The organism is Gottschalkia acidurici 9a (assembly GCF_000299355.1).
GTDB lineage: Bacteria > Bacillota > Clostridia > Tissierellales > Gottschalkiaceae > Gottschalkia > Gottschalkia acidurici.
This window is the reverse complement of the sequence record NC_018664.1, coordinates 1,441,787-1,499,457: the sequence shown is the minus strand read 5'-3', so window position 1 is coordinate 1,499,457 and position 57,671 is coordinate 1,441,787. Positions and strand designations below refer to the sequence as shown.

General features: G+C 28.6%; 71 protein-coding genes and 1 pseudogene (2 of these 72 running past the window's edge). 10 read left to right on the top strand and 62 right to left on the bottom strand.

Annotated features, from left to right (window positions below):
• The 45 genes from CURI_RS07085 to aroE all read right to left on the bottom strand — a co-directional run.
• Window positions 1–101, bottom strand: the beginning of a protein-coding gene (locus CURI_RS07085; protein ID WP_014967555.1) for an alpha/beta fold hydrolase. The gene continues 712 nt to the left of window position 1, outside the view; only the first 101 of its 813 coding nucleotides appear in the window; it begins with the start codon at window positions 99–101; its stop codon lies off the left edge, out of view.
• Between the two features lie 438 nt (window positions 102–539).
• Window positions 540–719 carry a hypothetical protein gene (locus CURI_RS16535; RefSeq protein WP_420805155.1) on the bottom strand — a complete coding sequence of 60 codons (180 nt, stop codon included), beginning with the start codon at window positions 717–719 and terminating at the stop codon, window positions 540–542.
• Window positions 716–1,759 (bottom strand): D-alanyl-D-alanine carboxypeptidase family protein, encoded by a 1,044-nt coding sequence (locus tag CURI_RS07080; RefSeq protein ID WP_228370465.1) that lies wholly within the window; start codon window positions 1,757–1,759, stop codon window positions 716–718. The genes CURI_RS16535 and CURI_RS07080 overlap by 4 nt, the downstream gene beginning before the upstream one ends.
• A gap of 192 nt (window positions 1,760–1,951) precedes the next feature.
• Entirely contained in the window at window positions 1,952–3,277 is a 1,326-nt protein-coding gene (locus tag CURI_RS07075) for a pyrimidine-nucleoside phosphorylase (RefSeq protein WP_014967553.1), read from the bottom strand.
• Between the two features lie 30 nt (window positions 3,278–3,307).
• Window positions 3,308–4,126 (bottom strand): purine-nucleoside phosphorylase, encoded by an 819-nt coding sequence (locus CURI_RS07070; RefSeq protein ID WP_014967552.1) that lies wholly within the window; start codon window positions 4,124–4,126, stop codon window positions 3,308–3,310.
• Window positions 4,127–4,225: 99 nt separating this feature from the next.
• Complete coding sequence (xerD, locus tag CURI_RS07065) at window positions 4,226–5,116, bottom strand: site-specific tyrosine recombinase XerD (protein WP_014967551.1); 891 nt, start codon at window positions 5,114–5,116, stop codon at window positions 4,226–4,228.
• Window positions 5,117–5,160: 44 nt separating this feature from the next.
• A complete protein-coding gene (gene spoIIM, locus CURI_RS07060) occupies window positions 5,161–5,778 on the bottom strand; it encodes a stage II sporulation protein M (protein ID WP_014967550.1) in 618 nt (205 codons plus the stop codon).
• 65 nt (window positions 5,779–5,843) lie between these two features.
• Window positions 5,844–6,377, bottom strand: coding sequence for an NUDIX hydrolase (locus tag CURI_RS07055; protein ID WP_014967549.1), 534 nt, complete (start codon window positions 6,375–6,377; stop codon window positions 5,844–5,846).
• Window positions 6,346–7,440: a DUF3866 family protein gene (locus CURI_RS07050; protein ID WP_014967548.1), complete on the bottom strand. Its 1,095-nt coding sequence runs from the start codon at window positions 7,438–7,440 to the stop codon at window positions 6,346–6,348. The genes CURI_RS07055 and CURI_RS07050 overlap by 32 nt, the downstream gene beginning before the upstream one ends.
• A gap of 18 nt (window positions 7,441–7,458) precedes the next feature.
• Window positions 7,459–8,265, bottom strand: coding sequence for an MraY family glycosyltransferase (locus tag CURI_RS07045; RefSeq protein ID WP_014967547.1), 807 nt, complete (start codon window positions 8,263–8,265; stop codon window positions 7,459–7,461).
• 14 nt (window positions 8,266–8,279) lie between these two features.
• Window positions 8,280–8,966, bottom strand: coding sequence for a glycosyltransferase family 2 protein (locus tag CURI_RS07040; RefSeq protein ID WP_014967546.1), 687 nt, complete (start codon window positions 8,964–8,966; stop codon window positions 8,280–8,282).
• Between the two features lie 14 nt (window positions 8,967–8,980).
• A complete protein-coding gene (locus CURI_RS07035) occupies window positions 8,981–9,865 on the bottom strand; it encodes a copper transporter (protein ID WP_014967545.1) in 885 nt (294 codons plus the stop codon).
• 11 nt (window positions 9,866–9,876) lie between these two features.
• Entirely contained in the window at window positions 9,877–10,998 is a 1,122-nt protein-coding gene (gene steA, locus CURI_RS07030; RefSeq protein ID WP_014967544.1) for a putative cytokinetic ring protein SteA, read from the bottom strand.
• A gap of 1,029 nt (window positions 10,999–12,027) precedes the next feature.
• Window positions 12,028–12,369, bottom strand: a complete 342-nt coding sequence (locus CURI_RS07025) for a hypothetical protein (RefSeq protein WP_014967543.1) — start codon at window positions 12,367–12,369, stop codon at window positions 12,028–12,030.
• Window positions 12,370–12,972: 603 nt separating this feature from the next.
• Window positions 12,973–13,311 carry a hypothetical protein gene (locus tag CURI_RS07020; protein ID WP_014967542.1) on the bottom strand — a complete coding sequence of 113 codons (339 nt, stop codon included), beginning with the start codon at window positions 13,309–13,311 and terminating at the stop codon, window positions 12,973–12,975.
• Between the two features lie 41 nt (window positions 13,312–13,352).
• Window positions 13,353–13,505 carry a helix-turn-helix domain-containing protein gene (locus tag CURI_RS15790; protein ID WP_014967541.1) on the bottom strand — a complete coding sequence of 51 codons (153 nt, stop codon included), beginning with the start codon at window positions 13,503–13,505 and terminating at the stop codon, window positions 13,353–13,355.
• Between the two features lie 108 nt (window positions 13,506–13,613).
• Window positions 13,614–14,483, bottom strand: a complete 870-nt coding sequence (locus tag CURI_RS07015; RefSeq protein WP_014967540.1) for a tyrosine-type recombinase/integrase — start codon at window positions 14,481–14,483, stop codon at window positions 13,614–13,616.
• Between the two features lie 135 nt (window positions 14,484–14,618).
• Entirely contained in the window at window positions 14,619–15,425 is an 807-nt protein-coding gene (gene spo0A, locus CURI_RS07010; protein ID WP_014967539.1) for a sporulation transcription factor Spo0A, read from the bottom strand.
• A gap of 70 nt (window positions 15,426–15,495) precedes the next feature.
• Window positions 15,496–16,863 (bottom strand): SpoIVB peptidase, encoded by a 1,368-nt coding sequence (gene spoIVB, locus CURI_RS07005; RefSeq protein WP_014967538.1) that lies wholly within the window; start codon window positions 16,861–16,863, stop codon window positions 15,496–15,498.
• A gap of 151 nt (window positions 16,864–17,014) precedes the next feature.
• The gene (gene recN, locus CURI_RS07000) at window positions 17,015–18,718 is read right to left on the bottom strand and encodes a DNA repair protein RecN (protein WP_014967537.1); all 1,704 of its coding nucleotides are present in this window, start codon (window positions 18,716–18,718) and stop codon (window positions 17,015–17,017) included.
• Between the two features lie 18 nt (window positions 18,719–18,736).
• The gene (locus tag CURI_RS06995) at window positions 18,737–19,189 is read right to left on the bottom strand and encodes an arginine repressor (protein WP_014967536.1); all 453 of its coding nucleotides are present in this window, start codon (window positions 19,187–19,189) and stop codon (window positions 18,737–18,739) included.
• Between the two features lie 73 nt (window positions 19,190–19,262).
• A complete protein-coding gene (locus CURI_RS06990; protein ID WP_014967535.1) occupies window positions 19,263–20,060 on the bottom strand; it encodes a TlyA family RNA methyltransferase in 798 nt (265 codons plus the stop codon).
• A 13-nt stretch (window positions 20,061–20,073) separates the two neighbouring features.
• Window positions 20,074–21,954, bottom strand: coding sequence for a 1-deoxy-D-xylulose-5-phosphate synthase (dxs, locus tag CURI_RS06985; RefSeq protein WP_014967534.1), 1,881 nt, complete (start codon window positions 21,952–21,954; stop codon window positions 20,074–20,076).
• Between the two features lie 24 nt (window positions 21,955–21,978).
• Window positions 21,979–22,920 carry a polyprenyl synthetase family protein gene (locus tag CURI_RS06980; RefSeq protein WP_228370463.1) on the bottom strand — a complete coding sequence of 314 codons (942 nt, stop codon included), beginning with the start codon at window positions 22,918–22,920 and terminating at the stop codon, window positions 21,979–21,981.
• On the bottom strand, window positions 22,901–23,137 hold the full coding sequence (locus CURI_RS06975; protein ID WP_014967532.1) for an exodeoxyribonuclease VII small subunit: 237 nt from the start codon (window positions 23,135–23,137) through the stop codon (window positions 22,901–22,903). Before CURI_RS06975 ends, CURI_RS06980 begins: the two co-directional genes overlap by 20 nt.
• Window positions 23,130–24,350, bottom strand: a complete 1,221-nt coding sequence (gene xseA, locus CURI_RS06970) for an exodeoxyribonuclease VII large subunit (protein ID WP_014967531.1) — start codon at window positions 24,348–24,350, stop codon at window positions 23,130–23,132. Before xseA ends, CURI_RS06975 begins: the two co-directional genes overlap by 8 nt.
• A 136-nt stretch (window positions 24,351–24,486) precedes the next feature.
• Window positions 24,487–24,900: a transcription antitermination factor NusB gene (gene nusB / locus CURI_RS06965; protein ID WP_014967530.1), complete on the bottom strand. Its 414-nt coding sequence runs from the start codon at window positions 24,898–24,900 to the stop codon at window positions 24,487–24,489.
• A gap of 66 nt (window positions 24,901–24,966) precedes the next feature.
• Window positions 24,967–25,191, bottom strand: coding sequence for a DUF2273 domain-containing protein (locus CURI_RS06960; RefSeq protein ID WP_014967529.1), 225 nt, complete (start codon window positions 25,189–25,191; stop codon window positions 24,967–24,969).
• 15 nt (window positions 25,192–25,206) lie between these two features.
• Complete coding sequence (gene amaP / locus CURI_RS06955) at window positions 25,207–25,749, bottom strand: alkaline shock response membrane anchor protein AmaP (RefSeq protein ID WP_014967528.1); 543 nt, start codon at window positions 25,747–25,749, stop codon at window positions 25,207–25,209.
• Window positions 25,750–25,808: 59 nt separating this feature from the next.
• Window positions 25,809–26,228 carry an Asp23/Gls24 family envelope stress response protein gene (locus CURI_RS06950; protein ID WP_014967527.1) on the bottom strand — a complete coding sequence of 140 codons (420 nt, stop codon included), beginning with the start codon at window positions 26,226–26,228 and terminating at the stop codon, window positions 25,809–25,811.
• 69 nt (window positions 26,229–26,297) lie between these two features.
• On the bottom strand, window positions 26,298–26,894 hold the full coding sequence (locus CURI_RS06945; RefSeq protein ID WP_014967526.1) for a SpoIIIAH-like family protein: 597 nt from the start codon (window positions 26,892–26,894) through the stop codon (window positions 26,298–26,300).
• Window positions 26,895–26,915: 21 nt separating this feature from the next.
• The gene (gene spoIIIAG, locus CURI_RS06940) at window positions 26,916–27,518 is read right to left on the bottom strand and encodes a stage III sporulation protein AG (protein WP_014967525.1); all 603 of its coding nucleotides are present in this window, start codon (window positions 27,516–27,518) and stop codon (window positions 26,916–26,918) included.
• Window positions 27,502–28,182 carry a stage III sporulation protein AF gene (spoIIIAF, locus tag CURI_RS06935; RefSeq protein ID WP_014967524.1) on the bottom strand — a complete coding sequence of 227 codons (681 nt, stop codon included), beginning with the start codon at window positions 28,180–28,182 and terminating at the stop codon, window positions 27,502–27,504. Before spoIIIAF ends, spoIIIAG begins: the two co-directional genes overlap by 17 nt.
• A gap of 10 nt (window positions 28,183–28,192) precedes the next feature.
• Window positions 28,193–29,377, bottom strand: coding sequence for a stage III sporulation protein AE (gene spoIIIAE / locus CURI_RS06930; protein WP_014967523.1), 1,185 nt, complete (start codon window positions 29,375–29,377; stop codon window positions 28,193–28,195).
• A 15-nt stretch (window positions 29,378–29,392) separates the two neighbouring features.
• Window positions 29,393–29,779, bottom strand: coding sequence for a stage III sporulation protein AD (gene spoIIIAD / locus CURI_RS06925; protein ID WP_014967522.1), 387 nt, complete (start codon window positions 29,777–29,779; stop codon window positions 29,393–29,395).
• 14 nt (window positions 29,780–29,793) lie between these two features.
• Window positions 29,794–29,988, bottom strand: coding sequence for a stage III sporulation protein AC (spoIIIAC, locus tag CURI_RS06920; protein WP_014967521.1), 195 nt, complete (start codon window positions 29,986–29,988; stop codon window positions 29,794–29,796).
• A gap of 13 nt (window positions 29,989–30,001) precedes the next feature.
• On the bottom strand, window positions 30,002–30,526 hold the full coding sequence (gene spoIIIAB, locus CURI_RS06915; protein WP_014967520.1) for a stage III sporulation protein SpoIIIAB: 525 nt from the start codon (window positions 30,524–30,526) through the stop codon (window positions 30,002–30,004).
• A gap of 30 nt (window positions 30,527–30,556) precedes the next feature.
• On the bottom strand, window positions 30,557–31,537 hold the full coding sequence (gene spoIIIAA / locus CURI_RS06910; protein ID WP_014967519.1) for a stage III sporulation protein AA: 981 nt from the start codon (window positions 31,535–31,537) through the stop codon (window positions 30,557–30,559).
• Window positions 31,538–31,688: 151 nt separating this feature from the next.
• Window positions 31,689–31,967, bottom strand: coding sequence for a CD1247 N-terminal domain-containing protein (locus tag CURI_RS06905; protein WP_014967518.1), 279 nt, complete (start codon window positions 31,965–31,967; stop codon window positions 31,689–31,691).
• Window positions 31,968–32,012: 45 nt separating this feature from the next.
• On the bottom strand, window positions 32,013–32,570 hold the full coding sequence (gene efp / locus CURI_RS06900; RefSeq protein WP_014967517.1) for an elongation factor P: 558 nt from the start codon (window positions 32,568–32,570) through the stop codon (window positions 32,013–32,015).
• A gap of 141 nt (window positions 32,571–32,711) precedes the next feature.
• Window positions 32,712–33,131 carry a pilus assembly FimT family protein gene (locus tag CURI_RS06895; RefSeq protein WP_014967516.1) on the bottom strand — a complete coding sequence of 140 codons (420 nt, stop codon included), beginning with the start codon at window positions 33,129–33,131 and terminating at the stop codon, window positions 32,712–32,714.
• A gap of 1 nt (window position 33,132) precedes the next feature.
• Entirely contained in the window at window positions 33,133–33,705 is a 573-nt protein-coding gene (locus CURI_RS06890; protein WP_014967515.1) for a PilW family protein, read from the bottom strand.
• 5 nt (window positions 33,706–33,710) lie between these two features.
• The gene (locus CURI_RS06885; protein WP_014967514.1) at window positions 33,711–34,133 is read right to left on the bottom strand and encodes a hypothetical protein; all 423 of its coding nucleotides are present in this window, start codon (window positions 34,131–34,133) and stop codon (window positions 33,711–33,713) included.
• A gap of 162 nt (window positions 34,134–34,295) precedes the next feature.
• On the bottom strand, window positions 34,296–34,718 hold the full coding sequence (locus CURI_RS06880) for a type IV pilus modification PilV family protein (RefSeq protein WP_014967513.1): 423 nt from the start codon (window positions 34,716–34,718) through the stop codon (window positions 34,296–34,298).
• A 174-nt stretch (window positions 34,719–34,892) separates the two neighbouring features.
• A complete protein-coding gene (gene aroE, locus CURI_RS06875; RefSeq protein ID WP_014967512.1) occupies window positions 34,893–35,741 on the bottom strand; it encodes a shikimate dehydrogenase in 849 nt (282 codons plus the stop codon).
• A gap of 159 nt (window positions 35,742–35,900) precedes the next feature.
• Here aroE and CURI_RS06870 point away from each other — a divergent pair, with 159 nt between their 5' ends.
• Window positions 35,901–36,590 carry a superoxide dismutase gene (locus CURI_RS06870; protein ID WP_014967511.1) on the top strand — a complete coding sequence of 230 codons (690 nt, stop codon included), beginning with the start codon at window positions 35,901–35,903 and terminating at the stop codon, window positions 36,588–36,590.
• A 138-nt stretch (window positions 36,591–36,728) separates the two neighbouring features.
• Entirely contained in the window at window positions 36,729–37,298 is a 570-nt protein-coding gene (locus tag CURI_RS15015) for a YhcN/YlaJ family sporulation lipoprotein (RefSeq protein ID WP_051003979.1), read from the top strand.
• A 231-nt stretch (window positions 37,299–37,529) separates the two neighbouring features.
• Here CURI_RS15015 and CURI_RS06860 read toward each other — a convergent pair whose 3' ends face one another.
• Complete coding sequence (locus CURI_RS06860; RefSeq protein WP_228370483.1) at window positions 37,530–37,919, bottom strand: sigma-70 family RNA polymerase sigma factor; 390 nt, start codon at window positions 37,917–37,919, stop codon at window positions 37,530–37,532.
• Window positions 37,920–38,757: 838 nt separating this feature from the next.
• Window positions 38,758–39,111 carry a hypothetical protein gene (locus CURI_RS06855; protein WP_014967508.1) on the bottom strand — a complete coding sequence of 118 codons (354 nt, stop codon included), beginning with the start codon at window positions 39,109–39,111 and terminating at the stop codon, window positions 38,758–38,760.
• A gap of 462 nt (window positions 39,112–39,573) precedes the next feature.
• Here CURI_RS06855 and CURI_RS15330 point away from each other — a divergent pair, with 462 nt between their 5' ends.
• Complete coding sequence (locus CURI_RS15330; RefSeq protein ID WP_014967507.1) at window positions 39,574–40,119, top strand: YmaF family protein; 546 nt, start codon at window positions 39,574–39,576, stop codon at window positions 40,117–40,119.
• 229 nt (window positions 40,120–40,348) lie between these two features.
• Here CURI_RS15330 and CURI_RS06845 read toward each other — a convergent pair whose 3' ends face one another.
• The 4 genes from CURI_RS06845 to CURI_RS06835 form a co-directional block, all read right to left on the bottom strand.
• Window positions 40,349–40,753, bottom strand: a complete 405-nt coding sequence (locus tag CURI_RS06845; RefSeq protein ID WP_014967506.1) for a hypothetical protein — start codon at window positions 40,751–40,753, stop codon at window positions 40,349–40,351.
• An 88-nt stretch (window positions 40,754–40,841) separates the two neighbouring features.
• On the bottom strand, window positions 40,842–41,039 hold the full coding sequence (locus tag CURI_RS06840) for a hypothetical protein (RefSeq protein ID WP_014967505.1): 198 nt from the start codon (window positions 41,037–41,039) through the stop codon (window positions 40,842–40,844).
• A 516-nt stretch (window positions 41,040–41,555) separates the two neighbouring features.
• A complete protein-coding gene (locus tag CURI_RS15645) occupies window positions 41,556–41,762 on the bottom strand; it encodes a hypothetical protein (RefSeq protein WP_144276007.1) in 207 nt (68 codons plus the stop codon).
• Between the two features lie 967 nt (window positions 41,763–42,729).
• The gene (locus tag CURI_RS06835; protein WP_014967504.1) at window positions 42,730–42,927 is read right to left on the bottom strand and encodes a DUF6366 family protein; all 198 of its coding nucleotides are present in this window, start codon (window positions 42,925–42,927) and stop codon (window positions 42,730–42,732) included.
• Window positions 42,928–43,721: 794 nt separating this feature from the next.
• Here CURI_RS06835 and CURI_RS16110 point away from each other — a divergent pair.
• The 3 genes from CURI_RS16110 to CURI_RS06825 all read left to right on the top strand — a co-directional run bounded on the left by CURI_RS16110 (window position 43,722) and on the right by CURI_RS06825 (window position 44,875).
• Window positions 43,722–43,889, top strand: a complete 168-nt coding sequence (locus tag CURI_RS16110) for a hypothetical protein (RefSeq protein ID WP_228370497.1) — start codon at window positions 43,722–43,724, stop codon at window positions 43,887–43,889.
• A complete protein-coding gene (locus tag CURI_RS16105; protein WP_014967502.1) occupies window positions 43,867–44,103 on the top strand; it encodes a cupin domain-containing protein in 237 nt (78 codons plus the stop codon). The genes CURI_RS16110 and CURI_RS16105 overlap by 23 nt, the downstream gene beginning before the upstream one ends.
• A gap of 280 nt (window positions 44,104–44,383) precedes the next feature.
• Window positions 44,384–44,875 carry a DUF1259 domain-containing protein gene (locus CURI_RS06825; RefSeq protein ID WP_014967501.1) on the top strand — a complete coding sequence of 164 codons (492 nt, stop codon included), beginning with the start codon at window positions 44,384–44,386 and terminating at the stop codon, window positions 44,873–44,875.
• A 318-nt stretch (window positions 44,876–45,193) separates the two neighbouring features.
• On the opposite strand, the gene CURI_RS06820 is transcribed toward CURI_RS06825, so the two are convergent.
• Both CURI_RS06820 and CURI_RS06815 read right to left on the bottom strand, forming a co-directional pair.
• The gene (locus tag CURI_RS06820; RefSeq protein ID WP_014967500.1) at window positions 45,194–45,565 is read right to left on the bottom strand and encodes a helix-turn-helix domain-containing protein; all 372 of its coding nucleotides are present in this window, start codon (window positions 45,563–45,565) and stop codon (window positions 45,194–45,196) included.
• A 513-nt stretch (window positions 45,566–46,078) separates the two neighbouring features.
• Complete coding sequence (locus tag CURI_RS06815) at window positions 46,079–46,285, bottom strand: hypothetical protein (protein WP_041701617.1); 207 nt, start codon at window positions 46,283–46,285, stop codon at window positions 46,079–46,081.
• 258 nt (window positions 46,286–46,543) lie between these two features.
• Between CURI_RS06815 and CURI_RS06810 the strand changes: the two genes are divergently transcribed.
• The 4 genes from CURI_RS06810 to CURI_RS06795 all read left to right on the top strand — a co-directional run bounded on the left by CURI_RS06810 (window position 46,544) and on the right by CURI_RS06795 (window position 49,400).
• Entirely contained in the window at window positions 46,544–46,747 is a 204-nt protein-coding gene (locus tag CURI_RS06810; RefSeq protein ID WP_041701615.1) for a KTSC domain-containing protein, read from the top strand.
• Between the two features lie 339 nt (window positions 46,748–47,086).
• Window positions 47,087–47,305: a hypothetical protein gene (locus tag CURI_RS06805; RefSeq protein ID WP_014967498.1), complete on the top strand. Its 219-nt coding sequence runs from the start codon at window positions 47,087–47,089 to the stop codon at window positions 47,303–47,305.
• A gap of 1 nt (window position 47,306) precedes the next feature.
• A complete protein-coding gene (locus CURI_RS06800) occupies window positions 47,307–47,600 on the top strand; it encodes a spore coat protein (RefSeq protein WP_014967497.1) in 294 nt (97 codons plus the stop codon).
• 159 nt (window positions 47,601–47,759) lie between these two features.
• Window positions 47,760–49,400, top strand: coding sequence for a recombinase family protein (locus CURI_RS06795; protein WP_014967496.1), 1,641 nt, complete (start codon window positions 47,760–47,762; stop codon window positions 49,398–49,400).
• A gap of 14 nt (window positions 49,401–49,414) precedes the next feature.
• Here CURI_RS06795 and CURI_RS06790 read toward each other — a convergent pair whose 3' ends face one another.
• The 9 genes and pseudogenes from CURI_RS06790 to CURI_RS06750 form a co-directional block, all read right to left on the bottom strand.
• The gene (locus tag CURI_RS06790; protein WP_014967495.1) at window positions 49,415–49,801 is read right to left on the bottom strand and encodes a sigma-70 family RNA polymerase sigma factor; all 387 of its coding nucleotides are present in this window, start codon (window positions 49,799–49,801) and stop codon (window positions 49,415–49,417) included.
• 85 nt (window positions 49,802–49,886) lie between these two features.
• Window positions 49,887–51,563 carry a peptidoglycan D,D-transpeptidase FtsI family protein gene (locus CURI_RS06785; RefSeq protein ID WP_014967494.1) on the bottom strand — a complete coding sequence of 559 codons (1,677 nt, stop codon included), beginning with the start codon at window positions 51,561–51,563 and terminating at the stop codon, window positions 49,887–49,889.
• 63 nt (window positions 51,564–51,626) lie between these two features.
• Complete coding sequence (locus CURI_RS06780; protein WP_014967493.1) at window positions 51,627–52,862, bottom strand: peptidase U32 family protein; 1,236 nt, start codon at window positions 52,860–52,862, stop codon at window positions 51,627–51,629.
• A complete protein-coding gene (locus tag CURI_RS06775; protein ID WP_014967492.1) occupies window positions 52,855–53,505 on the bottom strand; it encodes an O-methyltransferase in 651 nt (216 codons plus the stop codon). The genes CURI_RS06780 and CURI_RS06775 overlap by 8 nt, the downstream gene beginning before the upstream one ends.
• Before the next feature lie 90 nt (window positions 53,506–53,595).
• Window positions 53,596–54,654 (bottom strand): annotated as a pseudogene (mltG, locus tag CURI_RS16100) (endolytic transglycosylase MltG).
• Window positions 54,655–54,762: 108 nt separating this feature from the next.
• Window positions 54,763–55,239: a QueT transporter family protein gene (locus CURI_RS06765; protein ID WP_014967491.1), complete on the bottom strand. Its 477-nt coding sequence runs from the start codon at window positions 55,237–55,239 to the stop codon at window positions 54,763–54,765.
• A 74-nt stretch (window positions 55,240–55,313) separates the two neighbouring features.
• Window positions 55,314–56,975 carry a ribonuclease J gene (locus CURI_RS06760; RefSeq protein ID WP_014967490.1) on the bottom strand — a complete coding sequence of 554 codons (1,662 nt, stop codon included), beginning with the start codon at window positions 56,973–56,975 and terminating at the stop codon, window positions 55,314–55,316.
• 165 nt (window positions 56,976–57,140) lie between these two features.
• The gene (locus tag CURI_RS06755; RefSeq protein ID WP_014967489.1) at window positions 57,141–57,587 is read right to left on the bottom strand and encodes a Fur family transcriptional regulator; all 447 of its coding nucleotides are present in this window, start codon (window positions 57,585–57,587) and stop codon (window positions 57,141–57,143) included.
• 63 nt (window positions 57,588–57,650) lie between these two features.
• On the bottom strand, window positions 57,651–57,671 hold the final stretch of the coding sequence (locus tag CURI_RS06750) for a DUF1292 domain-containing protein (RefSeq protein ID WP_014967488.1). Its footprint extends 237 nt past the window's final position; 21 of the gene's 258 nt are visible here — the last part of the coding sequence; its start codon lies off the right edge, out of view; the stop codon is at window positions 57,651–57,653.

Genomic DNA, 57,671 nt, shown 5'->3' with positions numbered 1-57,671 from the left:
CCAGGCCAACCGTGTAAAAATACAATTGTTTTTTTGCCTTCTTGATTAAGATCCTCTACATAAACCTTTACATTAGGTTCTACTCTAACATAGTATCCCATTAAAACACCTCCAGTAATTGAATGCTCATATTGAATTGTTATTCATTTAATAGCTAGCTTATGAACAATTGCACTATCTTTCGAATATTGTATTGTTCGTCTTTTTCACTACATATAACTATTTTTATATTTATTAATTTCACTGTATGAATTTAATAAATCGGAAACGTTAATTGTCCTATCAGCATTTAATAAATATAATATTTGCCTTATTTAAGCTGATTATTTAATTTTTAGTTCTATCTTTATTTTTATAGTTCAGTTTCCTGGGAAATTTTTATATCATAATTTTAATTTATATTTTTTATAATTCTGAACTTTTTTCTCTTTATTTTTTATATATTTAGTCTTTCATCTAAGAATAAAGCTATCTAAAACTAATATATAAAAAGCTAGATATATTTTCATACATATATCTAGCTTTTGTATAAATCATATTTAATTTCCAATTATACTCTTAAAACTATTGTTAAATAAATTTTTAAATGAAGCTCTTTCTATTTTCTCTTTAGTGACAAGATTTACTTTACCATATTCTTTTCCATTTATTTTAACTATATACTCTCCTACAACTTGATTTTTATTTAGTGGTGCATCTATATATTCAGGAAGTTTTATTTCTTTTTGTATATTTTTATTTTCACCTTTTTTATAAGAATATTTAAACTATCTTGAGTTACTATAGACGTTTCTTTTATATTACCTTTTGCTACGGGTAATTTTTTAATCAAGTCACCTTTTTTATTTACTGTTACAGAATCATACATGGCAAAACCATAATCTAATAATTTTTTTGTTTCGTTGAACCTCACCTGAGCCGTATTGCATCCTAAAATAACACTAATTAAACTTAGGTTTCCTCTTTTAGCAGACGCTGATAAACAGAAACCCGCGTCATTTGTAAATCCTGTCTTAATTCCATTAGCTCCTTGATAAAACTTTATTAGATTATTTGTATTAACTAAATTTTGAGTTACATCTTTTTTCTTACCTACTTTTATTTCTCCCATCCATAGAGATAGCCAATCATTTATCTTGGGATGTTTTAAGAGTTCTCTTGACATTACACTTACATCATATGCAGTAGAGTAGTGTTCTTCATCAGGAAGACCTGTGGTATTTTTAAAGTGAGTATTTTTCATTCCTAGTTCTTTTGCTCTCTTATTCATTCTATCTATAAATAAATCTAAACTACCACTTAAGTGTTCTCCTAGGGCTGTAGAAGCATCATTAGCCGATCTTAATGCAATAGCTTTTAAAAGATCTTGTACAGTTTGAACTTCACCTTCCTCTAGATAAACTTGGCTACCTCCCATTTTAGCTGCATTCTGACTTACTACAACTTTATCTTCCAATGTTATTTTTTTACTTTCTAGATCTTCCATTGCAAGAAGCATTACCATTATTTTTGTTATACTAGCTGGTGGTAGTTTTTCATGTATATTTTTTTCATATATAATATCTCCTGAACTAGAGTCTATTAATATCCCTGATTTTGCATCTATATCAAAAGTTTGCTTTGGATTATCTTTCTGATCTAAGTTTGCGAATGCATATACTGGACTTATTCCAACTGAGAAAATTAAAGCCATTGAAACAATAATACATATTTTATTTTTAAATAATTTAAATTTATTAATTATAGTACCTCCTTCCAAACTAATTTTAAACTACTTTAATTGCTATATTTATATTATTTAAATTTTATTTAGTTTAAATTTATCTTAACCATCAATTATTTAAGTTATTCAAGATCTTTTTCACAAAAAATGAGACTATCTTCGTGATTTGGAATAATTCAAACTGTATCCCAATTAGCAAAAATAGCCTCATAATTTTAATAATATTTTTTAATATAATATTTTTTTGTTTTTATCAATTACTCCATATATTAGCTTTTTATTTGTAATTTCTTTGTCGCTAATTTTAATTATATCTTTTAATTTTTTTATAACTTTTTCAGCTTTTTCTATGTCATTACTATGGATAAATGCTAAAGTTTCACCTTTATTTATTTTATCATTCACCTTTTTTGATAATACAATTCCTGCTGATAAATCTATTTTACTTTCTTTAGTTTCTCTTCCCGCTCCAAGTTCAAGTGCACATTTTCCTATTTGTTCCGCATTTATCTTTTCTATATACCCTTCTTTATCGCTTGTTACGGCTAGAACATGAGAAGCCATAGGTAGTTTTGAAGTATCTTCTATGTAGCTAATATCTCCATCTTGTAATTTTACAAGTTCTTTTAATTTTTCTAAAGCTTTACCGTTTTCTAAAACTTCTATTAGTTTTTTCTTACCTTCATCGAAGCTACTTACTTTTTGGCCAAGTAGTAGCATATAAGATCCTAGTGTTAAACATAACTCCAGTAAATCTTTAGGTCCTTCATTTTTCAATATATCTATTGCTTCTTTTACTTCTAGTGAATTTCCTACTGAGTATCCTAATGGTTCATCCATATTAGTTACTATAGCTACACTTCTCCTACCAACATTTTCACCTATGTCTACCATTTCTTGAGCCAACTCAAATGCACTTTCTTCATCTTTCATAAAAGCACCACTACCTACTTTTACATCTAGTACTATTGCATCCGCTCCTGACGCGATTTTTTTACTCATTACGCTACTTGCTATAAGAGATATATCATCAACTGTTGCAGTTACATCTCTTAATGAATAAATTTTTTTATCTGCGGGAGCTATGTTGGTTGTCTGACCACCAATACATATATTTATATTATTTACTATTTTAACAAAATTATCTTTACTTATATCCGTATTAAATCCTCTTATAGAGTCTAATTTATCTAACGTTCCGCCAGTATGACCTAGCCCTCTACCTGACATCTTTACAACTGGCAAACCACATGCAGCTACCATCGGTCCTAGTGCTAATGTAGTTTTATCTCCTACACCTCCAGTACTATGTTTATCTACTTTTATTCCTTTTATAGATGATAAGTCAACTTTTTCACCTGAATTTACCATAGCATTAGTTAAATTTACAGTTTCTTGCTTTGTCATCTTTTTTAAATATATAGCCATAAGAAGTGCTGACATTTGATAATCCGGTATATCTCCTTTAGTGTATCCATCTATAAAAAAATTTATTTCTTCTCTCGTTAATTCTTTTCCATCCCTCTTTTTCTGTATAATATCGTACATTCTCATAATTTTAGCCTCTCTTCTCTAATATCTTACTTATATATTTTTAATTATCTCTTTTATTAACTTTATAAAGTCATCTTTTGCTTTTTCAGAAGTTTCAATAACCTCTTGATGATTTAAAGGTTGATCTAATATACCGGATGCCATATTAGTTATGCAAGATATACCTAATACTCTCATCCCACCGTGTCTTGCTACTATGACTTCAGGGACTGTTGACATACCAACTGCATCAACTCCTATAATTTGGGCCATTTTTACTTCAGAAGGTGTTTCATAGCTTGGACCTGTAGTCCACATATAAACACCTTCTTTAAGTTCTATGTTTAAGTCACTTCCAGCTTTTTTAGATATTTCTATTAGCTCTCTATCATATGCTTGTGACATGTCTGGAAATCGAGATCCTATCTCTTCATAGTTTTTTCCTATAAGAGGATTCCTTAAAGTAAAGTTTATATGGTCATTTATGATCATTAAATCTCCTGGTTTGAAAGATGTATTACATCCTCCTGCGGCATTAGTAATTATTATTTTCTCACAACCTAAAGAATTCATTACCCTTATGGGAAAAACTGACGAATCTAGTGAATATCCTTCATAGAAATGAAATCTACCTTGCATTGCTAGAACATTCTTTCCATTCAATGTTCCATAGACTAATTGTCCCTCATGTCCTTCAACTGTTGATACTAAAAAATTTGGTATTTCATCATATTTAATTTTTATTGGATTTAATATTTCCTCAGCTAAACTACCTAATCCAGATCCAAGTACAATACTTATTTCGGGTTTGTCTATACCTTTCATTTTTAGAAAATCTGTGGTTTCTTTAATCTTTTTTAATAATTCCATTTATATATCCTCCTATAAAGTTAACGATTAATTTTTTTACAACAATAAGTTTATTATACCCCTCATATTATAAAAACCCCATATTAATTTAATGGGGTTTTATGCTCTTGGATGTGAGCTTTTATATACATCATTTATTTTTTTATTATAAACCAATGTATATCTTTGAGTTGTTGATATATCTAGATGACCTAGCATATCTTGTACAGATTTTAAATCCGCTCCATTTTGAAGCAAATGAACAGCAAAGGAATGCCTTAAAGTATGTGGGGTTATCTTTTTATCTATTTTGGCTTCCTTAGTATAGTCCTTTACTATTTTCCAGAACCCCTGCCTAGTCAATCTTTTACCGTGATAGTTAACAAACAAAGATCTCTCACTTTCATCTTTTATTAACTCTATTCTATAGTTACTTATATAGTCTATAATTATATCTGATGCAACCCTTCCTATTGGAATAGCTCTCTCATTAGGGGTATCTTTAGAACAATATATATAATTCATATTTAGGTTAATATCTTCTATATCTAATGATATAAGTTCTGAAACTCTAATTCCTGTAGCATATAATAGCTCTAACATTGCCTTATCTCTCATACCTTTAGCAGTATTTTCATAAGGCTGTCCAAGAAATAAGTCTACTTCCTCGACAGTTAGTATACTAGGTATTTTCTTTTCTTGCTTTGGAGTTTGTAAGTTTATAGTAGGATCTTTCTGGATCTTTCCTTCATTTAATAAAAATTGGTACAAACTTCTGATAGAAGCTATATTTCTTGAAATAGTAGATGTGGACTTACCTTCTTTCTGTAAATGCATTAAGTATGTTATGATCAACGTTTTATTAACTTGAACTATAGTGTTTTCTCTATGCTTTTCTAAATATTCACTAAACTGCTTTAGATCTCTAATATATGACTCAATCGTATTGCTAGAAAAGTTCCTTTCGCGTTCTATATATTCTTTAAAACTTAATAATATAGTATTATCCATATCTATTCCTCTCTTGTATAAGTTTACCTCTTATAAAAATATGATTATGAAATAAGTTTCATAAACATAGGTGTGGCATATGATTCTATTAAAATACCAATTATAGATATTAAGAATAGAATTCCTATAACTATGCTATATCTTGTGAGTTCATTTAAAAAAACGAACTTGTTACTTTTATTAGTCCTACTTTTTATAATCTTAATAGAAAATCCTATCGATACAACACTAGATGCGATAATCCATGGTATTAAAAATATATTTTGTGGCAATATCGATAATATAGAAAATAAGAATCCTTTTAACCCTAACTCTTTTACTAAAAAGCCCACTGTAAAGCCAACCACAAAGCCTCTTAATAATACTACTCCAGCAACTAAGGGTATACCTATAACTGTTATACCTAAAAACCATATCATAATCAAAGTTTGCAAATTGTTTTTAAATGATTGCTTAACCAATAAAATATTATCTACATCATTTTCATTTATCACTTTGAAGAAAGAATCCAAAAACTTTATAAGTTCTTCTTTTTGTGTACCTTTTAGCATATTTATTGTTATAGCTCCCGAAGAAATTCCTATCATAAAAACTATAATCAAAGCAAAATATAGAAGAACATTATCTTTTACATGCTTCTTAAAATTATGTAGTAGTTTCAATCTAAGTAGTCCCCCTTTTGAATGCAATATTCTTAATAAATAATATGCTCGTAAGGGGGATGTTATTACTTAAGTTTGCTATATGTCATTAAGAAGCCTGTTATTGTCTTCGAATCCGTTATTTGTTTATTTTCTATCATATTCATTATTTTTTCCATACTAATTGTCTCTGATTCTACATATTCATCCTCGTCTGGATTAGCTTTACCCTTTTTTAAATTCTTGGCTAAGTATATATATATTTTCTCGTTAGAGAACCCTGGTGAGGTATGTGTTTCACATAGAAGCTCCATATCTTCACTTTCATATCCGGTTTCTTCTTTTAGCTCTCTTTTAGCACATTCCATTGGATCTTCATTAAGCTCAAGTTTACCTGCTGGTATTTCTAGTAACTCACACTCTATAGCTTTTCTATACTGTCTCACAAAAACCACTTCATTGTCTTCAGTAACAGCAACAACAGCTACCGCCCCAGGATGCTCTACAATTTCTCGTTTTGAATATTTCTTATTTGGTAATTCAACAGTATCTATTCTCAAAGATAATACTTTACCTTCATATATTCTATCACTTTTCATCGTCTTTTCTTCGTATATCATAACATAGTGCTCCTTTCGCCACAGCCCCCAATGTAGTAAAGAACTCCTTATCTTCATCATATCCTCTGCCCATAGTAGTTATTTTAAGTTTATAGTGCTCTAGAGCATTTTTTACACAAGTTCCATCTTCATAGCTAATATCATGTTTTTCAAATATATCTGTGTTTTTCATTTGATCTTTTATAAAATTCTCTTTTTCCAAGTCTAGTTTAGGTAGTATTAAATTAGTTTTAGTTTTTATTATTTCGTTTAAGATAGTTAAACTATGATGACTCATTCCAGTATGTCTATTTCTTTTATCTCTAAAACTTATTCTTGGAACAACTATACTAGTTCCACCTAAACTATTTATAGCATCTACAATATAACCTTGTTCTATTCCACTAAATCCATATTTAGTACCTGTTCCTACTATTCCTGGCCCCATAGTTATTATAGTTATATCACTATCTAAAACTTCTTTTGCTGTTATTATTCCAGTATATATGTTTATACATTCAAAGTCTCCTCCAAAAGAATGTCCTACAGTTATAGTATTATCTATAATACCTTTTTGCTTAAGATTTTTGACTGTTTTGCTAAATTGTATAGGTAGTGCACCTGAATCTGTCATAATATAATTTATTTTTAATTCTGGTCTCAAATATTTTATTGTAGCCGATATCGGTGCTAGCATACTATGTAGTGTTCCTACGATAAAAATCTTTTTATCTAAGCTTGTGAAGTCTTTTATATGATTATGATAAGGACTATCTTGCTCTTCTGTAGCTAAGCATTTAAATTGCATAGGAGTATATCTTAGCTTCATTATATGACCACTACCCTCTATATCTTTATGTGTGTTCTTTTTGTTATGTATAACAAAGTGCTGTCCGCCGGTACCGAGACTTAAGTCTACTGCAGTAGTGTTAAGTATTACACTGTCTCCTATAGTAATCTCTCCAGTAAGTGATCTATAATTTACTCCTTTAGATATTTCACCATTAATCTCTATCTCAATCCAGTCAATCTCGTCATATGATTCTATTATTCTAACTACAGTTCCCTCTTTAAAGCTTATCAATTAAATCATCCCCCATGTCTATCTACCCAAGTTATCTAAGAAGCTTAATATTTTACTTTTATTGATTATTTTAGAAAACGAATAAAATTCTGATATGATATGAAGTATCAATAATATCACTAGATACACTATTTTAATATTTAATGAATGTGTTAAAGCACAAAATGCTCCTAGTGTTATTCCTAATGCATTTGAACCTACATCTCCCATCATAGCCCTAGCCTTCAAATCATATCTCATATACACAATAATTATACCTAATGCTGAATATATAATAAAGTCATAAGATTTAATATATGAAGTTATCAACAGGGTTATAGATATTACTGCAAACACTTTTCCTGCTCTACCTGGTCTTAAGTCAAATAAATTAATTAAGTTTGTAAATAATGCTATTAAGAAGATATTAACTATCATATCTAAATAATTTTTTGATATAGATATAGAAAATAAAGTAGCCGATAAAAATCCTATTATAGCCTTGAGTCCACCTGTTGTAAGTTTTCCTCTAAATAAAGATTTTATATGTCCTTTAAAGCCTTTTACATTCTTTTCACCAATAAGATCATCTAGCATACCTACTAGTCCCATTAACATTACAGTTATAATATAAAACAATATCATAGTTCTATCTATTTTAATATAAATCGATGTAATAGATATAATGAAACATTGAACTAATATGAATACAAGTCCCATCCCTATTGGTATTTTCTCTTCTCTATAGTTTAATGCTGTACAGTCGTTATCTAGCAACATATTATATACATATGGAGTAGATAATAATGTAACTACGATACTTATGAAAAATATTATTAAATTCATTATTAAATCACCTACTATCTTTTATATGAAAGTTGTATTAAAGTTTTAAATATATCTAAAAATTGTCTTCCTCTATGAATAAATCCACTTATATTTCGTCCAGTTTCATTATGAGTCATCAATACATCAACCTCTTTAACTGTAAAACCTTTTCTAAAAGCTCCAACAGTCATAGCAACTTCTATACCAAATCTATCTGGTATATAAGATATACCCTCTATAACTTCTTTTTTGTAAACCCTTTGTCCAGATAATGTTGTATCTATCTTCTTGCCTGTATAAAAATATACTCCATATTTGGCAAGTTTTTTCACAAGTCCAAATCCACCTTTTTTCTTAGCTTTCCCAAACTTAGCAATTGTAACATCCACCTCATTATTTATAACTGGATTTATCAATTTTTCAACTTCATTACTAGATTCCCCTAGATCTCCATCTAATAGAACTAGATAATCATATTTAATTGTTTCTATAGCTTTTCTTATAGCATATCCTTTTCCAGAATTTTTGTTCAATCTTATTAAAGTAATATTCATATCTTCTACTACTTTAGAAGTATTATCTATTGATCCATCGTCAACAACCACTATCTCATCTATCATATCTATAGACTTAACGTTATCTATAGTTCTTTTTATAGTTTTTTCTTCATTATAGGCAGGTATTACAACTACTACCTTTCCATTTTTGCTATTACTCATCTGTCTTCATCTCCTTATTGCTCTGAAGGTAGTGGTGTTATAGCCGGTGCTAAACTCTCAGCACTAGGCTTTACTCCATAATTTCCAGGGTGTCCATCCATAGCTAAAACTAAAGTTATTTTTCCAATTATAGAATTGACATTATCTACGGATGATATTCTACTATTTTTATATTTGTCAATATACGAATACTTTACATTCTCTTTCTCAATACCTATAACTGGAATATTGCTTTTTTTAGCAACATCTATTATATTTTCATCTATAATTTTATAACGTTCATCACCCTTATCATTACTACCACCTGCTATTATTATATATTGTAAAGGCTCATTATATATTCCAGATATGTTTATAATACCTTGTTCTTTTAATGCTTGTACTAATGGAGTAGTTTCACCCTTTATAAGTGATGATGTTACTTCTCTTATTACGGTTTTTTGTATATTCTCTTCTTCTTTACCTGTTACATTTTTATAAATCTCCTTTAACTTTTCAACATCTGTCATCATTAAGTCATTTATAGTTGTATTTGATTTTATGTCAGCTCCAGCTAATTCTAAGGTTTGATTTATTCCGGAATAAACATAGTCATCATTAGTCTCTATAACTGCTACTTTTATACCTGATAATCTATCTTTCACCATTTCTGGATATACTATTCTATTAAATTCTTCTAATCTTTTGTTTTCTTTATTTGTATTTTCACTTTCTTTTTTGATTTTTTGATTTTCTTCTTTCAAGTAATCAAATCTGCTTTCTAGTTGTGAAACTATATCATCTTTTTGAGAAGTTAAAATGTCTTGAGCATCTAACATAAAACCTATAAATATCCCTATTCCTATTGCAAGAAATATAGATACTATAGTCACAACATAATACTTTACATTTGCTACCATTATTATTCCTCCTAAAAACCTAATAATATTCTTAATTTAATCTGTATTAACTGAATTAGTTCTTGCATTGGGGGAAACAGTAAAGCTATAACTATAATAGGTAATAGTGCAGCTAATCCTAGACCTATCATATACTTAGGCTTTAAACTACTTTTATATAGTTCATTAACACCTTTGGCATCTATAAGCTTTGCCCCTACTTTAAGCCTTACCAAAAATGTACTTGCCATTCCATTCCTACCCTTTTCCAAGAAATCTATCATACTATTATGAGTTCCTACAGCTACAATTAAATCTACTTCATTTGAATATGCTAAAAGTAAAGCAATATCTTCACTAGTTCCTGGTGAAGGAAATACCACACTATCTAATCCTAATTCTTCCACTCTTTTTAGTCCAGGTGCTTTACCATTTGGATAAGCATGAACAATTATCTCTCCAGAACTTTGCAAGCATTTATCACTAACACTATCCATATCACCAATTACCATATCTGGAATGTATCCAAATTCTAATAGTGCATCTCCGCCACCATCAACTCCTATTAATATAGGATTTACTTCACTTATATAATTTCTTACAGCTAATAGATCTTTTTTATAGTCTTTTCCTCTAACGACAACTAATGCATGTCTATTTTTAAACGTTGTTTTAATTTCCGGTATATTAATGTCACCTGTAACCAACTCTTTTTCTTTTTTAGCATATTCAAGAGTATTATCTATAAAATTGTCTAACTCATTTTCTATATTATCATATCCTATTTTTAATAAATGATTTATTTTCTCTTCATTTATCTCTTCACATGTACCTATAATTTTTTCTTTATATACAATATTATTGTCTTGTATTTCTAGTATTTCTCCTTCATCAACCACATTAAATATTTCCTTATCTTCACATTCAAATATCAAAATACCTGCTTCATGAAGTATTTCAGGTCCTTTATTAGGATATCTTCCACTTATACTCTTATCTAAATTCAATATACACTTTATTTTAGTTTCAACAAGTGAAAGAGCCGCTATTTCGTCTATATCTTTATGATCTATAATTGCAATTTCACCTAAATTTAATCTTTTAGCAAGGTTCTTTGTTTTTTTATCTTTTCTTAAAGTTCCTTTTACATTCATTTGTAAACCTCCACGTCTACTTGTTTTAAAGTATTTGTATCTCTACACTAATTTACTATATTAATAGAACTTAGTAAAGTATTTACTAATAGTATTTTATCTAATTAATAATATTTGATACGATGTTTATATAATAAAAATCAATTTTGATAAAATTTTATACATTTTCTTTTTTATTCCATCCATTACACTAATTAAAAACATCCTACTAATTATCTATTTAAATAAATAATTAACAGGATGTTCTATAAAGGCCTCTAGTATACTTATTTGTAGCTTAAGTATATTAGCAATATTACGATAAGTTCTCTGTTTTTTTGAATTCATATTTCTCGTGAACTTTATATAGCCAATTTTCAATGTTTATTTACTCCCTATTCAACCATCTTGATAATGTTTATTAGTTATTATAAGTATATTTGTTATTATTTGAATGTAATATCTTCATGTTCTATTATACTATACATATATTATTATCTCAATACTATATAACATCACTATTTTGTAATATTTATATGTTTATTGCCATCTAATCATTTTATTTAGTTTTTAATGTCCTATCTATATAGATTATGACTTTTTAGCTATATTTATATAATATAAAGTAAAGTTTATCAACATAAAATGTTAAATATCTTATATTTAAACACAACAAAACGCCCCTTAATCTACTTATTTTTATAAGTAATTAATTAGATATATTTGCCATGACTTTAGATGAACTTTTCAATCAAATATTTCTTTATTGCATTCTGGACAATTAATCAATGCAACAACTATCACCTCTTTTTATATTAATTTATTACTCCAAAACTGTTATCAATACAATAATTCTTGTCCATACCAGGGTGATAAGCTTATTACCATAAATAAAATAGAAGAGTATTTTTCCATAAATCTTCTCATTATATATCAATATTTATGTTATATATTGAAGTAGTTTATTTACAGTGCTAAAAAACTCATTAAAATATCCCACTCAGAAAGTGGGACTATCAATAATAATTATCTTAATAATTTCATTCAACTCTACTCTTTACTTAAAATTTTATTCTTAATTTCCACAACATCTTTTGCCGTAGTTTTTAATGTCTGCATTACTATAAATAAAATTATTCCTTGAATTAAAATTGTAAAACTTAAACCTACTCCGAATGGATTATATTCTGGACTTGAATAATATAATCCTCTATCAATCGTTGCCATGGTTTTCCATATGTATGTTGCTCCCACTATACTAACAATTAGTTCTATAACTGCTATTGCTCCTAGCACATCAGCATACCTATTTTTATAAGTGCTACCTTTATACACATTTTTCATATACTCATTGTACTTACTTTCTACTTTAGTTTCTTCTGAATTCATCATAATCACCTCCATTCCATCTGTTCCTATTATACACAATATGGGCTTATTCTGTCATAATAATGGTAAGTATATAATAAAGCTTCAAAGTAATAAAAACACTCATCTTACTTAGCTAATTCTTCATATATCTTCTTATTTTCTTTGTTAAATAACTATATAGCTTATCTCTTTTTCTTTACTAACTCTTTTAGTATTGTTTATTTTTAATACCTCCATATCATTATCCATATTTTATTCTTTCGTATTTTCATTTTCAAGCTTGTCCAGTTCTTTGTAACATTTATGGTTATCCATCATTTATCACACCTTATATAACTTTGTTAATAAAGCTTCTTATATAGTTTAGTTGACTCCACTACTTAACTATATAGAAAGTTGCTACGTTCGTTATATATCCTATAGTTCCATGCTATTTGTTTGGACTATTTGAACTCTATAGCAAACTCTATATAGTTGTTCAAATTTCATACATCTAATACAAACCTATCCTTCAAAATCGTATAGAAATAAAAAGGAGTTACCAAACTGGAGACCCCTTTAGATCTCTTAGAGCCGGTGTTACAATGGCTATTTAAAGTATTAATATATTACAAAAAATTTTTATTACTTTATAATTCTTTCTCCTATAGATGCTAGAATTTTAAGCACTTCATCTACTCCAATTTTAGATAACTTTTTCGCTGTTTTATTGATATAAGAAATAAATATTCTATCTCTTTTAATATTAGTTAGCTTTTCTGTCGCTTGGTTATCATAAATTTGTTTATATAACTCTTCTTCATATTCTTTGATTAGTGTTGTATTTATGCTTAAATGATGATCCCTTATATATTCCTTCCACTTCTTACCGTCCAGCCAAGGGAGATAGTATACATTATGACTAAGTATTTCATCATTACTTCTTTTTCTATATATGATCATAAACGGTAGTCCATTATCCATTTTAATATCTCTAATTATCCTCAAATGACGTTGTACTGTTCTTAGATATAATTTATATTGTCATCTATAGTTTTAACGCTAGGAAAGGCAATTCCACGCTTATTAGTATGTTTTAGTATCTCATCTATTACTGTTTTCGTAATTGGTTTTAAATATAGATCTAATTCAATATCGTAATTGTATCTATTTAACACTACCTATCACCTCCAAAATCTATTGAAGGATGATATTTCATAAATTCTTTCCTTAATTCTTCTTAAGTTAAGTTTAAGTATACTCTTGTGATCTCTACATTAGAGTGATCAAATAAACGACTTAATGCACATAATTCCACCGCTTTTAAGAAATCTTATGGCAAAAGTAGCTCTTAGACGATGAGGAAGCACATTCTCTATGCCTCCACGTAATGCATCACGTTTTAAAGCCTTTTCATATGAATGCAATTTTAGCTTTGTACAACGATTGGTAGGGAATAGCGATTCCGTAGTCATATATCTATCTTTATAAGAAACCCATCTTCTAAGATCTTGCATCATCATATTGCTTAAATAGCCTATTTTCTCTTTTTTATTTTTTGTATCCTTAAAAAGAACTGTTTTATTTTTAAAATCAATATCTTCTGTTAATAAAGATAAAGTTTCACCTATTCTAGCACCTGTAGTAAGTAATAGCTTAGTTATAATGTAGTCTCTATAGCCATAAAAGCTTGTTAAATTATAATTAGACAAAATTACATTTATCTCTGTTCTAGACAAAGATTCCTTTATTCTTTCTCTCTTCTTCAAAAATTTAACTCTATCAAGTGGATTTTCTCTTATAACTCTTTCTTCTACTAGATAATTATAAAAGACCTTTATATTTCGTATATAGTTATTAATAGTATTTGGACTTATTTGTTTTCCATTGTCTGTCCTATTTTGAGGAAAATTAATATTTTCATTTCTTGTTTGAACTGTATACTTTCCTATCTCCTGAAGATATTTAATATAATGTCTTATATGAGCTGTTTTAACATCCTCAGCGTTATCAATACTATGCTCTTCTTTCATATACATAGCAAATAGTTTTAAAGTCTGCTCATATGACTTAGTTGTTTTTGTAGATAGTTTTTTTGACACACAGTAAATCATAAAATCCTCAATTTGAAATTCAAAATCTGTTAATTTAGACAAAATAAAAACTCCCCTTTCAATTTTAAATAATTGAATAAGAGAGTTGTCTTTTACTGGTACATTTTATAATTAGTTGCATTATAGAACCAAATGTGTACCAATTCATATTTTTTATAATGTTGTATTTTCACCTATTTATGATATCTTCTGTTCTAATCTTAATTTATCAGCTACCATTGCTACAAACTCACTGTTTGTAGGTTTCCCTTTATCTGTATGAACTGTATAACCAAATAAACTATTTATAGTATCTACCTTACCTCTGCTCCAAGCTACTTCTATAGCATGTCTAATAGCTCTTTCTACTCTACTTGGAGTTGTGTTAAACTTCTTAGCTATATTAGGATAAAGTTCTTTCGTAACTGCGCTTAATAATTCCATATTATCTACAACCATAGTAATAGCTTCTCTCAAGTATAGATATCCTTTTATATGAGCTGGAACTCCTATTTCATGAATTATATTAGTTATTTTAGCCTCTAAAGAATTATTTTTTTGACTTACCACAAGTCCTTGAGTAGCAGGTTGAACCTGTTTTCTTTTCTCGATCATAGCTGGTGCTGTTCCTGCAACTTGTCTTATTCTTTTCATAAATATTTCAAAATCAAAAGGTTTAACTACATAATAATCTGCACCTAAATTTATAGCTCTTTGAGTTATTTTATCTTGTCCAACTGCCGATAGTATTATAATCTTAGGAAACTTTTCTAACTCCGTAGAGTGCAGTCTTTCTAGTACTCCTAGTCCATCTAAGTGTGGCATTATGATATCTAGTATTAATACATCTGGATTTTTTATAGAAATAAGTTCTAAAGCTTCTAATCCATCTTTTGCCACTCCTATTACTTCTACATCTTCTTGAGTAGATAAATATTCATTTAGAATATTACAAAAATCTTTATTATCATCTGCTATTAATAATCTTATTTTTTGGTTGTTCACTAAATTACCCCCCTATTTTTTCCCCATATATTATTATTCTTTATCTATCTTATATTTCCTTCTTCTATTTTTAACATTTTATAAAATAATTATAGCCCTTTTTACAAGGGCTATAATTATTTTCAACTTTATGACTCACTTCCTGTTTATTGTCTAGCATTCCAGACTCTTTCATCATCCATTCTATATAAAGTCCATATCCTTTAGTAGGATCATTTACAAATACATGTGTTACTGCACCTATTATTTTACCATTTTGTATTATAGGACTTCCACTCATTCCTCTAACTATTCCTCCCGTTTTTTCTAAAAGTCTTTTATCTGTAACTTTAATTACCATACTTTTAGGTTCTGGAGAGTATTGTTTATCTGTTTTTACTACTTCTACTTCATATTCCTCTACTTTGTCGTCTTCAACTGTAGTTAATATATAAGCTTTTCCAGTTTTCACTTCATTTTGTAATGCAACTGGAAAAGATTTTTTCTTGGTTATTTTGTTTTCTTTATACATCTTACCATATATTCCGAATATAGTGTTAGACTCTATTTTACCTAATACATTGTCTGACTCGAAAAACATTCCTCTTATTTCGCCAGGAGTACCTTTTTTACCTTGTTCAACCGAGGATATCTGTGCTTTCATTATTTCACCATTTTCTGCATTCATCAAGGTTCCAGTATCAGCATCTGTTATTGAGTGACCTAGAGCTCCAAATTTTTCAGATTCTTCATCATAAAAAGTTAATGTTCCAATACCTGCAGTCTTGTCTCTTACCCATATACCCAATCTATAGCTATTATCTTGCTTGCTTTTTACGGGAGTTAATTCTGTTTCAATTCTTTTATTATCTCTTTCAGCGACTATTTGTACTTTTTTATCACCTATATTATTTAAAATCTCTATAACATGATTAGCATCTTTAACTTTTTTATTGTCTATTTCAATTATAGAGTCTCCAATTTTTATTCCAGCATCTAACGCTGGATTATATTTCTTTCCGTTAACTCCTTCTATCTCCGATGTACCAACAACTAATACTCCCTTTGTATTCAATTTAACTCCCAGTGCTTCTCCTCCTGGTATTAGATATTTATCTTCTATTACATTAAAATTAACTTGTTTAACTGGCACAAGTCCTAAAAAATTTATTCCTAGTTTCGCCATACCATTATTTACTGGTTTAAAGTTATAGTTGTTTTTCATGCTTAATTTTAATTTATCTTTATAAGATTCATTAAGTTCTAAAACTTTATCTCTATTTTCTAATATTTCTACTGTAAATGGAAAAACTATATCTAACTCTTTATTAGAACCCTTACTTACATTTATTTGTGAGGGATAATCCAATATATTAACTAGTTCTAATGTATATGCGATAGATAACATTAACATTAGACTAAAGAAAATTATTTTTTTAAAACAAAACTTTTTTTTCAATAAAAACCACCCTCCAATTTTCCCCTAATCTTTCATAGTGGAAGTTTAGGCTATGATTTTAATTTTGCCTTTTTGAGGTTGATTTATTCTACACAAATAATTATTCATTTTACAAAAAAAACAAACATCTCTAATAATTTAGAGATGTTTGCTAATAACAATTATTTTTTATATGTTTTGATAATTTGATCATTTCTTTTGCATGCTTTTTAGTTATCTCTGTTACACTTACGCCACCTATTAGTCTACAGATTTCGTCTATTTGTTCTTCTTCATTTAGCTTTTTAATTTTAGTTAAAGTTTTGTTCTCTATTAACTCTTTATTTATCAAAAAATGAGTATCTGCCATTACAGCTATTTGTGGTAGATGAGTTATACATATAACTTGATGTGATTTAGAAATTTGAGCAATTTTCTCCCCAACAGTTTGTGCTGTCCTTCCACTTATACCAGTATCTATCTCATCAAAAATCAAAGAATTTATATTATCTAATTCTGCTAATATATTTTTAAAGCTTAATATGATTCTAGACATCTCTCCTCCTGAAGCTACCTTAGAAAGTGGTTTCAACTGTTGTCCAATGTTTGTAGATATAAAAAACTCCACATTGTCTTTTCCACTTTCAGAGAAATACTCTAGTTCTCTTATATTTACCTTAAATATAGTATTCTCCATGTTTAACTGATTTAATTCATTTGAAATATTTTTTTCTAACTTCATACATATTTTCTTTCTTTCATTAGTTAAATTATGACAATATTTATCAAGGTTATTTTCTACATTTTCTATATTTTCATTTATTCTTTTTATTTCTTCTTCTAAGTTTAATAATATCTGTAGTTCTTCAAATATATCTTCTCTATATTTTAAAATATCTTCTATAGTATTTCCATATTTCCTTTTTAACTTATTTAATCCGCTAATTCTATTTTCTAGCTCTATAAACGTTTCAAAATTAAATTCTATATTATTTTGATAATCTCTTATTTCTTTGGATATATCTTCTATTGTGTAGCATATAGTCTCAATAGACTCTCCATACCTTTTTAGCTCTTGGTCATATTGTGAAACTTTATTTAACATTATAGATATACTTCTTAATTGATCTATTACTGAGCTTTTATTATAATTACTAGAATTAAGTTGCTCATTTATATTATTTATTGTTGTTGAAATTTCCTGAGTGTTTGACATAATATCATATTTTTTCATTAAGTAATCTTCTTCATCTTTTTCTAACTCAAATTCATCTATCTCTTCTATTTGAAATTTCAATAAATCTATTTCTCGCTCTCTTTCTCGCTCATTTTTTATTAAATTTCTCAAATTATTTTTTAGTGCTATTAATTTAGCATATTCAACTTTAACTTTATCCTTTAAAACTTTAAATTGGTCATCTCCTAATAAATCTACAAATGTAATGTGATTTTCTGTGTTTAATAAGGATTGATTTTCATGCTGACCTTGTATGTCTATAAGCTTACTTGTTATTTCTATTAACATACTAAGTGTTACTGTTCTTCCATTTACTCTTGACACACTTTTCCCACCTAAATGTATCTCTCTAGTAATTAAAACACTATCATCTGTTTCAATTTCTATTCCATACTTGTTTAATATATCTGTAACTAACGATTTCTTTTCTATATAAAATAAAGCTTCTACTATAGTTTTTTCTTCTCCATCTTTTATATAGTTTCTATCTGCCCTTCCACCTAATACTAAATTTATAGCATCAACTATTATAGATTTTCCTGTTCCTGTTTCTCCTGTTATGATATTAAGTCCTTCAGTAAAAGATATTTTTGCTTTTTCTATTATAGCAAAATTTTGTATATTAAGTTCTAGAAGCATATAGTCACCTCTTAATTATTAGCTTAGAAGTTTTTGTAGTGTCTGAGCTATTTCTTTCACTTTGTCTATGTCACTTATTGCAACGAATATAGTATCATCACCTGCTATACTACCAGCTATCTCTTCCATTCCTAAAGAATCTACAGCTGATGCACATATTTGAGCAGCTCCTGGTAATGTTTTCACGACTAACATATGTCCTGCTATATTAACAGATATTATAGAGTTCTTAAAGATTTTTATAAGTCTATCTGTGGTTCCTTCGGTACTTTGACCAATTGGCGCATACTTATATTTTCCTGTGCTTGAAAGTACCTTTACTAATCTTAATTCTCTAATATCTCTTGAAACTGTTGCTTGAGTCACATCTATTTTTAGTCTTTTTAAATGATCTGCTAAATCTTCTTGAGTTTCTATTTCATTATTTTCTATAAGTTCTAAAATTTTTGATTGTCTTGCATATTTTTTCAATATTATTATCTCCTTTGTTTTCAGTTTTACATCTAGATAATAACAACCCTTACATGAAATTTATTAATCTTATTTATAATTCATCATGAGACTCGTTAACTACCGTATTAATTAATTCAACTATATCTCTATTTGGTTCTCTTTTAGTTATATAGGCCAAATATTCACGATTTCCTTCAGCACCTTTTATAGGTGAATAAGTTAAGTCATTAATATATAGTCCTATACTTTCACAGAAACTATTTATCTGTTCTATCACTTCTTGATGTACCTTTTTATCTTTTACTACACCTTTTTTTCCAACCTTTTCTCTTCCAGCTTCGAATTGTGGCTTTATAAGAGCTATGACTTCCACATCTTCTTTAGTAAGTTCTTTAACTACAGGAAGAATCAGTTTTAAAGAAATAAAAGATACATCTATACTTACAAAATCACTTAGTTCTCCTATATCTTCTTTCTTAACATATCTTATATTAGTTCTATCCATAGGAATAACTTTTTCGTTACTTCTAATTTCCCAAGCCAACTGTCCATATCCAACATCTATTGCATAAACTTTTTTTGCTCCATTTTTAAGCATACAGTCAGTAAATCCTCCTGTTGAAGCGCCTATGTCAAGAGCCACTTTATCTTCTACTGAAATTGGAAACTCTTTCAATGCTTTTTCTAGTTTGAGTCCTCCCCTACTTACGTATGGTAATGGATTACCTTTAACTAAAATATCACTTTCCACTGATACTTTAGTTCCACTTTTATCTATTTTTTCATTATCAACAAAAACTATTCCTGCCATTATAAATCTTTTGGCTTTCTCTCTACTTTCAGCTAGTCCTTTTTCAACTAAAAGTACATCTATTCTTTCTTTTTTCATCTAATTTCTCCCATTATAAATCCACTAAATTCTCAAGAATTATATTCTTTATACTTTCTTTATCCATGCCAAGCTCCTCATACAATTTCTCAACACTACCATGTTCTACAAATTCATCAGGTATAGATATATTTATAACTTTTCCTTTAAAGTTGTTTTTTATTAGTAAATTATTTATTAGGCTTCCGAAACCACCAATTTTAGCATTATCCTCTAAAGTTATTATTACTTGATGACTCTTAGCAACATCCAAAATTAATTTTTCATCTAGCGGCTTTACAAACCTTCCATTTATTAAAGTTATGTTTTTTCCAATTTCCTTTAATTCCATTATGGCCTTATAGCTAACCTCAACCATCTTGCCTAGCGATATTAATGCTATTTTTTCACCATGATTTATAACTTCACTCTTTCCTACTTCTATAGGTAGGCATTTTTCTTCTATAAAGTTTATACATGCTCCTCTAGGAAATCTTATCGCAGAAGGTAATTCAAGTTTTGATGAAAATTTTATCATTTCTATGAATTCACTTTTATCCTTTGGCGCCATTATGATTAAGTTAGGCATATGAGACAAGTAAGATAAGTCAAATACTCCATGATGCGTCTCGCCATCATCTCCTACCAGACCAGCTCTATCGATTATAAATGTAACTGGTAGTTTTTGAATACAAACATCATGTATAATTTGATCATATCCTCTCTGTAAAAAGGTAGAATATACTGCAAAAAACGGCTTCATTCCATTAGCTGCAAGTCCTGCAGCAAATGTCACTCCATGTTGTTCAGCTATACCTACATCAAAGAAACGATCTTTAAAATTTTCTCTAAAACTATCTAGTCCTGTTCCAGATGGCATTGCTGCTGTTATTGCTACTATATTTTCATCTTTTTCTGCTAACTCTACTAAAGTATTTCCCAAAACATCTGAATAAGTTTCTTTAGAATTCTTTTTAAGCGATTCTCCTGTTTCTATATCAAATGATGATGCTCCATGAAATATATCTGGATGTTTTTCAGCAGGTTTATAGCCTTTACCCTTTTTAGTAACTACATGAACTAAAACAGGTCCCCCCACTTTTTTAGCCATTTTTAAAACATTCATAATCTCACTTATATTATGACCATCTATTGGACCAAAATACTTAAACCCTATATCTTCAAAAAACATTCCTGGGACTAAGAAGTATTTAACACTATCTTTAGCTCTTCCAGCGGTTTTCAGTACTCTTTTTCCTATAGCAGGTATGCTATTAAGAATATATTCTACGTCCTCTTTTACCTTAAAATATGTTGGAGTAGTTCTTAATCCTTCTAAATATCTTGACAACCCGCCCACATTCTCAGATATTGACATTTCATTATCATTTAATACCACAATTAAATCTGATTTTATATCACCCGCATGATTCAATGCTTCAAAAGCCATGCCTGCAGTCATAGCCCCATCTCCTATAACTGATACTACGCTATAATCTTCTTTTTTTATATCTCTAGATAACGCATAGCCTAATCCTGCGGATATAGATGTTGAACTATGTCCAGTATCAAAAGCATCATGAATGCTCTCTTTTCTCTTTGGAAAGCCACTTATTCCTTTATATTTTCTTAAGGTGTGAAAATCATCTTTTCTACCAGTTAATATTTTATGAGTATAAGATTGATGTCCTACATCCCATATTATTTTATCTCTTTCTGTATTAAAAATCTTATGCAAAGCTAAAGTAAGCTCTACTACTCCTAAGTTTGATGAAAGATGACCTCCATTATTCGAGACAGTCTCTATTATAAGTTGTCTTATCTCTTTAGCAAATAAATTTAATTCTTCTATATCCATTTTTTTTAAATCTTCTAAGCTTTTATAATCAGCAAGTATACTTTTCAATTCATTCATCCCACTTTTATAATTATTTTTAACTTAACTCTCTCTATATACTAAATACTCAGCAAATTGTTTAAAAAATATAGTGTCCTTACTATCAAAGATATCTAATGCTTCTATAGCTTCTTTACATAATTCATGAGTTTTTTCTATAGACTTTTCCATTCCATATAAAGTTAAGTAAGTAAGTTTCTTATTCGCTTCATCACTACCTACACTTTTTCCAAGCTTTTCATTATCGCCTATTTTATCTAGTATATCGTCTCTTATCTGAAAACAAAGGCCTATTGCTTCACCATATTTTTTTAATGCGATTATCTGATTGTCACTTGCATTCGCTAGAAATGCTCCTGACAAAATAGAAGCTTCTATCAAAGCTGATGTCTTTTTATTATGTATAAATCTTAATTGTTCCTCACTCATTATATTTTCATCTGATATGATATCTACAACTTGTCCTCCTATCATACCATATACTCCTGCGGCCTTTCCTATTTCTTTAATAGCTTTTATATATCCAGATACATCTTTTGACGTTTCCGGAATACTCTCTATCATAGTTTCATAAGCAAAGTTTAAAAGTGCATCACCTGCTAATATAGCCATAGCTTCACCGTATACTTTATGATTTGTAGGCTTTCCTCTCCTAAAATCATCATTATCCATTGGCGGTAGATCATCATGTATTAATGAATACGTGTGTATCATTTCTATAGCTGATGCAAAAGGCAATGCCTTTTCAAAGCTACTTTTACTCACTAATTCAAAGGCTTTTAAAGTTAATATTGGTCTTATTCTTTTTCCACCTGCAAGTATACTATATTTCATAGATTCACAAACTGTTCCTTGGAAACAATCATTATCAGGTAATATTTTTTCTAAATTTTTTCCTATTATATCTGAGTATTTTTTTATTTCGTCCTTAAATTCCATGTCTACTTCTCCTATCTTTTTGTTATTAGATATTATCGAATTCATGACTAACTATTTCCCCATCTTCACTTTCAAGTATCAGTTTTATTTTTCCTTCAGCATCATTTAATATCTTGTTGCAATACTTGTAAATTTCTATGCCTTTTTGAAATTCATCTAATGATTCATCTAATGTCAGACTTCCTTTTTCCAACTTTGATACTATATCTTCTAAGCTTTTTAGCGACTCTTCGAATGAAGTATTTAAATCATCTTTACTCATAATTATTCACCTTACTTTCAACACTTACAATTTTAACATTTACATTTCCATCTTGGAATATAAGCTCTAGTTTTTCACCTTGTTCAATATCATTTATAGACTTTACAGTCTTACTTTGCTCATTGATAGCTATATTATAACCTCTATTCAATACTGATAGTGGGCTTAATGCATTTAACTTATTTGATTTTTCTCTAAGATCATTCTTTTCTAAATTAATTTTCATACTCATTTTTTCTACTAGATCTTTGTATAAGACTTTTAATTTAATTTCTGATTCTTTGGTTTTATAAACAGGACTATTTATAATTATTTCTTTTTTAAGTAACTCAATATCTTTTCTTTTTGATTCAACTATCTTACTGTAGTTCATTATAAGATTATTTAATAAAGAGTCCATCTTATATTTAATACTATCTACAGAGGGTGTAGCAATTTCAGCAGCCACTGACGGTGTAGACGCTCGTATGTCAGCAACAAAATCAGCTATAGTAAAATCTGTTTCATGTCCTACAGCTGAGATCACTGGAATCTTTGAATCATATATTTCCCTTGCAATACTCTCTTCATTAAAAGCCCAAAGCTCCTCTATAGATCCGCCACCTCTCCCAATTATGAGGACATCTATATCGTTTCTACTATTAAAGTATTTTATTCCTTTGCATATGTCTATATGTGCTTTATCTCCTTGAACCATTACTTGATAAATTAAAATATCTATTGTTCTCATTCTTCTTTTTATAGTTGTTATTATATCTCTAACTGCAGCTCCTGTTGAAGATGTTACTATCCCAACCTTTCTTGGCATGTAAGGTATTGTTTTTTTATTGTCTTCTTTAAACAATCCTTGCTTCTCTAAACTCAATTTTAACTTTTGAAAAGCTTCATAAAGTTCACCTAATCCTTTTTTTCTCATCTTTTTTATATATAGTTGATAACTACCTTCTCTATCATAAACAGATACATATCCAGTTATATATACATTCATTCCATCTTCAGGAATGAAATCTAAGATATTGTTATCTTCACTAAACATTATACATTTTACCTTACTTTTTTCGTCTTTTATAGTAAAGTACATATGTCCATTATGATGATGCTTGAAATTAGAAATTTCACCCTCAACACTTATATTGTAAAGGATAGGATCACTTATTATTATTCTTTTAATATATTGATTCAGCTCGCTAACTTTCAATGGTTTTAATTCCATTATTAATAGTCCTCCATATCTATATGATCTAGAGTTTTTTCTAGAATAAAAGCCTGTCCTTATACTATGTTGAAACAGGCCTAATTTACAAACATTACAAATTAAATTTCAACTAAAATAAAGGGATAAACTTAATTTACTTGTTATCCCTAATCCAGTTATTTGAAAACGCTCCTAGTAACCCATTAATAAATTTACTAGAATCATTTGTGCTATATTCTTTAGATATGTTTATAGCTTCATTTATTGAAACTTGATAAGGTATTTCACTTTTAAACATTATTTCAAATATAGATATTCTAAGTATTGATAGGTCAACCTTAGCTATTCTTTTTATTTTCCACCCTTGTGAGTTCTGTTCTATGACTTCATCAATTTTTTCAATGTTACTTATAACACCTTTCACAACTTCATCTACATATAGTCTTTCATCTGATCTAAGCTTATTATTTTCATAAAATATGTTCATTGCATCTTGTGAAAAGTCATCATTAACCTCCATTTGATATAAAAGTTTCATTGCTGATTCTCTAGCTATTTTTCTTCCCATATTAATCCTCCATTATTTTTTTCTTAGGACTATTTTTAGCATTAAATGCGAGTTATATGTGTGCTATTATATTTTATCAGGAGGAAGTATACGACGTAATACTTCTCTTAAGTCTTCTTTGTTATCTATTTTGCTTCCAATAAAGTAACCCATCAATATAAACATTAAAATAAACAAAGTTTTAAATAATCCCACTATTAAGATAAAAATTGCCAGAACTAATCCTATCAAACTTCCGATTATCTTTCCAGTATTATTTTTAAAAAATTCTATTAATTTTTCATTTAACATTTTAACACCTCTACACTATTTTAATGCTTTCATAGGTGATGATATGGCTACAACTTCTACATTTACTTCTTTTACTTCTATTCCAGTATTGTTTTCTATAGTTTCTTTTACTTTATCTTGTATTTCTTTAGCAACTTCAGGAATATTAATATCCGGACTAACTTGTCCTTTTATAAGAATTATTACATATCCTTCTATAAAATTAACTATTATTTTAGAATCTCTTATTCCTATAATTTTTGAAATTATATTGTGAGTTAGTCCTTTTATAGCTTCATCTGAGATTCTTAAGTCCCCAAAGTTCATATAAGTTACAATATGACTAGATCTGTTTGAATTTGTTTTTACCCCTGAAAATAGTGATATCATACTTAGCATAAACAAAATAACACCTAATATCGAGTATAAATAATTTCCATTTATTATATTAACATATTCACTTATACTTTTAAAAGATAAAGTACTCATAGTGTTAAATGGTAAAAATATAAATATAACTGATACTACTCCTAGGAATAGTACAGCAACTTTCGAAAAAATTTTATTGAATATACTCATATTAACCCCCTTATTTTTGAACAATTTTAAATAACCCTCTGAAAAATCAGAGGGTTAAGTTATTTTAGCCTACTACTACTTTGCTGTAACTGTAAATCTTCTTCTTTACTTTCTTTTTCTATATTTACACCTTGTATATTTATGTTTACTTCTACAACATTAAGTCCTGTCATAGTTTCAACTGCATTCTTAACACCCTCTTGGATTTCCCATGCTACTTCTGGTATCTTTATACCATATTCTACTATTATGTATAGGTCTATAGCAGTTTCTCTTTCTCCAACTTCTACTTTTACTCCTTTAGATAAATTTTTTCTCCCCAGCATCTCAGCTATACCACCTGCAAGACCTCCGCTCATACCTGCTACTCCTTTAACTTCTGTAGCTGCCAGTCCCGCAATAATTCCAACCACTTCGTCTGCTATCTTAATTTGACCATAATCCATTATTTCACTATTGATATCTCCATTAGACAACATCTCCACCTCCAAGTATCCTTAATCCTATGAGTGTATTATATCAAACTGTATGTCTTTTTACAAACATTCCTATTGCTTTTTCATAATTTTTATATTTGAAGAATCTAATTCTGTTTCTGTAGTCACTATTTCTAATATTTTCATTACATCAGTTTCTTCTAGCTCTTCTTTATCTACAACTATTCTAGCACTGTCTTTATTTAAAAATACTAACGCATCTGCGAATCCTTTTCCTTTTATAAGACCTTCTATATACAGTTCCATTTCTGAATTTTCACCTATACTTATTAATTCTTTTTGAGCATTTGTTCTTACTTCTGCTACAGTTTTTTCATCTTCTATCATTTTATTTAATCTTTCTACTGATTCACCCCTTAACTTATCTCTAGATAATCTATGTTCAACAAAATAGTTAGCAAGCTTTGCATCCTTACTTCCTTTGCTATCTATTACCTCTACGTTTTTTGTAGATGTTTCTTGAGTATTACCATCTTTTGAATTTCCTAAACTACTTAATTCCATTTCTTCATGTTTTGCATATTCATTAGATGATTGTAATAATGATTTTTGAGTTAATTGATGATTGAAATACCCCACAACCCCTAATAAAAATACTAGTGAAGATACTAAAACGCTTCTTTTCTTTAAAAACTTTTTCATAAACATATTATTTCCCCCTCTGATTAATTATTTACTTGAATACACCTCTACTTTATTTCCCGATATACCCAGTACTGTTTTTACCGCTGAATATAATTTTTCCTTCACTTCTATATTTTCAGCTCCTTCAGCAACAACAATTACCCCTTTAACATTAGGCTTTACTTCTTTTATTACCATAAGTGAATCCCCTTTAGATGTTACAACTTCTTGCTTTGAATCGTCTCTCGAAACAGTTCTCACACCTCCTTGTGCATCATTCTCATTTGTTTGTTCATTTACTGTAGTAGTATTAAATGCTGGTACTATTTCTGCTGTATCTTCCAGATTTATCATAATTTTAACTTCTCCAACACCTTTTATTTCACTTAATATCTCTTTAAGCTTAAACTCCATATTATCTGAGTAGTCTTCTATTAAATTTTTTTTTATTTTATTTTCTTGATCTTCTTCTACATAGTCTAAATCATGTGTGCTTTTAGATACTGTTTCTTTATTGGGTAAAAGAGTATCACTTAATATTATTAAGCCTATACCTATGCATATAGCTATAGTTAAGTTAGTTATAAATTTTTTAGAGTTATCTTTATTCATGAACTCTTTTATTTTGTCTTTAATCTTCTCTAACACTTTCTTCCCCTCCTACTCCTTTGTTTTTTAAGATAATAAATATTTTATCTTTGTCTAGTTGTAATTGCTCGGATATATGTATAGTTATCTTATCTATATCCTGTGTATGTTTATTATTTAATTCTTCATTATTTAATCTTTCGTTATCTTTCACTATATCTTTTGTTTTAACATCTATTTCAATATCTTTAATCTGTATATTTTTACTATTTTCTTTTTCTTTAATTTCTTTGTTTTCATTAATTATTAACTCTATCTTTTTTATGCTTCCATACTCTTTGCTATCATTGTTTTCCTCAATTTCAATATGAATTTTTTCTAAAACATATTGTGTTTTGTTTATTAAGCTATTTCTTACTTCTTTTTCTATCTGATTTTTATACATGTCGACAATTTGTTTATCTTGTATATTTTTAAATTCTTTATCTTCCTTTGGTTTATATGTGTTTTGCTCAGATATGTTCATGAATACTTCTTTCTCTATATCTATGTTGCTTTTAAGTAAACTTATGAATGGATTTATTATAACTAATATTAAAAGTATTCCTATTATCATATTTACAAATCGTCTCATATTGCCATTCGGAAGTATCATTTCTAAAAAAGTTATTATTACTATAAATGTAACTAAGTTAGTCATCCATCCTTTTAGAAATTCGACCATATTTTTTCACCTACCTAAGCATCACTGTGGCATTACCCGCTCCTATGACTATAGTTACAGCCATAAAAAATAGTACACCTACTATAGCCACTGTTGCTAATACCAAAGTTAAAGATTTACTTATATCTGTCAAACAATTTACTATCCTTTCGTTAGCTATTGGCTCTATAATTACTATAGTAAATTTGTATATTAAGATTAGTGATATTATTTTAATTATTGGTACTATAGTTATTATAAATAGAGCTATTAATCCAAATATACCTACTGCATTTTTTATAAGCATAGAACATCCTACTACGGTTTCCATAGTATCGGATAGAAATCTTCCGACTACTGGTACAAATTTGTCTACTGCAAATTTTGCCGTCCTTATAGTTAGTCCATCTAGCTTAGATCCTACTGCTCCTCTTATAGACATAACACCCATAAATAAAGTTATACTTATTCCTATAACGTATAATATTGACCGTCTTAAGAATCCTGATAATTTTGTTATTTGAACTTTACTTGATATATTGCTGATTACACCTATTATTGTACTTAATATTATTAGAGGTAATATAACATCTTTCATTAGTGTACTTACTACACTTATAGATCCTAATATTATTGGTTGAAATAATGATGATGATGTAATACCTCCTATAGCTAACAACAATGTTATAAGTATTGGCAATAAAGCTTGCATCAGAAAAACCATACTTCCTATTGCTTCATTAGCCACTTTTATTATTACCATAAGACTATTTATAGACATTGCTACCAGTATTAAGTAGCATACATAAAACGATAACTCTCCTATAGTTTTGCCTTCAAATGCTCCCTGCATATTGGTTAATATAGAACATATTATGCTTAAAAATAACACTTTGGTTAAAATGCCCCAGTTCAAGACAATTTCTTTAAATAAATATTTCAGAAGACCTTTCGTTAATAATTTAATATCCATACTGTCTTCGCCTTTAACCATTGATAGTATGTCCTCTTTTAAATTCATTTTGGGTAAAAATTCGCTAGTATTTTTATTTATTTCTTCTATCACTTTTTCAAGTTCATCTATATTTAAATTTTCTATTTGATTCTTTACTAAACTATCTAATATTCCATCCTCATCTTCCGAGTGTACTATACCTGTTAAACTTAATAATATTGATAATGTAATAACTGTTATCATGGTCATTTTCTTTAGCATATTAAACACCTAACCTTAAGGTATAATTTTAATTATTAAATCTAATAGTGACATTAATATAGGAACTGACATAGTCATTATTATAACTTTAGCACCTAATTCTATTTTTGATGCTATAGCACCCTCTCCAGCATCTCTAGATATTTGTGCTCCAAACTCTCCTATATACGATATGCCAACTACTTTTAAAACAGTAGAAAAGTATAGAGAATCTAGTTCTACTCTTTTTGCTAAACTATCTAAAGTATCAATAACATATTCTAGTTGACTTAATATAAATGAGAATATAATTAATCCTGTAACTATACTAATTTGTACTGCAAACTCTGATTTTTGTTGTTTTAGTATTACTGACAATGTAGTAGCTATTATTCCAATGCCTACTATTTTGACTATATCCATAATCTTCCTCCCTCTCAGAGTCCAAAGATTACTTTTACATCGTCAAAAAGTTTTCCTATTAAATCTATAACCATAGTAAGTACTATAACCACTCCAGCTAGTGTAGCTATATAGGCATACTCTTGTTTACCCATTTTATCTAAAACTGTATGAAGTATTCCAACTATTATACCTATTCCTGCTATTTTAAAAATTAAATCTACATTCATAATAGATCTCCTCCTAATATAAGATAAGTACTAGAGCAAATCCAAAAAGTACACCTAGGCTCTTATACATTTTTGCATTCTTGCTTTTCTTCTCATTGGCATCTTTATGATTCATCTCTAGATTTACTAATATTGTTTTAAAATGCTTCTCTTGATCTAATCTATCTGATACTCCAAGTACTCTTCCCAAAGATAATATTATTTCAGTATCCTCATCCTCTAAATATAGTTTATCTTTAAACTTAGATAAACTATATTCAAAACTTTCAAATAAAGTTTTATCTTTGTTTTCTAAAAGATATTTTCTTATTTCTTCAAATAAAAATGATACTTTCTTGTTCCCTTTGTTATATACATTTTCCAGTGCATTTGGCAACGGATTGCAAGAATAAACTATTTCTGTTTCTAATAATTGTATGCAATTTTGAACATACACTAAGTTGTTTAATCTTTCAGTATATTTTTTACTATATTCCATACCTATCATAGTCGAAGATATAATTACAAATAAGCACCCTAATATTTTTACCGTAAACATATAAGTTTCCACCTCTCTTTAATCTTAATGTTAATGAGTTATAGATTTAAAAGTTTCTCCATCTATTATGTCACTTATAGTTCCTACACCTTTTGAATTGTCTAATACTACTATTCGCTTAAATACTTTTTCTTCTACTATATCTTTTATATTAGGTTTATTTTTTACATCATCTAAGTTCGCTCCATGAACTGTTGAAATTATCTGTACTCCACCTTTCATAGCCTCATATATTGCTTTAATGTCATTTGGATGACCTAATTCATCTGTAGCTATTACGTCTGGAGACATTGCTCTCAATAATATCATTATTCCATCATGCTTATAGCATCCGTCTAATATATCTGTCCTGTATCCTAAGTCATTTTGTGGTTGTCCATTATATGTTCCTGCTAATTCTGAACGTTCATCTACTACTCCTACTTTTAGCCCTTCAAAGTTGTAACTATTTATACCATTACTTATATTTCTAATTAAATCTCTTAATATAGTTGTTTTCCCACACTTAGGTGGAGATATTATTAGTGTGTTATATATACTATGAGAATTTTTTATCACATATTTTATAATGTGATTAGATGCTCCCATTACTTCTCTTGCTATACGAATATTTATTGATGATATATCTTTTATATTTTCTAGCTTATCTCTATTGTAGACTCCTCTACCTACTAACCCTATCCTATGTCCACCCTTTATAGTTATAAATCCTTGCTTCAATTCTTCTTGTATAGAATAAACTGAATAATTACTTACTATTTGAAAGGTTTTATATATATTTTCAGGAGTTACTAAGTAACTTTTTTGTAAGTTTATTGGTGTAGAATATAAAGTTCCTTTTTTATCTATGTAATAATTTACTCCATTTGAATATATCATTAATGGCTTTCCCATTCTTAGTCTAATTTCTTCTATATTTTTAGCTATATTTTTATCTATATTTATTAATATTTCTTTTAAATTTTGATCAATGTATTGTAGTATATTGTGAAATTCTATTGATTGCTTCATTCAACTTCCCTCCTTCTTGTCCTAAAGTTTTATTTTTACTTTAAACTTGTCTTTATATATAGATATGACAAGCTCATTTAAATATGACTATATTTTAAAATTTTATAAAAATAAAAAAGAGACTAGTATATACTAGTCTCTTTTTCCTAAATTAATCTTCTTCAAATACAAATTCTTCCTCACAATTTTGACACTCATCATCGTAATCAAAATATATCTCATCTTCTACATCTGATAGATCTTCATCTATAGCTTCTACATATTCACTTATTTCCTCTTGAGCAACACCTAAGTCTACTATGGCATCTGCAAAGTCTTCAAGAGTATCTATTATATGTAATAGTAGTTTACCCTCATTGCTATCTTCTTCTATATCAAGACCCTCAGCTAATCCCCTAAGATAAGATACTTTTTCATATAAATATTCCATTTTGATTCACCTCCAGAGTTTAGTTTATACAATTTGTAGTATTAACTAAACTCTAGATAAATAATCATCAGTTCTTGTATCTATTTTTATTACATCTCCTATGTTTACAAATAATGGTACTTGTATGATAGCACCAGTTTCAACTGTAGCTGGCTTTGTAGCTCCTGTAGCTGTATCTCCCTTTATTCCTGGTTCTGTATGAGTTACTTCTAACTCTACAAAGTTTGGAGCTTGAACATCAAAAGCTTTGCCTTTATAGAATCTAATTACAACATTGTCATTTTCTCTAATATATCTAATAGCATCTTCTACTTGCTGATGCTCAAGTGGCATTTGTTCATAAGTCTCTGTATCCATAAAGTGATATAATTCTCCGTCAGTATATAAGTACTGCATTTCTTTAGTCTCTATGTGAGCTTTTGGATATCTATCACTCGGGTTAAAAGAAACTTCTTTTGTCCCACCGTGCATTATATCTCTTATTTTAGTTCTTACAAAAGCTGCTCCTTTACCAGGTTTAACATGTTGAAAATCTATAACTTGATAAACATCTCCATCCATTTCAAATGTTTGACCTTTTCTAAAATCGCCTGCTGAAATCATATTTGAACCTCCTACATTGATTATATTTTCTTAATGTTTTATTTGTTTAAGTATTTCAAATAGCCAAATACACCATAATATAATATCATAATTTTATTTATTTGAATAGAATAATAATATTCTACTTAAATATTCACATTATCATCTAAGCAATACTCTGCCTGTAGCTGGGACTATAGTTATATCATAGTATTCTTTAGTTTTTAAATCTTGTATAAAAATACTTCCAGCCCCCATAGGTACTCCTGCATAAGTAAATCTTATAACCCTGCCTAGGTTATCACTTATTCTTATATCTTTCCCAAATTCAACTTTTTTTATATATTTAGTGCCATTTAAAATTACATAATAGTGTTCTTGCAATAAGATGCTATAGTATTCCCCTTCTGTCATTCTTAAATACCTTACCATTCTTATATCATTAGTCATTGTTCTAGCATAGGACTTTAGTCTATAAGTTCTTATATTATTTTTAGGAGTAACTATAGAAGTTATTATTGCTAATATTGATATAACTACTATTACCTCTATTAAGGTCATCCCCCTATTTTTTAATCCCATTTTATCCCCCTGTTAATATATCTTCTATATCAAATTTTCTGAAATATATATTTTTAGATAATTTTATTTTGTTTTCACCTTTTTTCATAGTTATAGAAATATTTATACCTTTAGCTTCACTGTAAGCACTTTTCTCTGGTAGCGGCTTTATATGAATTGAATCTATATAGTTACCTGCTTCTATAGTAGCAGGTGAGCGATTTCCATATCTGATGGATCTACCTTCAACTTTATAGTCTTTTTGGATAGAAAAAACATGCCATTTTCCACTTTCTAGTGAAGCATCTTTAAATTTAATTTCTCCTAGACTTACTTCTTTATTAGTGTTATATACAGAAATATTATTATAATTTAATACAGAATCTATTTTATTAGAATGTATAATTTTATTAGTCATAAAATCCATTATAAAATGACCTTGCTGCTGTATTTCTATGCTATTGTAAATACGCTCAAATATTTTTATACTTGTAATTGACATAGTACTCAGAACAATAACTATAATTGATGATATAAATACACTTAATATCAATTCTATAAGAGTCATTCCTCTATTATCTTTGACTTTTTTCATAGATTTCACCACTTTGTATTTAGCCAATCTATCTTATTTATAAGATCATCACTACTGTTAGTTACTCCATACTCAGGAGTTTTAATGGCGTACTTAACTCTAATATTTTCTAGTACTTTCTTATTGTCATATGATATGGTTATGTTCAATATAAGTTCATCATCTTTGCTTGATTGTAATATTGATGTATTTACTAGGAAAGTATATCCATCTATTTTATTTAAGTTATATTGACTGATATTCTTTAACTTGTTGGCTACTGTTTTCATGTGTTCCTTGTAGATTCGCTTAAAAAGCTCATACTTTTCATTCTCTGATGAGTATACTTTAACTATTTCTGTGTCTTCTAAATTTGCTATATTCTGATATTCATTTAGTTTTTCATATGAATAATTTATTGATTCTTGAACATGCTTATCCAGAATCATATATGCCTCTTCTATTCCTGCTTCTGCTATGTAAAAATTTTTTTACTTATACTATTTAGTTTTTTCATCTTATAGTTTGTAGATGTTAGCTTAATCATATATGTTCCTATGAAAAGTATTATTGATGTCATTATTATTACTAATATCAAAGTAAAGCCTTTGCTATCTTGACATTTCACTAACACCACTTCCTGACTGTGAAGTTTTATAAGTAATCAATTTTTCAATGACTTCATCATTTAGTTTAACTTCTACTTCTATCCTATATAAATCATAATTTCTTACATATTTATTACCTTGATTTTTATCTTTTTCTATATTTAATATTTCTACTTTTAAATCTATAACAAAATTATGATATAAAATTGTCTTTTCTCCTACACTGATTTTATTAGAGAATTTAACTTCCTCTATAATATCTTCAGCAACGGTAGTTGCTATTATCTGATTTTTAGCCTTAGAATTCATTTTTATATTGTAATTCACTAAAGTACCTATAGATATCATTACTATACCTAACAGAAATATAGATACTATTACCTCTACTAGGGTAAGTCCTTTATTATTTGAACACTTCTTAAACATATTTATCACACACATTTAATATTTTTTGACTCTTTTATGAAATTTTTGGACTTTATTTATGGAATTATTATTTTGAAGTGAGTTTATCTTTTATAAGAATTATATATTGTTTTTTAGTATATGTTTGATTGTATGTTGTCCTAATTATTCAAACTAGTACAACATACAAGTTTATCATATCTTTTCTTTAATCCATTCTATCACTAAATCTTTATCTATGTTTTTTTGTAGCCAAATTTCTTCACTTAAAATTCCCTGATATATTAACATATCTAATCCACCGATAGCTATATTTCCATTTTTCTCTGACATTTCTAATAGTTTAGTCTTTAAAGGCTTATATACTATGTCACAAATTACAGTTTGTCTAGGAAAAATGCTAGGATCTACTGGCATTTCATCTATATTTGGATACATTCCTATAGAAGTACAGTTTATTAAAATATCAACCGAACTTAAGTCATATTTGTTACTTTCTAAACTTGAATACATTCCTGTGACATCTGGAAACTTTTCTTTTATCTCATCTATTATTATTTTAGCTTTTTCAATAGTTCTATTAAATATTGTTATTTGATTGATTCCTTCTTTTGCAAGTATTATAGATATGGCTCTTGCGGCTCCTCCAGCTCCTAGAACAGCTATATTTTTATTTTTTATCTCTATATTTTTATCTTTTAATACTTGTACAAATCCTCTTCCATCTGTATTGTATCCTATAAGTTTTCCATTTTCATTTTTCACAGTATTTACTGCACCTAACAGCTCAGCTTCTTCGTCTATTTCATCCAAATACTTAATTATGTCTATTTTATGAGGTATAGTAACGTTACATCCTCTTATACCTAAAGCTTTTATGCCCTTGACAGCATCTTCTAGATCTTCTGTAGATACATCTAATGCAATATATTTAGCATTTATACCGTTTTTTTTAAAGCTATAGTTATGTATTTCTGGTGATAAGCTTTTAGATATAGGATGTCCTATTAAGCAATATAAGTTTGTATTTGCATCTATGATCATTTTTTCACCTCTTTCTAAGTAATCCAAAGAATATATATTATTTGAATTTATAATAACATATATTCTCCAAACTTTAAAGATTGTAAACAACTTTATTCACTTATGTGTATGTACTTGCATAGAATGACTGAAACTAAGTTAATATAATGAGGTGAGTTTATGAAAAATAGTTCAAAAAATACAATCAATATTAAGCAATTTAATTTTAATAATGTAAAAGGAATCTCCAGAAATCAATTAGATCAACATTATGAGCTTTATAAAGGATATGTCAGAAATATCAATAAAATTTGGGATATACTTGATCAAACTCCTGAATTTAATGACTCAAATCCTACTTATAGTCCTCTTCGTTGTCTAAGACTAGGAGAAACTTATGCTCTAGATGGAGTTAAATTACATGAGTTATATTTTGAAAACCTAAATAGTAATTATAATCGTCCATTCGGACCTATAGTTGATCTTATAATAAGAGATTTCTATAGTTTTGAACGATGGGAAAATTTGTTTAAGCAAACTGGTTTGGCTATGAGAGGATGGGTAGTATTAGCCATAGATCATATTGATAAAAGACTTCACATATACGGTCAGGATGAACATGATAAAGGCTCTATTTGGATGGCACATCCTTTATTGGTTTTAGATGTATATGAGCATGCTTATATGATCGACTTCGGGATAGATAGAAAGAAATATATAGATATTTTTATGGAGAATATAGATTGGAACATTGTTAATCAAAGACTTGAAATGTTTATGCTTAAACACAGTAATAATAATCACAATATGAGTAATTATTACTGTAACTATAATTACGACCCTTATATGTATTATTATGATTATAGATAGCTTTTATAGTTTTAAAGAACTTTTAGGTTTAACTTTTTACTCCCATTAAATATTTCAAAAAAATTCCAGTATCTAATGTTAATATAATATAAATATTTTTTTTATATATAGACATAATAGATACTGGAGGTGTTAATATTGAATAAAAGTTTAAAGAAATTTTCTTTATTATCTATTTTAACGCTATCTGTAGCTGTAGGATCTATAGGTTGTAGAACTACACCTAAGAAGATAGCTCCTAACGAACCTGTTCCTCGTAGCACGAATGGAATAGAGCCTAGAGATAGTAATAATCAAAGTACAGATAGACATCTGTATAATAATCCAAATGATGGATATCCGAATGATAACTTAAACACTAATACGGATAATAATTCTATGGTAGAGAAATCTGATAGAATAGCTAACAAGTTAACAGAATTGCCTGAAGTTAAAAATGCATCAGTTATATTAACTGGTAATACTTGTCTTGTTGGTATTAATACGAATGACAATACCGAAGGAAAAGTTACTACTGACTTAAAGAATAGGGTTGAGGCTAAAGTAAAAGAAGAAGATAGTAATATAAATAATGTAGCTGTAACAGCTGACCCAGATTTAATCAAAAGAGTAGAAAATTTAGGTACAGATGTAAGAAATGGTAAACCGATATCTGGATTAGGAAATGAAGTAGAAGAAATCATCAGAAGAATAACTCCTAACATGTAATAATGTCTTGTCATACTATTCATGTTATAAGTTCATTGTAATATAAAACATTAAAAGTAGCTATATAGAAAATTATAGCTACTTTTGCGAGTTTATTATTCAAAATTAGTATATTGATAAATATGCCTAATAAATCTTTGTTTGATATTTTAATATTTTTATAATATTAATTATAGATTTTATTTAACATGTTATCTTATTTGAGTTAAATGTAAAAAAGATACAAATGTCTTACCTTCCTTTAATTTCATAATTAAATTCTTTTGATAATTTTTGTACAGCTCTTTTTTCAATTCTGGATACATATGACCTTGAAATTCCAAGCATATCAGCTATTTCTCTCTGAGTCTTACGTTCACCATTTAAAAGACCATATCTAAGTTGTATTATGGTTTTTTCTCTCGCTTTTAAAACCTTGCTTATCTTATCATAAAGCTTTTTTATTTCGATTTTGAGATGAACCTTATCTGTTATTTCATCTGGGTCTGTTCCCAGTACATCCATAAGTGATAATTCATTACCCTCACGGTCTACTCCTATAGGGTCTTGTAGTGAAACCTCTGATTGTGTTTTTTTACACGATCGTATCGTCATAAGTATTTCATTATCAATACTTGTGATCTGGAACGTTTTATTTCAGCAAGACTGTTGATAACTTAAAGTCTTTATATAACCTTAGTACTGTAGGTGGAAGAATAATAAAAAGCACGAGAAGATCATTAAATCTAACTAAAGAAGATTTTAGTAAATTAATTGAGATGCATTTCAATTAGGCTCCTTAATTTTTTATAATATTATAGTTGTTTTTAGTAGTCTTAAAATTAAAGTTAAAAGGTGATTTTTATATTAATTCTTTTAATTGTACATATTTTGTTGTTTTCTATATAAAAAATAGACTAGATATAGAGTCATTCAATAGTCTAGTCTATTAATACAGTTTGTATTGTTACTTATCAATTTAATAATTTTTGTGATTAAACTAGATCATGCTACCGTTATATTTTTTCTATATCATATTAATAAATAGAATACATATAAAAACCTTACTGAAATTAATTCAGAATTATCAAGTAGAAAAATCATTACCATAACCAGAATTAATATTCTTATAGATAAAGTCGCCTTTCCCATAGCATTTCCATATATCTCGTAATCTTTTGTTATTTTAATGATAATTGTGTATAAGATCTACTCTTACTTTTTTCCAAAATAACAGTCAAAAAATAATAAAAATCACTGAAACAGAAAGTATAATTAAAACTCAATTATATAGTCATCTTCTATTCTAATTAAGTTTCACATGGTTAAATATATGATATAGCTTAAGTAAATATTAGGCATGAAAAATATACCTCTATAGCTTGATATGATCCAGCCTTTAGTTCACTAAATTAACTATCTTCATTTACTCTAATGTTAAACATTCAAAACTCATACTGTAGTTTATCATTATGTATAATCAGAACCATATCATAGAACTAACTAATACAAAAACCATGATAGTCATGAGTATTCCACTGAACAAAATTATTTTACCATAGAGTTTATACTTTGTCTTTTTAATAGTAAGATAAGAAGCTAACAATATTGTCAATAAATATAATCCTGATACAATAACTGCTCCAGGATCATAAGTTCCTGGACGTCCAACTAGATCAATACTAAAACCTATATTTTCAAATGCTTTTGTAACATTTATTACAAAGTTCCATCCGAAATAAGGAAAACTTATTGTAAATAGAATTGAACTTATTACACCTAGTACTCCCTGTAGACTTTTTGAGATTATTTTTCTTAATTCTATTCTCTTCACATCCTTAACACATATGATATTGTGTTTGTGTAAATATAATTAATTACACTTATTTTATCATATATTTACCAGACTCTAGGAACACTTTACAAAGTACTATATTTGAAGATTATAGTATAATATTTAGGTAAAAACTATAAATTAGCTCTATAGCCTAACCTATAACTATTTTAATCCTCAAAAGGTAATTCATGTTGAACCTACCCACAATAAAAAAATACACTTTAATCTTAGTAGTTTTGTCTAAAGTGTCTGTCGGTATATTCGGTAGGACTTATTTAATTATATACTTTTTTCACATCATTTCTTCTAAGTTTGAATTAACTTTTCTTTTAATTTTAACTTCCTAAATGTTTAAGTAAAACACTTTTTTCAAGTCACTCATTAAGGATAGGTGCATATAATGTAATATAGCTTGTATATAACAAAAATTGTATACTCGCCAATAAATTAATAATAAGGATGTGTCTATTTTGTCATATTATTCAAAGCATAAAGAGAATAAATCCCCCTTGTCATAACCACTGTGATAAGGATAATAGAAAGAAGCATGAACATGATTGTAATAAAGATGATAAAAAGAAACATAAACACGATTGTGATAAAGATCGTTATTATAATGAATATGATGACTATAGAGAAAATGAGTATTATGGACGTAAGCGTCATGACCATTGTGATGAAAATGAAGAAGGAACTCAATCTCACGTGCATGAATTCTTAGGTAGCACTAAATTAGCGGAAGAGTGTGACGATCGTCATAATCACCGTGTTGCAGGAGTTACTAGTGAGGCAATTCCTCTACCTGGTGGTGGCCATAAACATGCTCTACTAACTAATACTGATTTCTTCGTAAACCACCATCATGAACTTGGTACTGAAACTGGTCCAGCTATTGATGTAGGTAACGGAAAACACATTCATTTTGTTAAGGCTAGAACAACTTTTGATGATGGACACTTCCATCAAATTGTATTTGCAACACTAATTCAGGATCCTATATCTTAATATTGTAATATAACGGCAAATTACCTTATGCTTATTTAGATAAGGGAATTTGCCTCTTATTTATTAAAATTTTTAAAATTAATTAATTTATTAATGAGCCTTAAATCTATTCTGTATATCCTTCTTATCAATTTTTTAACTTCATACCTATGTTTTCATTAATTTTCATTTGAATTTTAACATAAGAACATCGTAAAATTCAGTTTTGAATAATACGGTGTTTTAAATACTATTTATCTCTATTTACAAATCTTTCGCTTCTTAAAAAGTTTTTTAAAAATATCATAGCAAATATAAATACACTAAGTATACGTTCAGTTTTTCTCATCTTTATTATAAGGTTAATGTCTGTAACTTGATAGTATCTTAAAAATACAAACATATATAATATACCTAAAATGATTATTGCTATGTTAGTTAATGCTATAAATATAGTAGTAGAGTAAGTCTTATCTTTAAAGTCTTTATAACTTCTATATAGTAGTGCAATAGTCATAATGCTAAATAAAATAATTATTATATTCATTTTAATCTTTTCATCAGAAATCTGACTTACAATTAGTGATAAAGCTAATAGTATAAGAGCTAAAATCATACTTGATCTTAAATCCAAATCTGCCTTATGCTTACTCAATTCTCTACACCTCCTATTTATTTTGAATAGAAAAAGTCTCAACATAGATACTGACCTTTAAAATTAAATATCTGTAACTTTACTGATTTTATTCTTCAGGTTCAATAGGATTATTTAATGTTTCGTTTTCAAAGAAATTGGAACCATCTTCTGCATTTGTTGTAGTTACTGCAAATACTGATACATATCCATTTCCATCAATTTGATACTTTACTTCTATAAGAATGGACTCCATAAACCATTTTTCATACTGAGTATAGTAACGTTGGATCTCATAAGAATACATTCCTTTCTCATCTTATTTAAGTTGTCCGTTGATTACTCTCTTTTCCTGTTCATCTACTGTGGCCAATCCCATTGTAGAAAAAGCAGTTATTTTAACATCCGAAACATCATCAAAACTTACATTAGTTTTATTTTTTTAAAGAAAAAATTCAAAATCCCTTTTCCGTCTTTTAAGTATAGTGCTAGAATATCACCCTCTATGTTTCCTCCTACTTTATCTTTAATTTTAGTGAGTTGATGGATATTAAATTTATTAAATTATTTTGCTGTATAAGTTCTTACAATCGCTTCACAATCTGCTTCATCTGGTAGATTTATCACCATCTTTATGTCAGTTGTAAATACATTTCTTTTTGAATTCGGTATTGGTAAAAGAAAGATAACAAGTGATTTTACACCAATTCAAAAAATAATCACGAAAAAGTAAGATAACTTTTTTCATATCCTGCTATCATAATTACAGATATAGCATTATCTAACTATTGTGTCGTAAAATAATATTGCGAAGAATATTAATTTATTTAACATATTCAAAATATCTTATACCATTCTCTGAGACCGTAATTTTAAATGATAACTTTGATTTTGACATAAAACTAATGTATCTGCCTTCTTTTGAATTTAGCAGATATGTACCAAAGTTGAACCCTATTCCAGTATTTTCAGGATTCCCATGTAGATGACATATTACCTTGCCATCTTTCACAAAAATAGTTTGATTCATTTCTTCTTTTACAGTTTCATGAATGTTTGCCCATTTTTATTATATCTAAAAATTATAAAGTAATTACCATTATCCCCACCACATAATCATAACTAATAATGAAAGCATAGAAATCAACATACCTATAAGACTATTAATAATCAAATATGGAATAAATCTTTTCAGTTTTTGTTTTTTATGGGTATATATATTAATATGGATGTAGTTAAAAACAATACTATACTTATCAGTGTTATTGCTTACAATACACAGGAGATAATTTTTCTATATGGTCACTTATATAATAAGCAATATCCTGACCATATACCCCTAAAAGGGTAGCTGAGATCATACTCCCACATATAAAGACTCTAAATCTTTTTCTAAAATGAGTTTGATGATTTTCGTTTTTTCCTTATACAATGACTAATTCCTCCTATAGACTTACTTACTGCTTGTACATAATATCTAACGATTATGAATTAATTACTATCAAAATTATACCATATTTTCCACATATCTTATAGCTAGGTAAAAGCACGTTAACTTTTAAACACCACATTATTCGATTTTCGAAGAACTTTTATATGAGTTTAGCTGTAATTTAAACAGTTTATCTATTAATAAACTCTAGACCTATTCTGTATAGTACTTTCTAAATGTAAATGACCTTTATTGTTTTTTACTTCTATTTCAAAATAGTCCAGCGTCCTTCATCTTCTGCTAATCTAAGTAAATTATCTATATATTCCTTCATTTGTTCTTTTAGTTTTTCTTTCTTATCTTCCATATGTCACCTCTATTTCATAAGCTCCTTTCTAATCTTGCTGACTTTAAACTTATCTTTTTACTTGAATTTAAATATAATAATACCGTAAAATTCAACTTTGAATAATATAAGTAACCCTCAAGTTATAAATATTATAGATCAAGCGTGTTTACTGATATGTTTTTACATCATAATACTCTAATATGATTATGATTTAACTTAATTAGAGCATTTGGAGAGAAAAAATAATATTCCAATAATAATAACTATAATGATAATATTGGAGATCCATCCCAATCTTGTTAACTCACCTAAATCACCTATTGTTGAACGATTTATTGACTCTGACAAATTAATCATAGAATTTTTTTTACATTTCCCTATCATGTGTTTACCTTGTTTATCTCTTTTATCCATAAATTCACCTCTTATTATCTATCGTATTATTGCATATTCTTTAACAGTTATGTTATAAAACAATAATTTTGTGACTCAGTTAGTGTAGAACAAACTAAGTCAGACTGTTACTTAATTTTATTAAATATTATCTTTATTGAATAAAAAATAGATAATAATACACATATAAAGTTAATCAGAATTAAAATTATAAATGTGAAGTTTGCAAGTTTGCTTAATCTATTTGGTATTGTATGGTAATCGAATCCCGTATAAAAGTATGGAGCTTTCTGTGAAAATAAATAAAGAAATAATAAGATTAAAATGAAAGATAGAAATGTGAATAAATATAATTTTTTTATATTTATATCTTTTTTCATTATGTCCTTCTCCTTTGTAAATGAACTATGACACAATATCTAATTACTACAACTTAACGTATACTAATACTATACCATATGTAACATATATTTTATGGTTCGACATAAATTTCATCAACCTTTGAACACCGTATTATTTAATTTTCAAAAACATTTCTATTTATTAAATTGCAACTTAAATAATATGTCCGTTAATGAGCCTTAAATTTATTCTGCACAGTACTCTCTAAATGTAAAGTAACTGTGAGCATCTCATTAGTTTATATTGATCCATGCTATCCAAGCTATTTGTGTTAATCATATTATCCTTACTTAATAAGATATTAGAGTAATAGTAACTAACTTACTGGATATATACCACATCCTATAAAAAATGGAGATGGTGCAACCGATGCAGACCCACGTAATATCCTTCGGGATCTTCGAAATCATAACATGCTTGTCTCACATGCTACAGATACTGGTGTGATTCCCAACTTGAAATTTTCTTTTTCTGATACTACTATGGTATTAAGACGAAGTGGACAGTCTCGTGAGATTACTGCTAGGGAACTTCCAGTAGCAACCACAATGGAAGCGATTGACACCTGGTGGCATACGTGAGGTTCATTGGCATCAGCAATCAGAGTGGGCTTATATGATACAAGGAACTGTACGTATAACAGCAGTTAACGATCGTGGATGGAATTTTATTGCTGCTTATGAAAACAAAGATATAAAAAAAGACAGAAGTAAATATATATCTATGAGAATTCTACCTCAGGTACTATACAAATGTTTATATTTAGAAAGTCCAAATATTGCATGCTACTGGTGATCTAAATGATGAATAAGACTGAAGTGAATCTGATCTGAGAGTATATGATCTAGCACTGCCATTATTTTTCTCTTATGAGACCATGATTGAACCAAGAATAAAATATCTAATCCTATATCACGGACACTTATTATGATACTTAGCTTTTACAAGACACCACTAGCTATTAAAGTACACCTCTAATAACTCATATAATCTATTAAAATATTCACCTCCTTATAATTTTTAGTAACAATTTTAAGCCTTGGACATACTATATTATTGAGGGGGAGAAATAATAATGAGTTCAAATAATAGTTCATCTAACTTGTGTAGAAGATTCGCACGTATTCTTGAAAGTGAGATTTTAACATCCACTGATGGTCTATGTGCAGTAACGCGTATGAGAAATATTAAAGCAACCATTGAAGGAATACGAACTGAAAGTCCACTTGTTCTTAACGCTCTTTTTTCATTTGAATCAATGGATTGTAAAGGTAAAACTCTAAACTTAGGAGAAACTGTTATATTGCAAGAAGAAATTAATCCATTTATTAGTGAACTTCGTAGAGAAGGCATTGAAGTTACAGCTCTTCATAATCACTGGCTATTTGACAAGCCAAGATTATTTTATATTCACTTTTTTTCTATAGATGATCCTATAGATTTTGCAAATAAAGTAGCTAGAGCTTTTGAAATCTTGGAAGATTGTGATCGTCGTAAGCATAGTGATAACCATAAAGATTATGATAGGTCTTATGACTATAATGATGATGACTATATGATATATTAAATTAAACTAATATTAACAATCGCACCTTATTTTATTTTTAAACTTGGGGTAAGTGGAGTTTGTCCACTTACTTTTTTTACTAAGGAATTATTCTAACATAGTCTAAGTCTTTTAAATTACTTTCCTGTCTTCTTTCAAGTATCGTCTTTTCCAATTATTCTAGACTATATTTACTTATCCTTTGCTTAAAACTGTGAAATAGGCATCTACCTATTCTCTTATATTGCTTTTATCTTGAATATCATTAGATTTTATACCCAGATATCTTAGTAATTTCATATTTCTCTTTTACAATGTCAATGTCTTCATTAGATACTTTTAGTATCTTTCTAGCCTTATCAAAAACAATTTTTTATCTAACACACACATGACTTTTTCTATTTTTTTATTGTGTTGTTTTTTAATACTACTATTATTAGTAGCAACACTTTGAACGCATTCAAATTGACTGTGTTGAGATTTTATTATTTGATTTAGTGTATAGATGTTATTCTCTTTCCTAGTTTTAGTTATTGAAACATAGTCTTGATCTACTAACTCCTTTCTATATTTATAAAATCTTTTTTCGCTTATACGTAAATGCTCTATCATTAATTCAACTCCAGGAAAAGCTGTGTCTTCTGCTCCTGCATAGCTTGCCATGTAGACATATATAGCCTTAATTTCTATACTAAGTCTCTTATCAATCATTACTAGTTTAGGAATGCTTTCATATTAGTAATTATGGTAAGTAATTTACTTAATACGTCATATAATTCTCTATGTTCTTGTAGTAGCTTCAGTACTATGTTCCTTAAATTATTCAATCTATGTTATCTAGTATTTCATAACTATATGCTTGTCCTATTCTTCATTTATATCTGAAATCTCTTTAAGTTTAAAATGGTTCTTTCTATATTTAAAAAAGTTCTACAATAATATCTGGCGATGGATTCCTTGCTCCTCTTTCAGAGCATGTTAGACCTCTTAATTTATATCTATTTTTCTATCAACTAGTGATCCCACTACGTCATTTCTACTTAAACCTAATATTTCACGTGGTGTTTACGTAATTTAAATTCATTCTCATTCACCATCTTTCTTAATAAATATAGTTAATATCAATTTCTATCCAAGTTCATTTATTATTAACTTCATGAAGTTAATAATTCACTCGCTTTGCAAGATATTCTTAAATTTATATATGAACTCTCCTTTTCTTTACTAACTAGGTGCCTCCAAGGACACTTTCTGCTCACCTCTTCTTTTTAGCTCTCCTCTTATTTGCTTAACTAAAGCAATTTTGTCCTCATAACTCCAGTTAAGGTTATTTATACGATTCATAATTAAATGTGCATGTGCTTCATCTATCCTCTCTTGTAATTCCTCCATTCCTTCCTCCGTCGTAGGAAAGTGTACTCTGATATTCAAAACACTCAACTCCTTATTGCTAGTGTTTATATATATGCCTTATATGTTTTGTCCTATTAACTTTAACTTTGTCATTAATCTAATTGTTTTATCATCTAGTGATTTTATTAGTGCTAATTATAGCCCATATTATTACTGATATTACTCTCTAATGCTTCTTGTCAATTTTCACTTTTTATGTTAACCAGTATCTTCTTGTTTAATTATCCACTTCTTTTCATATAATAATATTTGCTTATAGGAGGTGAATGTATTTAAATGATACCTGTATCTTCAAGTAACTTGAAAACTATTAGTTATGATCCTTCATCTAAAAACTTATTAATTGAATTTCATAGCGGCACATATGCTTATAGTGAAATTCCGCAACATATATACGAAGGGTTACTAACTGCCTCTTCTAAAGGTAAGTATCATCGTGATAATATAAAAGGCTCTTATCCTTGTATAAAAATGAGTTAGATAATCTGCTATTTCTAAATTGCAGTTGGTTCATACTATCCAATTTGGGAACCAACTGTGCTTCCCTTTAATCCCTCCATCCTTTTAATTCTTCAAATATTTCAGGAGTTATAATTTTTTTATCTCTATAAACTCACTAACTTTCCAACTTACTAGTTACTTACAGACTTTTTAAACTTCTGTATATAAAAAGTTATTCTTCTGTTTCAATTATTTCATATCTATATAAATCCTGCTTGATTGATTCTTTTTTTGGTATTTAGTTCCTGGAATGTTATGTCCTAAAATTGACATACTATTGATGTTATCAAAATTAATTTTCAAGTTGGAGGTTAAAAGATGAGAAAACTTACGGAAAGTGAATTATTATCACTAACAGGCTTATTAAAGATGGAGAAAGATGGTCTAATAGTTTCTAAAGCTATGCAGACACTAATTACAGATGAAGATTTAAAAAGACAAGCTGAAGCTGGTATTCTAGCAACAGAGGGAAGAATAAAAGGAATTCAACAGTTTATTAATGAAAATCAAGTTACACCAACAAGGGAGGTACAATAATATGGCTTCTTTTCTTACTAATAAAGTAAAAGATACTACAAATATAAGTGATGAAGTTATAGCTAACAGCATGATTTCTAGTGCTTCTGCTGGTGCAACAGCATATCTTACTTCTAGTATGGCTGCCACTACTCCAGAATTAAGAGCAATGTATTTAGCAAGCTTAAACCAAGTATTAGGCGGACATACTGCAGTAACAGAACTATCTGTTCAAAAAGGATGGGAAAAACCTTATAATACGCCTACTCAACAATTACTAGATGCTTATAGTGAATCTCAAGATACAATAAAATAGTTATAGTTTTACACAATAAGAGGCTGACTACTTTATATTCGGCCTCTTATTATGTTTTTAAATAAATATAATAAATATTGAATCTATTATTAACTTATTAGCTTTTTATTATTTCAAAATTTGATATAATTGACATAATAAACATAAAGGGGTTTTAAAATGAAAGCTGTAATCTATTCACGTAAATCAAAATTTACCGGTAAAGGTGAATCTATTGAGAATCAGGTACAAATGTGTAAAGAGTACGCATATAATCATTTTAATATTTCAAATGACGATATAACAGTATATGAAGATGAAGGTTTTTCTGGTGGGACTACTGATAGACCTCAATTTCAACTTATGTTAAAGGATGCTAAGCAAAAGAAATTTGACGTACTTATATGCTATAGGTTAGATAGAATAAGCAGAAATATAGCAGACTTTGCCGTACTTATAGAAGAGCTACAAAACTATAATGTTTCTTTTGTGTCTATAAGAGAGCAGTTTGACACCTCTACCCCTATGGGTAGAGCTATGATGTACATTGCTAGTGTATTTGCTCAACTAGAGAGAGAAACTATAGCGGAAAGAATAAGAGATAACTTGCAACAATTAGCTAAGACTGGGCGCTGGCTAGGAGGTATTACTCCTACCGGATTTATCTCTAAGGAAATTATAATGTTGGATCAAAATGGAAAACAAAGAAAAGCATACAAATTATCAACTGTACAAGAAGAAGTTGAGTTAGTGAAATTGTTATATAATAAGTATATTGAGATCAAATCTCTTACTGGATTAGAAACTTATTGTCTACGAAATAATATAAAATCAAAAAATGGTGCTAACTTCTATGTACATACTTTAAAAATAATCTTAGAGAATCCAGTATATGCTACAGCAGATAAAAAGCTTTACAATTATCTTATAGGCAATGGCCATGCAATATTTGCCGATGAAACTGATTTTGATGGAGAGCATGGAGTCATGGCTTACAATAAGACTACACAAGTAAAAGGTACTACTGATAGAAATAGAGACCAATCAGACTGGATAATATCTGTTGGGGATCACGAAGGTATTATCTCAAGTGATATGTGGATTAAAGCTAATGAAATAATGGAAATGAATAGAGACAAAGGATTAAGAAAGAGATACATAAATACAAATGCTTTATTAAGTGGAATACTGATTTGTGAAAACTGTGGCAGTTTCATGAGAAAAGGTGCTACTAGAGTTAACAAAGATAAATCTATAGCATACTATTATCTATGTGAGTTAAAAGAAAAGAGTCGTGGGCAGAACTGTAACATCAAGAATATTCGAGGTGATAAATTAGATAAATTAGTTATAGAAGAACTTAAAAGATTATCCTCTCAAGAATCAAGACTTCATAGTAAAATTAAAGATGATAAAGTAGCTGTAGAAACATCTCAAAGTAATATAGAGTCTGAAATTGATATACTTAAAAAAAACATTGAATCTAACAACAAGTCTATAGCTAACTTAATCAATGCTCTAGCACAAGGAGAAGGAAGTCTTGCAGCTAAGCACATATTAGATCAAATTAATAAACTCGAAAGTGAAAATGCTAATCTTAAAGAAAAGTTATTAGATTTAAGGGAAAGCATTGATGACAAGCACTCTCTAGAAGAAAATTTTGAAATAATGAACCGTATGATAAATATTTTTAAGAATACGATTGATGATGCCGAAGATGATGAAAAGAGAAGTCTAATTAGAAATTTAGTAGACAGAATTACATGGGATGGAGAAAATATAGATATAGTTATGTTTGGTGCTAAATATGAAAAAAGGTAATGGAAAGGCTGGGCTTATTTTTGTGCTATGGCAAATTCGTTCCGAAAAGTAATGATTGGATTATCAATACATCTAGCTGCATATGTAGCCAATCTTACTTTTTTATTCCTGTCAAATGTATTTATAGCTTTAATAAGCCCTATTGTTCCTATTGAAATAAGATCGTCTGTTTCTCTTCCTGTATTATTATATTTTTTAACTATATGTGCTACTAGTCTAAGATTTCTCTCTATTAATATATTTTTAGCATTCTCATCACCTTGCTCATATAGAATAAGATAATGACTTTCTTCCTCTTGCGATAAAGGTTTCGGAAAAGAATTATTATTAGAAACATATCCTACTAGTAACAAAATAGGTTCTATTAAAAAAGTTAAATTTGATATTAATGAAGTTATCATTAAGTCTTGCACCTCCAGAATTATGAGAAAAAGTTATATATAAGATTATATGAGACTTACTTAACTTTTGTGCAAGTACAATTTTCTATTTTTTATTCTCAATCTTATATATTTCTTTTGCAACCTTTTCAAAAACAGGTGCAGCCTGTGTACTACCTGAGTCGCCGCTCTCTATGAATACAGTTATTACATATTTGGGCTTATCCTTGGGAAAGTACCCAGTAAACCATGCATGTACGGTTTCTTTTCCATTTAGTACAGCCTGAGCCGAACCTGTTTTTCCTCCACCCCCACCTATACTTCTCATTTCTATATTACTAGCTGTTCCTCTTTGAACTACCTCGTCTAATCCCTTTTTTACCATATTAACCAAATCCTCTGATAAAACTCTTTGATCACTCTCTCTTCTTATTTTTTTCCCATGTGCACCTTGTGCCGTAACATAACTATCTACTATAGACATATCTTTCTTTACTCCACCATTAGCGACAATCATCATCATATTAGTCACTTGTAATGGCGTAACTTCAATATTACCCTGACCTATAGATATGTTACCTATTGCGGGACCTACTAAGTCCTTCCCTTTTGGAAGATTTCCTTTACTTTCATCTTCTAAACCTATATTTATCTTTTCTCCAAATCCTAAAACCTTAGCAGTTTTCACTATCTCTTCTGCTCCTATCTTTTTGCCTATTTGGATAAATGTAGAGTTGCATGAATTATAAAGTCCTTCAAATACAGTAATCTCTCCATGTCCTCCCTTTTTATTGCAATTAATAATTGTATTCTCTACTTCTTCATAGCCTTTGCAAAAAATTTTATCCTCTAATGATACTTCATCTTTTTCAAGTGCTGCTAATAGTACTGGTACTTTAAATATAGATCCTGGTGGATATGACAATTCTAATGATTTATTAAAAAATCTTTGATCATGTTTATTTAACTCTTCTTTTATATTTGTTAAGTCCACATTAGGTCTACTTGCCATCGCTATTATATCTCCACTATCAACCTCAGATACAACTACAGCCCCTTTTTTTCTACTTTTATCTAGTATCTCTTCTGTTTTTTCTTGTATATCGTAATCTATAGTTAATTTTAAACTATTAGCTATTCCAGTTACCTCTCCTCTACCTATATCTGCACTTACACCAGGAATTACTCTTTGTTTAGCATCTACAAATATAGGAGTTTTGCCATGGTTTATATTAGCCTTCAATGGCTCTTTATCAAATGCTTTTTCAATTCCACTTAATCCTATATTGTCCTTTTCATTAATATAACCTATAACATGTGCTAAAATGTTTTTATCATTATTTCTTTTCTGTTTATCAACTATGACAACATCCTTTATGTTAGATAATTTATCTAAATTAACATCCTTATTATCTAGAGAAATTTCTATAACTGAATCAGAACTATTTAGTAATTTCTCAATTTCTTTATTACTATATTTTAGTGCTTTTTTCAATTCTTCAATATTTTTTTTATTATCTTTTATATTCTTTTTAAAAATATATAAGACTTTTTCTTCATCTTGATTTGTAAACTTTTTTCCATTCCTATCAAATATTATTCCTCTTGATAGAGAACTCTCAATATTAAATATTTGTTGATTCATTGCTAATTCTTGATATTTTTCGCCTTTTACCATTTGAATAAAATAAAGTCTTACCATTAACGATAGAAATATACTTACCATAAACGATGCAATTATTTTAGCTCTTTTATATGTATTATCTTTTTCATATTTTCCCATAAGAATACCCCCACTAAAGTCTTTATTAAAATTATTTCCAACTTTCAGTAGGGGTATTCTTATTTATATATTTAATTCTTTTCTTAATATATCCATTTTTTCAACTGGATGATCTACTTTTATTTTTATCTTTTGTTGTGCACGAGGAGCTACATCGATTTCTTCCTCTTTATCATTCCACATTTTTTCTATTTTCTGAGTAAAATATTCTTTGTTAGGTCCAAATATTTCTATTTCATCTCCTACAAATATCCTATTTCTTTGTTCTACAGTAGCTATCTTGTTCTTTTCATCGTAGTTCAATACCAATCCCACAAAGTCATATCCTCTTATATATGAATTAGTATCATATAACTGCTCATTTTGATCTGGCTTTTCAAAGTAAAATCCTGTTGTAAAGTCCCTATAGCTAGCTTTTTTTATTTCTTCTAACCACTTATTATCCATCTTATAGTTTTGAGGATCCTTAAGATATTCATCTATAACCATTCTATATGCTCTAATTACCGTAGCTACATAGTATGGACTCTTCATTCTTCCTTCTATTTTAAGGCTATCTATTCCAGCTTCTATAAGCTCAGGTATGTGATTTAACATACATAGATCCTTAGAATTATATATATATGTTCCTTTTTCATCTTCTGTTATTGGAAAATATTCGCCAGGTCTTTTTTCCTCTACAAGGTAGTATCTCCATCTACATGACTGTGCGCATTCTCCTCTATTTGCATCTCTATGAGTCATATAGTTACTTAACAGACATCTTCCCGAATAAGATATACACATAGCTCCATGAACAAAAGCTTCTATTTCTAATTCTTTATTTCCTTTATCTCTAAGTTCTTTTATTTCTTCTAATGACTGCTCTCTAGCAACTACTACCCTTTTTATTCCTTGCTTATACCAAAAGTTTGCAGCTACATAGTTTGTAGTGTTAGCTTGAGTACTTAAATGTATTTCTAATTTAGGTGCACTCTCTTTCACTATTTCTAGTACACCAGGATCTGCCACTAATACTGCATCTACACCTATTCTTTCTAATTCTTTAACATACTCTGACATTCCTATTAGATCTTCATTGTGAGGTATCATATTTAAAGTAACATATACTTTTTTTCCTCTTTCATGTGCATATAGAACACCCTGCTCCATTTCTTCTATTGTAAAGTTTTTAGCTGAAGCTCTAAGTCCAAATTTTGAACCACCTAAATATACTGCATCTGCTCCATAAGCTATTGCAAATTTTAGTTTTTCTAAATCTCCTGCTGGTGCTAAAAGTTCTGGTTTTTCATTAAGCATCCTCCTTCTTATAACTAATGGCTACTCCGTCTCCTATTGGTATTATACTTGTTTCAAGACTTTCATTATTAGATATGAATTCTAAGTAATCTCTCATTCTTTTAACTATAGTTTTTTTTCTTCTAATTACTAGTTCATCTGTTGCTACCATTCCTTTAAACAATATATTGTCTGATACTACTACTCCACCTTCAGTCAATTTATCTATAAAGTAAAAAAAGAAATCTTTATAATGTCCTTTTGATGCATCTAAAAATATAAAGTCAAACTTACCATCTATATTCTTTAAAACATCTTCGGCATCACCTTTTATAATTTTAATTCTATCTTTAAATCCATTTTTCTGTATATTATCTTCTGCAATCTTTATCATATCATCGTTACGCTCTATTGTAACTATTTCTCCATCATTCATGCATTTAGCCATTACTAACGCTGAGTATCCTATTGCTGTCCCTACTTCTAATATTCTCTTAGGTTTATTCATTCTAACCAACACCTTCAGAAGTTGAGCAACTTCTGGATGAACTATCGGCACATTGTTCTCAAGCGCATATTGTCCTATTTCCGATATAAAATCTTTCTTATTAGGTATTAAACTTCTTATATAGTCTTCTATATATTTTCTATTTATATTACCCAAACCTATCTCTCCTTATTTTAAAAATCAATAAATAATACGTGGTAGCTTCCCACGTATTATTTATTGACGGTACTTTATTCTTATCTGAGTCTAATTCTCACTTCTAGCTTTTAAATGCTCTTCATAAGTTTTAGAAAACGTATGTGATCCATCTTTACCAGTTCTAACAAAGAAAAGATAATCAACATCTTTAGGATTTACCGCTGCTTCTATAGATTTAATTCCAGGTGATGCTATTGGTGCTGGTGGTAGACCTTTATTCTTATATGTGTTATAGCTAGAGTCTATTTCTACGTCTGCATTACTGAGTACTGGTTTTCTTTCTCCTAATACATATTGAACTGTTGCACAAGATTGTAAAGGCATGTCTATTTTTAATCTATTGTGAAATACTCCTGACATTATAGCTCTTTCATCTTCAACCATAGCTTCTCTCTCTATAATAGATGCAAGAGTTATAATCTGATTAGTATTAAGTCCTAGTTTTTCGCCTTTTTCTTGTATTTCTTTCGTATAAATCATATTAAAATTATCTAGCTATTTTTTTATAATTTCTTCCTCAGTAGCATCTTTATATACTTCATAAGTATTTGGATAAAGGTACCCTTCTAAAGAAGATCCTTCTGGTAACCCTTTTAAAAAGTCATATTCATTCTCGAATCCAGAAGCATTTGATGCCAAATCCATAAATTTGCCTTTATCTACTATTCCAGCATTACTTAATCTATCAGCTATTTGTTCTAATTCAAAACCTTCTGGTATGGTAAATTGGACAGCATTGCTTAAAGCTCCACCTTCTATAAGCTTATTCATTATTTGTTCTTGACTCATTCCATTATTTAATGTGTATATACCTGCTTTATATTTTCCATCTTTTTTTTCTAACTTAGAATATAACTTAAATATACTTTCATTTTTTATGAGCTTATTTTGCTTTAAAATTCTAGCAATATCATTTGTAGAGCTACCACTTGGAATTTCTATAGATTTTTCTATTATACTACCTTTAGCTACTGATCCCTTAGCACTTTCAATATAACCTTTAATAAATATAAGTGCTCCTACTAAAACTACTATTAGTACTAGAAATTTAATAAATGTTTTTCTTTTTTTTCTTCTTTTTTCTTCTATAAGAAAAGATTTTTCCATATGAGTTTTCTCCTCTTAAGTTTCTTCATTTTCTTAAATTATACAATTTAAATCATTTATTTACAAGGTTTAATTTAACCAATTACAACTTTCAACATTTAAATTTAGCTAAATGTGCTTTCTAATCCTATTGTAAATATATAAAGTTATATTACCAAATACAGATACAGCTATAAGCTCTCCCAGTCCTATAGTACCAACTGTAACAATATAAGGAACACCCATAAAGTTTGATACCCATATAGAAACTATAAGCCCATTTAATATTACTGGCGGTAAAACTCCTAATATTTTGTTTGGCATTTTACTAGTCATATAGGCAGCTAAGAGTGTAACTAAGCTTCCACCTAGTACATCTACTAATCCAAATCCTGATAAAAATGCTAATATTAAATTTGCCATTAAACATCCTATAAAAACACCAGGTATAGCTGCTGCTTCTACTAGGGGAAGTAAGGCAAGCCCTTCAGATATTCTTATTTGTATAGGACCATATGTTATTGGCCCAAGTGGAATCTCAACTAGAACCAAAACTACATAAATAGCGGCTATAATACTGGCCTTAGTTAAGTATTTAGTATTCATACGATCACACTCCTTAAGTAACACTTAATATCCTCTTTATCAAATAAAGAAGTCGTAGTTTAACTACGACTTTTTTATATTTCCATGATTATAGGTAATATCATAGGATTTCTTTTATTTTCACAAAGGAAACTTCTTAATGCATCTCTTATGCTAGACTTCAAAGTAGCCCAATCAGTTATATGATTTTTCTCACATTCCATTAACACATTTCTTACTACCCTTTTGGCTTCTTCCATTAAATCTTCTGACTCTCTAACATATACGAATCCTCTTGAAACTATATCTGGACCTGCAATGACACTACCGTCTTCTTTACTAATCGTTACAACAATAACTATTAAACCATCTTCTGACAAGTGTTTTCTATCTCTAAGTACTATATTACCTACATCTCCTACACCTAAGCCATCTACTAAAATATTTCCTGATGGTACACTTCCTACTATATTTCCACTCTCTTCTGTAAATTCTAAAACAGAACCGTTTTCAGCCAAGAAAATATTTTCTCTAGGCATACCAAGATCCTCTGCTAGCTTAGCATGTTGCTCTAAGTGTCTGTACTCTCCATGAACAGGTATAAAGTATTTAGGTTTTAATAAGCTATGAATTAATTTAAGTTCCTCTTGGCAAGCATGACCAGATACATGGACATCTGCTAGTGCTTCATATATTACATTTGCACCTTTTTTAAATAACTTATTTATAACTTTAGATATAGTTTTTTCATTTCCAGGTATAGGGCTAGCTGATATTATAACCAAATCTCCCGGTCTCAAATCCATCTTTTTATGATCTGAAGAAGCTATCCTAGCTAATGCAGACATTGGCTCTCCCTGACTTCCAGTAGTAATAACTACCACTTTATCATCTGGATATTTTCCTATATCATTTAATTCTATAAGAGTTCCCTCTGGTACATTTAAATATCCTAATTCAGTAGCTACATTTACTACATTTACCATACTTCTACCTGATACAGCTACTTTTCTATCGAAAATTACTGCTGCATTTATTATTTGTTGAACCCTGTGTATATTTGATGCAAAAGTAGCCACTATTATTCTTTGCTTAGCTGTCATGAATATATCTTTAAAAGTATCCCCAACTGTCTTTTCAGACATAGTGTATCCTGCTCTTTCTACATTAGTACTATCTGCTAAAAGTAGCAATACCCCTTTACTTCCTAGTTCAGCAAATTTATAAAAGTCCATTACTTCTCCATTTATTGGAGTAAAATCTATTTTGAAGTCTCCTGTATGAACTATAGTTCCTACAGGTGTGTGAATTGCTATTGCTACTGTGTCTGGTATACTATGACTAGTTCTTATAAATTCTAATCCAAATTGTCCTATTTCCATAGATTGTGATGCTTTTATAATATGAAGCTTTGCATTCTGAATATTATGTTCTTTTAATTTATTCTCTAGTAATCCTAGAGTTAATTTTGTTCCATATACAGGAACATTTATTCTTTTAAGAACATATGGTAACGCGCCTATATGGTCTTCATGCCCATGAGTTAATACTATTCCTTTTATTTTTTCCCTATTCTTTAGAAGATATGTTATATCTGGTATAACCACATCTATACCTAACATTTCTTCTTCCGGAAACGTCAGTCCACAGTCTATAACTATTATTTCATCATTATATTCTATTACCGTTATATTTTTACCTACCTCATACAGACCTCCCAGAGGAATTATTCTTAATTTTGGTGATTTCTTAGACATCTTATCACACTCCCTTTTGTATTTTTACCGTTTTTATTTTTGCAATTTTTCCAAACACGTTCAAACCTTTAGATATTTTTACTTTATAGATTTAATTTACCCAAGAAAGTAATTTTGTATAACATTTATATAATAAAAAAATAAATCCCATAATGGGATTTATTTTTAATAGGACTCGTCTTCACAATTTTTACAGTATCCGAAAAATTTAACATTGTGATTAACTACTTTAAAATCTCCCTCTTTCTCTATTTCTGACTCTAGATTCTCTAATAAGTCTAGCTTAACTTCTTTTACCTTACCACATTTAATACATATAAGATGATGATGTTGGTGATCGTCAGTATCAAGATTCAGTTCATATCTGCTACATCCATCATCAAAGTTAACTTTGTAAACTATATTTAATTGTTCTAATAGTTGTAATGTTCTATACACTGTAGCTAACCCTATTTCAGGATAGCTATTCCTAACATTATCATATATTTCCTCAGGACTTAGATGACTACTTTGATTTTTTAAAAAGACGTCTATTATAGCCTTTCTTTGTGTAGTCAGTTTATATCCTTTTTCTTTTAATTTAATTTTTAAATCATCTGAAATTTTCTCCATTTTCCCACCTGCTCTATACTTATAGTCTATAATTATAAAGTGTAAAAGTCAATAATTTTAAAACTATATTATTTCATCTACTAT

Bases quoted from the DNA above. Each gene is read 5' to 3' on its own strand.
- CURI_RS07075 (WP_014967553.1), bottom strand. From the start codon at position 3,277: ATGAGAATGTACGATATTATACAGAAAAAGAGGGATGGAAAAGAATTA.
- CURI_RS07070 (WP_014967552.1), bottom strand. From the start codon at position 4,126: ATGGAATTATTAAAAAAGATTAAAGAAACCACAGATTTTCTAAAAATG.
- xerD (WP_014967551.1), bottom strand. From the start codon at position 5,116: ATGGATAATACTATATTATTAAGTTTTAAAGAATATATAGAACGCGAA.
- CURI_RS07055 (WP_014967549.1), bottom strand. From the start codon at position 6,377: ATGATATACGAAGAAAAGACGATGAAAAGTGATAGAATATATGAAGGT.
- CURI_RS07045 (WP_014967547.1), bottom strand. From the start codon at position 8,265: ATGAATTTAATAATATTTTTCATAAGTATCGTAGTTACATTATTATCT.
- CURI_RS07040 (WP_014967546.1), bottom strand. From the start codon at position 8,966: ATGAGTAATAGCAAAAATGGAAAGGTAGTAGTTGTAATACCTGCCTAT.
- CURI_RS07035 (WP_014967545.1), bottom strand. From the start codon at position 9,865: ATGGTAGCAAATGTAAAGTATTATGTTGTGACTATAGTATCTATATTT.
- steA (WP_014967544.1), bottom strand. From the start codon at position 10,998: ATGAATGTAAAAGGAACTTTAAGAAAAGATAAAAAAACAAAGAACCTT.
- CURI_RS07025 (WP_014967543.1), bottom strand. From the start codon at position 12,369: ATGATGAATTCAGAAGAAACTAAAGTAGAAAGTAAGTACAATGAGTAT.
- CURI_RS07020 (WP_014967542.1), bottom strand. From the start codon at position 13,311: ATGGATAATGGACTACCGTTTATGATCATATATAGAAAAAGAAGTAAT.
- recN (WP_014967537.1), bottom strand. From the start codon at position 18,718: ATGCTTCTAGAACTTAATATACAAAATTTTGCTATAATAGAAAAAGCA.
- CURI_RS06990 (WP_014967535.1), bottom strand. From the start codon at position 20,060: ATGAAAAAAGAAAGAATAGATGTACTTTTAGTTGAAAAAGGACTAGCT.
- dxs (WP_014967534.1), bottom strand. From the start codon at position 21,954: ATGAATGAATTGAAAAGTATACTTGCTGATTATAAAAGCTTAGAAGAT.
- CURI_RS06980 (WP_228370463.1), bottom strand. From the start codon at position 22,920: ATGAATTCGATAATATCTAATAACAAAAAGATAGGAGAAGTAGACATG.
- CURI_RS06975 (WP_014967532.1), bottom strand. From the start codon at position 23,137: ATGAGTAAAGATGATTTAAATACTTCATTCGAAGAGTCGCTAAAAAGC.
- xseA (WP_014967531.1), bottom strand. From the start codon at position 24,350: ATGGAATTAAAACCATTGAAAGTTAGCGAGCTGAATCAATATATTAAA.
- nusB (WP_014967530.1), bottom strand. From the start codon at position 24,900: ATGGGAAGAAAAATAGCTAGAGAATCAGCAATGAAACTTTTATATCAA.
- CURI_RS06960 (WP_014967529.1), bottom strand. From the start codon at position 25,191: ATGTTAAATGAAAAATTAATAGAATTTTTTAAAAATAATACTGGAAAG.
- amaP (WP_014967528.1), bottom strand. From the start codon at position 25,749: ATGAGTATATTCAATAAAATTTTTTCGAAAGTTGCTGTACTATTCCTA.
- CURI_RS06950 (WP_014967527.1), bottom strand. From the start codon at position 26,228: ATGTTGTCTAATGGAGATATCAATAGTGAAATAATGGATTATGGTCAA.
- CURI_RS06945 (WP_014967526.1), bottom strand. From the start codon at position 26,894: ATGTTTATGAAAAAGTTTTTAAAGAAAAGAAGCGTTTTAGTATCTTCA.
- spoIIIAF (WP_014967524.1), bottom strand. From the start codon at position 28,182: ATGGTCGAATTTCTAAAAGGATGGATGACTAACTTAGTTACATTTATA.
- spoIIIAE (WP_014967523.1), bottom strand. From the start codon at position 29,377: ATGCTAAAGAAAATGACCATGATAACAGTTATTACATTATCAATATTA.
- spoIIIAD (WP_014967522.1), bottom strand. From the start codon at position 29,779: ATGGATATAGTCAAAATAGTAGGCATTGGAATAATAGCTACTACATTG.
- spoIIIAC (WP_014967521.1), bottom strand. From the start codon at position 29,988: ATGAATGTAGATTTAATTTTTAAAATAGCAGGAATAGGTATAATAGTT.
- spoIIIAB (WP_014967520.1), bottom strand. From the start codon at position 30,526: ATGTTTACGGTAAAAATATTAGGGTGCTTATTTGTAATTATATCTTCG.
- spoIIIAA (WP_014967519.1), bottom strand. From the start codon at position 31,537: ATGAAGCAATCAATAGAATTTCACAATATACTACAATACATTGATCAA.
- CURI_RS06905 (WP_014967518.1), bottom strand. From the start codon at position 31,967: ATGGAATATTTATATGAAAAAGTATCTTATCTTAGGGGATTAGCTGAG.
- efp (WP_014967517.1), bottom strand. From the start codon at position 32,570: ATGATTTCAGCAGGCGATTTTAGAAAAGGTCAAACATTTGAAATGGAT.
- CURI_RS06895 (WP_014967516.1), bottom strand. From the start codon at position 33,131: ATGGGATTAAAAAATAGGGGGATGACCTTAATAGAGGTAATAGTAGTT.
- CURI_RS06890 (WP_014967515.1), bottom strand. From the start codon at position 33,705: ATGAAAAAAGTCAAAGATAATAGAGGAATGACTCTTATAGAATTGATA.
- CURI_RS06885 (WP_014967514.1), bottom strand. From the start codon at position 34,133: ATGATTCTGGATAAGCATGTTCAAGAATCAATAAATTATTCATATGAA.
- CURI_RS06880 (WP_014967513.1), bottom strand. From the start codon at position 34,718: ATGTTTAAGAAGTGTTCAAATAATAAAGGACTTACCCTAGTAGAGGTA.
- aroE (WP_014967512.1), bottom strand. From the start codon at position 35,741: ATGATCATAGATGCAAATACAAACTTATATTGCTTAATAGGACATCCT.
- CURI_RS06870 (WP_014967511.1), top strand. From the start codon at position 35,901: ATGAAAAATAGTTCAAAAAATACAATCAATATTAAGCAATTTAATTTT.
- CURI_RS15330 (WP_014967507.1), top strand. From the start codon at position 39,574: ATGTGTCTATTTTGTCATATTATTCAAAGCATAAAGAGAATAAATCCC.
- CURI_RS06840 (WP_014967505.1), bottom strand. From the start codon at position 41,039: ATGTATTCTTATGAGATCCAACGTTACTATACTCAGTATGAAAAATGG.
- CURI_RS15645 (WP_144276007.1), bottom strand. From the start codon at position 41,762: ATGAATCAAACTATTTTTGTGAAAGATGGCAAGGTAATATGTCATCTA.
- CURI_RS06835 (WP_014967504.1), bottom strand. From the start codon at position 42,927: ATGGATAAAAGAGATAAACAAGGTAAACACATGATAGGGAAATGTAAA.
- CURI_RS16110 (WP_228370497.1), top strand. From the start codon at position 43,722: ATGCTTGTCTCACATGCTACAGATACTGGTGTGATTCCCAACTTGAAA.
- CURI_RS06825 (WP_014967501.1), top strand. From the start codon at position 44,384: ATGAGTTCAAATAATAGTTCATCTAACTTGTGTAGAAGATTCGCACGT.
- CURI_RS06820 (WP_014967500.1), bottom strand. From the start codon at position 45,565: ATGATTGATAAGAGACTTAGTATAGAAATTAAGGCTATATATGTCTAC.
- CURI_RS06810 (WP_041701615.1), top strand. From the start codon at position 46,544: ATGATACCTGTATCTTCAAGTAACTTGAAAACTATTAGTTATGATCCT.
- CURI_RS06805 (WP_014967498.1), top strand. From the start codon at position 47,087: ATGAGAAAACTTACGGAAAGTGAATTATTATCACTAACAGGCTTATTA.
- CURI_RS06800 (WP_014967497.1), top strand. From the start codon at position 47,307: ATGGCTTCTTTTCTTACTAATAAAGTAAAAGATACTACAAATATAAGT.
- CURI_RS06795 (WP_014967496.1), top strand. From the start codon at position 47,760: ATGAAAGCTGTAATCTATTCACGTAAATCAAAATTTACCGGTAAAGGT.
- CURI_RS06790 (WP_014967495.1), bottom strand. From the start codon at position 49,801: ATGATAACTTCATTAATATCAAATTTAACTTTTTTAATAGAACCTATT.
- CURI_RS06785 (WP_014967494.1), bottom strand. From the start codon at position 51,563: ATGGGAAAATATGAAAAAGATAATACATATAAAAGAGCTAAAATAATT.
- CURI_RS06780 (WP_014967493.1), bottom strand. From the start codon at position 52,862: ATGCTTAATGAAAAACCAGAACTTTTAGCACCAGCAGGAGATTTAGAA.
- CURI_RS06765 (WP_014967491.1), bottom strand. From the start codon at position 55,239: ATGAATACTAAATACTTAACTAAGGCCAGTATTATAGCCGCTATTTAT.
- CURI_RS06760 (WP_014967490.1), bottom strand. From the start codon at position 56,975: ATGTCTAAGAAATCACCAAAATTAAGAATAATTCCTCTGGGAGGTCTG.
- CURI_RS06755 (WP_014967489.1), bottom strand. From the start codon at position 57,587: ATGGAGAAAATTTCAGATGATTTAAAAATTAAATTAAAAGAAAAAGGA.